Annotated in this window: 40 protein-coding genes, 1 tRNA gene, 1 pseudogene and 1 riboswitch (2 of these 43 only partly in view); of the genes and pseudogenes, 14 read left to right on the top strand and 28 right to left on the bottom strand. The window is 51.5% G+C overall.

Features of this window, described 5'->3' with window-relative positions:
* The 3 genes from BKD14_RS04050 to BKD14_RS04040 all read right to left on the bottom strand — a co-directional run.
* On the bottom strand, positions 1 to 229 hold the start of the coding sequence (locus BKD14_RS04050; protein WP_051139033.1) for an Hsp33 family molecular chaperone. 770 nt of this gene lie to the left of the window's left edge; only the first 229 of its 999 coding nucleotides appear in the window; it begins with the start codon at positions 227 to 229; its stop codon lies off the left edge, out of view.
* A 196-nt stretch (positions 230 to 425) separates the two neighbouring features.
* Positions 426 to 1,352: an ornithine carbamoyltransferase gene (gene argF / locus BKD14_RS04045; protein ID WP_075654363.1), complete on the bottom strand. Its 927-nt coding sequence runs from the start codon at positions 1,350 to 1,352 to the stop codon at positions 426 to 428.
* Between the two features lie 12 nt (positions 1,353 to 1,364).
* Entirely contained in the window at positions 1,365 to 2,558 is a 1,194-nt protein-coding gene (locus tag BKD14_RS04040) for an aspartate aminotransferase family protein (protein WP_022711116.1), read from the bottom strand.
* A gap of 607 nt (positions 2,559 to 3,165) precedes the next feature.
* Between BKD14_RS04040 and BKD14_RS04035 the strand changes: the two genes are divergently transcribed.
* Positions 3,166 to 3,726: a GcrA family cell cycle regulator gene (locus BKD14_RS04035; RefSeq protein ID WP_022711114.1), complete on the top strand. Its 561-nt coding sequence runs from the start codon at positions 3,166 to 3,168 to the stop codon at positions 3,724 to 3,726.
* A 155-nt stretch (positions 3,727 to 3,881) separates the two neighbouring features.
* On the opposite strand, the gene BKD14_RS04030 is transcribed toward BKD14_RS04035, so the two are convergent.
* From BKD14_RS04030 to BKD14_RS04010, 5 genes are all read right to left on the bottom strand, one after another.
* Positions 3,882 to 5,009 carry a glycosyltransferase family 4 protein gene (locus tag BKD14_RS04030; RefSeq protein ID WP_075654362.1) on the bottom strand — a complete coding sequence of 376 codons (1,128 nt, stop codon included), beginning with the start codon at positions 5,007 to 5,009 and terminating at the stop codon, positions 3,882 to 3,884.
* The gene (locus tag BKD14_RS04025) at positions 5,006 to 6,250 is read right to left on the bottom strand and encodes a glycosyltransferase family 4 protein (protein WP_075654361.1); all 1,245 of its coding nucleotides are present in this window, start codon (positions 6,248 to 6,250) and stop codon (positions 5,006 to 5,008) included. The genes BKD14_RS04030 and BKD14_RS04025 overlap by 4 nt, the downstream gene beginning before the upstream one ends.
* Positions 6,251 to 6,386: 136 nt before the next feature.
* A complete protein-coding gene (locus BKD14_RS04020) occupies positions 6,387 to 7,166 on the bottom strand; it encodes a polysaccharide deacetylase family protein (protein ID WP_245293550.1) in 780 nt (259 codons plus the stop codon).
* Entirely contained in the window at positions 7,163 to 8,482 is a 1,320-nt protein-coding gene (locus tag BKD14_RS04015; protein WP_075654359.1) for an O-antigen ligase, read from the bottom strand. Before BKD14_RS04015 ends, BKD14_RS04020 begins: the two co-directional genes overlap by 4 nt.
* A gap of 15 nt (positions 8,483 to 8,497) precedes the next feature.
* Positions 8,498 to 10,054 carry a GumC family protein gene (locus BKD14_RS04010; protein WP_075654358.1) on the bottom strand — a complete coding sequence of 519 codons (1,557 nt, stop codon included), beginning with the start codon at positions 10,052 to 10,054 and terminating at the stop codon, positions 8,498 to 8,500.
* 275 nt (positions 10,055 to 10,329) lie between these two features.
* Between BKD14_RS04010 and BKD14_RS04005 the strand changes: the two genes are divergently transcribed.
* Positions 10,330 to 11,625: a lipopolysaccharide biosynthesis protein gene (locus BKD14_RS04005; protein WP_022711108.1), complete on the top strand. Its 1,296-nt coding sequence runs from the start codon at positions 10,330 to 10,332 to the stop codon at positions 11,623 to 11,625.
* Between the two features lie 174 nt (positions 11,626 to 11,799).
* On the opposite strand, the gene BKD14_RS04000 is transcribed toward BKD14_RS04005, so the two are convergent.
* Positions 11,800 to 12,798: a glycosyltransferase family 2 protein gene (locus BKD14_RS04000; RefSeq protein WP_075654357.1), complete on the bottom strand. Its 999-nt coding sequence runs from the start codon at positions 12,796 to 12,798 to the stop codon at positions 11,800 to 11,802.
* Between the two features lie 330 nt (positions 12,799 to 13,128).
* Between BKD14_RS04000 and BKD14_RS03995 the strand changes: the two genes are divergently transcribed.
* Complete coding sequence (locus tag BKD14_RS03995; protein ID WP_075654356.1) at positions 13,129 to 14,397, top strand: GNAT family N-acetyltransferase; 1,269 nt, start codon at positions 13,129 to 13,131, stop codon at positions 14,395 to 14,397.
* 28 nt (positions 14,398 to 14,425) lie between these two features.
* Here BKD14_RS03995 and BKD14_RS03990 read toward each other — a convergent pair whose 3' ends face one another.
* Positions 14,426 to 15,682, bottom strand: coding sequence for an ATP-binding protein (locus tag BKD14_RS03990; RefSeq protein ID WP_245293582.1), 1,257 nt, complete (start codon positions 15,680 to 15,682; stop codon positions 14,426 to 14,428).
* Positions 15,683 to 15,958: 276 nt separating this feature from the next.
* The gene (locus BKD14_RS03980) at positions 15,959 to 17,902 is read right to left on the bottom strand and encodes a glycosyltransferase family 2 protein (protein WP_083646785.1); all 1,944 of its coding nucleotides are present in this window, start codon (positions 17,900 to 17,902) and stop codon (positions 15,959 to 15,961) included.
* Between the two features lie 280 nt (positions 17,903 to 18,182).
* On the opposite strand from BKD14_RS03980, the gene BKD14_RS03975 reads away from it, so the two are divergent.
* Positions 18,183 to 19,076 (top strand): transporter substrate-binding domain-containing protein, encoded by an 894-nt coding sequence (locus BKD14_RS03975; RefSeq protein ID WP_075654353.1) that lies wholly within the window; start codon positions 18,183 to 18,185, stop codon positions 19,074 to 19,076.
* A 43-nt stretch (positions 19,077 to 19,119) separates the two neighbouring features.
* Here BKD14_RS03975 and BKD14_RS03970 read toward each other — a convergent pair whose 3' ends face one another.
* Entirely contained in the window at positions 19,120 to 19,527 is a 408-nt protein-coding gene (locus tag BKD14_RS03970; RefSeq protein WP_028233671.1) for a tellurite resistance TerB family protein, read from the bottom strand.
* Between the two features lie 281 nt (positions 19,528 to 19,808).
* Between BKD14_RS03970 and BKD14_RS03965 the strand changes: the two genes are divergently transcribed.
* A complete protein-coding gene (locus tag BKD14_RS03965; protein WP_075654352.1) occupies positions 19,809 to 21,458 on the top strand; it encodes a lysine--tRNA ligase in 1,650 nt (549 codons plus the stop codon).
* A 57-nt stretch (positions 21,459 to 21,515) separates the two neighbouring features.
* Here the strand turns inward: BKD14_RS03965 and BKD14_RS03960 are convergent, their stop codons facing one another.
* From BKD14_RS03960 to BKD14_RS03940, 5 genes and pseudogenes are all read right to left on the bottom strand, one after another.
* A complete protein-coding gene (locus BKD14_RS03960) occupies positions 21,516 to 22,457 on the bottom strand; it encodes a thermonuclease family protein (protein ID WP_075654351.1) in 942 nt (313 codons plus the stop codon).
* 98 nt (positions 22,458 to 22,555) lie between these two features.
* Positions 22,556 to 22,738 (bottom strand): annotated as a pseudogene (locus BKD14_RS03955) (helix-turn-helix transcriptional regulator); the annotation flags it as partial.
* Between the two features lie 173 nt (positions 22,739 to 22,911).
* Positions 22,912 to 25,128 carry an FAD-dependent oxidoreductase gene (locus BKD14_RS03950; protein ID WP_075654350.1) on the bottom strand — a complete coding sequence of 739 codons (2,217 nt, stop codon included), beginning with the start codon at positions 25,126 to 25,128 and terminating at the stop codon, positions 22,912 to 22,914.
* Between the two features lie 14 nt (positions 25,129 to 25,142).
* Complete coding sequence (locus BKD14_RS03945) at positions 25,143 to 26,351, bottom strand: acetyl-CoA C-acetyltransferase (RefSeq protein WP_075654349.1); 1,209 nt, start codon at positions 26,349 to 26,351, stop codon at positions 25,143 to 25,145.
* Positions 26,352 to 26,539: 188 nt separating this feature from the next.
* A complete protein-coding gene (locus BKD14_RS03940; protein ID WP_022711096.1) occupies positions 26,540 to 28,333 on the bottom strand; it encodes an acyl-CoA dehydrogenase C-terminal domain-containing protein in 1,794 nt (597 codons plus the stop codon).
* 813 nt (positions 28,334 to 29,146) lie between these two features.
* Here BKD14_RS03940 and BKD14_RS03935 point away from each other — a divergent pair.
* The 4 genes from BKD14_RS03935 to BKD14_RS03920 all read left to right on the top strand — a co-directional run bounded on the left by BKD14_RS03935 (position 29,147) and on the right by BKD14_RS03920 (position 36,049).
* On the top strand, positions 29,147 to 29,899 hold the full coding sequence (locus tag BKD14_RS03935; protein ID WP_075654348.1) for an outer membrane protein: 753 nt from the start codon (positions 29,147 to 29,149) through the stop codon (positions 29,897 to 29,899).
* 414 nt (positions 29,900 to 30,313) lie between these two features.
* Positions 30,314 to 33,787 carry a peptidoglycan-binding protein gene (locus BKD14_RS03930; RefSeq protein ID WP_083646783.1) on the top strand — a complete coding sequence of 1,158 codons (3,474 nt, stop codon included), beginning with the start codon at positions 30,314 to 30,316 and terminating at the stop codon, positions 33,785 to 33,787.
* A 485-nt stretch (positions 33,788 to 34,272) separates the two neighbouring features.
* Positions 34,273 to 35,193, top strand: coding sequence for a sulfite exporter TauE/SafE family protein (locus BKD14_RS03925; RefSeq protein WP_075654347.1), 921 nt, complete (start codon positions 34,273 to 34,275; stop codon positions 35,191 to 35,193).
* A 1-nt stretch (position 35,194) separates the two neighbouring features.
* Entirely contained in the window at positions 35,195 to 36,049 is an 855-nt protein-coding gene (locus BKD14_RS03920; RefSeq protein WP_075654346.1) for a TIGR02186 family protein, read from the top strand.
* Positions 36,050 to 36,154: 105 nt separating this feature from the next.
* Here BKD14_RS03920 and pdeM read toward each other — a convergent pair whose 3' ends face one another.
* From pdeM to BKD14_RS03905, 3 genes are all read right to left on the bottom strand, one after another.
* A complete protein-coding gene (gene pdeM, locus BKD14_RS03915; protein ID WP_245293581.1) occupies positions 36,155 to 36,856 on the bottom strand; it encodes a ligase-associated DNA damage response endonuclease PdeM in 702 nt (233 codons plus the stop codon).
* 5 nt (positions 36,857 to 36,861) lie between these two features.
* Positions 36,862 to 39,390 (bottom strand): ligase-associated DNA damage response DEXH box helicase, encoded by a 2,529-nt coding sequence (locus BKD14_RS03910; RefSeq protein WP_139316321.1) that lies wholly within the window; start codon positions 39,388 to 39,390, stop codon positions 36,862 to 36,864.
* A 105-nt stretch (positions 39,391 to 39,495) separates the two neighbouring features.
* The gene (locus BKD14_RS03905) at positions 39,496 to 40,464 is read right to left on the bottom strand and encodes a methyltransferase (RefSeq protein WP_075654343.1); all 969 of its coding nucleotides are present in this window, start codon (positions 40,462 to 40,464) and stop codon (positions 39,496 to 39,498) included.
* Positions 40,465 to 40,657: 193 nt separating this feature from the next.
* Between BKD14_RS03905 and BKD14_RS03900 the strand changes: the two genes are divergently transcribed.
* Positions 40,658 to 41,674, top strand: coding sequence for a ligase-associated DNA damage response exonuclease (locus BKD14_RS03900; RefSeq protein WP_075654342.1), 1,017 nt, complete (start codon positions 40,658 to 40,660; stop codon positions 41,672 to 41,674).
* Complete coding sequence (locus BKD14_RS03895; protein ID WP_075654341.1) at positions 41,671 to 43,305, top strand: cisplatin damage response ATP-dependent DNA ligase; 1,635 nt, start codon at positions 41,671 to 41,673, stop codon at positions 43,303 to 43,305. The genes BKD14_RS03900 and BKD14_RS03895 overlap by 4 nt, the downstream gene beginning before the upstream one ends.
* Here the strand turns inward: BKD14_RS03895 and BKD14_RS03890 are convergent, their stop codons facing one another.
* Positions 43,306 to 44,322 carry a hypothetical protein gene (locus BKD14_RS03890; protein WP_075654340.1) on the bottom strand — a complete coding sequence of 339 codons (1,017 nt, stop codon included), beginning with the start codon at positions 44,320 to 44,322 and terminating at the stop codon, positions 43,306 to 43,308.
* 397 nt (positions 44,323 to 44,719) lie between these two features.
* Here BKD14_RS03890 and BKD14_RS03885 point away from each other — a divergent pair, with 397 nt between their 5' ends.
* Together BKD14_RS03885 and BKD14_RS03880 are read left to right on the top strand one after the other, a co-directional pair.
* Complete coding sequence (locus BKD14_RS03885; protein ID WP_075654339.1) at positions 44,720 to 45,685, top strand: nitronate monooxygenase family protein; 966 nt, start codon at positions 44,720 to 44,722, stop codon at positions 45,683 to 45,685.
* Between the two features lie 221 nt (positions 45,686 to 45,906).
* A tRNA-Thr gene (locus tag BKD14_RS03880) sits at positions 45,907 to 45,982 on the top strand.
* Positions 45,983 to 46,259: 277 nt separating this feature from the next.
* Here the strand turns inward: BKD14_RS03880 and BKD14_RS03875 are convergent.
* The 7 genes from BKD14_RS03875 to BKD14_RS03845 form a co-directional block, all read right to left on the bottom strand.
* Positions 46,260 to 49,757 (bottom strand): TonB-dependent receptor, encoded by a 3,498-nt coding sequence (locus tag BKD14_RS03875; RefSeq protein WP_075654338.1) that lies wholly within the window; start codon positions 49,755 to 49,757, stop codon positions 46,260 to 46,262.
* 107 nt (positions 49,758 to 49,864) lie between these two features.
* On the bottom strand, positions 49,865 to 50,779 hold the full coding sequence (locus tag BKD14_RS03870; RefSeq protein WP_083646781.1) for a FecR domain-containing protein: 915 nt from the start codon (positions 50,777 to 50,779) through the stop codon (positions 49,865 to 49,867).
* A 114-nt stretch (positions 50,780 to 50,893) separates the two neighbouring features.
* A complete protein-coding gene (locus tag BKD14_RS03865; RefSeq protein ID WP_075654336.1) occupies positions 50,894 to 51,427 on the bottom strand; it encodes a sigma-70 family RNA polymerase sigma factor in 534 nt (177 codons plus the stop codon).
* Between the two features lie 222 nt (positions 51,428 to 51,649).
* Positions 51,650 to 52,150, bottom strand: a complete 501-nt coding sequence (locus tag BKD14_RS03860; RefSeq protein ID WP_022711055.1) for a flavin reductase — start codon at positions 52,148 to 52,150, stop codon at positions 51,650 to 51,652.
* 321 nt (positions 52,151 to 52,471) lie between these two features.
* Positions 52,472 to 53,500 (bottom strand): methionine synthase, encoded by a 1,029-nt coding sequence (locus BKD14_RS03855; RefSeq protein WP_075654776.1) that lies wholly within the window; start codon positions 53,498 to 53,500, stop codon positions 52,472 to 52,474.
* A gap of 26 nt (positions 53,501 to 53,526) precedes the next feature.
* On the bottom strand, positions 53,527 to 54,498 hold the full coding sequence (locus tag BKD14_RS03850; protein WP_075654335.1) for a DUF1852 domain-containing protein: 972 nt from the start codon (positions 54,496 to 54,498) through the stop codon (positions 53,527 to 53,529).
* Between the two features lie 99 nt (positions 54,499 to 54,597).
* Positions 54,598 to 54,813: riboswitch (cobalamin riboswitch) on the bottom strand.
* A 299-nt stretch (positions 54,814 to 55,112) separates the two neighbouring features.
* A complete protein-coding gene (locus BKD14_RS03845) occupies positions 55,113 to 55,880 on the bottom strand; it encodes a helix-turn-helix transcriptional regulator (RefSeq protein WP_075654334.1) in 768 nt (255 codons plus the stop codon).
* A gap of 167 nt (positions 55,881 to 56,047) precedes the next feature.
* On the opposite strand from BKD14_RS03845, the gene BKD14_RS03840 reads away from it, so the two are divergent.
* Positions 56,048 to 57,671 carry the 5' portion of a marine proteobacterial sortase target protein gene (locus BKD14_RS03840; RefSeq protein ID WP_075654333.1) on the top strand. 623 nt of this gene lie beyond the right edge of the window, so 1,624 of the gene's 2,247 nt are visible here — the first part of the coding sequence; the start codon lies at positions 56,048 to 56,050; its stop codon lies off the right edge, out of view.

The raw sequence follows: 57,671 nt of genomic DNA, 5'->3' as shown, positions 1-57,671 counted from the left end.
ATTTGCCTTCAAATTTCAGAGATGTGCCGAGCAACACGGTCAGAACCGCGGCTTCGCCCAACAGGCGGGACACAACTTCCGGATAATTATGGCGTTTCAGAATAGCATCCAGCGCCGCGCCGAGCTGCACTGTGCGGCCGCGCACATCCAGACCCTCAACCTGAAAAGGCACAACAACATCATCACCGGACAGGGTAATATGGTCTGGCATCGGGCTATCAATCATCATCTGGTCTGTACTGGTCTGGTTATTCATCACTTATCTCTTTTTTATTGGCTGCCACGGGTGTCGCCACTGGGGCTGCATCACTGCACCATAAATAACACACGGCTCGCAGGCGTTATACGACCTGCAAGCCGTGGTTCAATCTTCAAATCAGGATCAGGGCAGCCGATCCATACGTTATCCTATAGATAAGAAGCGATCAGCGTCCTTCAAGACACCAGGTCAAAATCGCTTTCTGCGCATGCATACGGTTTTCCGCCTCATCAAAGACCACGGATTGCGGGCCGTCGATCACTTCATCCGTCACTTCCTCGCCACGATGGGCTGGCAGACAGTGCATGAACAAAGCATCTTTATTGGCTTTCGCCATCAGATCCGCATTCACCTGATATGGCATGAAAACATTATTGCCGCGCGCATTATCTTCCTGCCCCATCGACACCCATGTATCGGTCACGATGCAGTCAGAACCGGCTACAGCCTTTTCGGCACTGGTGGTTGAGAAGATTTTTGCGCCTTTTGCATTTGCCCAGTCAACGAAACGCGGCAGCGGCTCACTGCCGGAAGGTGTGGCAATATTCAGACGGAAATCAAATTGTGCCGCAGCCTCAATAAAGGAATGCAGCACATTATTGCCGTCACCGCTCCATGTGACCGTGCGGCCCTTGATTGGTCCGCGATGTTCTTCAAAAGTCAGAATATCGGCCATGATCTGACACGGATGAGTATCATCGGTCAGCGCATTGATAACCGGCACGGTCGCATGCTCGGCGAGTTCGAGCATGCGATCATGAGAGGTTGTACGGATCATAATGGCATCGACAAAACGTGACAAAACTTTGGCTGTGTCCGCAATGGTTTCACTGCGGCCAAGCTGCATTTCCGAACCGGTCAGCATGATTGTTTCGCCGCCGAGCTGGCGCATACCCACATCAAAAGAGACGCGGGTTCGCGTGGACGGCTTTTCAAAAATCATAGCCAGAACTTTACCATCAAGCGGCTTATCGCGCTCACCGGCTTTTAATCGTTCTTTGCGGGCGCGCGCTTCATCAAGGATGAAGCGCAGATCCTGCGGGCTGACTGCAGAGAGGTCGGTAAAATGCCTTAAAGTCTTATCATTTGCCATTATTAGTCACCGTTATGCAGGAGCTTTGGAAAGCTTGGCTGCAACCTTTTCAATCCGGTTCAGAGCTTCACGCATATCATCTGCCGTTACTGTCAGCGGAGGCAACAAACGCACAACATTGTCACCGGCGCCAACGCTCAGCATATGCTCCGCGCGCAATCCGGTAATCACATCTGTATTTGGCACGGCGCATTTCAGACCGATCATCAGGCCTTTACCGCGCACTTCGGTGAACACATCCGGATAGCGGTCGATGATCGACGCCATACCCTGACGGAACTGCGATGCCATTTCGTTAACATGGTCGAAGAAACCATCGGCCAGCATTACATCCAGCACAGCTTCACCCACGGCCATCGCCAGCGGGTTACCGCCATAGGTGGTGCCATGCACGCCTGCGACCATGCCCTTGGCTGCTTCAGCGGTTGCCAGACAGGCGCCCATCGGGAAACCGCCGCCGATACCTTTGGCAGTCGCCAGCAGATCAGGCTCAATACCTGCCCATTCATAGGCATAGAATTTGCCGGTACGACCAACGCCGGTCTGCACTTCATCCAAAATCAGCAGCAGGCCGTTTTCGTCGCAGATCTGACGGATCAGACGCAGGAATTCATTGGAGAAGGAGCGAAGACCGCCCTCACCCTGTACCGGCTCCAGAAGGATAGCCGCTGTTTCCGGTGTAATAGCAGCACGCAGGGCAGCCTCATCACCGAACGGCACCTGATCAAAACCATCGACCTTCGGGCCGAAACCTTCCAGATATTTGGCCTGTCCGCCGGCTGCGATGGTTGCCAGTGTACGGCCGTGGAAAGCACCTTCAAAGGTAACGATGCGATAACGTTCAGGCTGACCATTGGCGAAATGATAGCGGCGCGCGGTTTTAATCGCGCATTCCAGAGCTTCGGCACCGGAATTGGTGAAGAAGACTTTATCGGCAAATGTATTATCGACGAGACGCTGACCAAGACGCTCCTGACCCGGCACTTCATAGACATTGGACAGGTGCCACAATTTGGCGGCCTGATCCTGAAGTGTCTTCACCAGATGCGGGTGGCTGTGTCCGAGTGAATTTACAGCAATACCGGCTGCGAAATCGAGATAGCGTTCGCCGCCCTCGGTAATCAGCCAAACGCCCTCCCCTCGCTCAAAGCGCAACGCTGCACGATTATAGGTGTCGTAAAGCGGGTGCACAGTCGCAGTCGTCATGCCAATAAGGCCTCCAAAGCCTTTAAATTGAAGCGGGCATCAACATCATTCTTCACCGGTCTCCGTGAGTTCTCTCAAACTCCCACCGGAGAAGCGGTTGTTGCGCGCGGATGAAATCAAAAAGCCGCCCTCAGGGCGGCTCGACAATGCACTATTGTTCGCCAATATATAAATGTCAATCAAAGACCACGGCCTTGCGGGGTGAAAACCGCCCCCTTAAAATGTGCAAAAATGTCGCTGTTGCGCAATTTTGTTACACAGGCTTCAATAAGGGATCCGGCCTGAACAACAGGCCGGTACAACCATAATTGTCAATTTTCAGCCCCGTGCCCGTGAAATAAACTCCGAAGTGTTGCACGAAAACCTTGTATTTAAAAAAAACCGGTCTATTAAATGCCCGCTGATCTCCAAGGTTGGGGAAAACCATTCCAGCACCGGGCGCCGCGCTTGTCACGGAGTCCTTGCTTAAGGTAGTTTCATATTAAAGTAAGACTAGATTTAGTGCGACAGCGCCAGCTGTCCGGTACATATGGTGCCTGCTTGGACGGGCCCGCAAAAACGATAGCCGGACGCTATAAAGATTATAAAGAACGGAGCCTGAGCCACAATGAACTGGACAGATGAACGCGTCGAGCTTCTCAAGAAATTGTGGAGTGAAGGTCTGAGTGCAAGCCAGATCGCAGCCCAGCTGGGCGGCGTCAGCCGCAATGCGGTGATCGGGAAAGTGCACCGGCTTAAACTATCCGGACGCGGCAAAACAACAACTGCCGCGCCACGCAGCAAGAAACCGGCTCCCGCTCCGGTCGCTGCACCACGCCCGACAACAACATCAAGCAGCAGCATGTCATCCGGCAGTGCAAGTGCACCGCAGCCGACAATGCGTGCCACAGTGATGAAAACCTCCGGTGCCGCAGCACTGCAGGCAGAAGTTCTGGCTGATGCCGTTGCGGAACCGATTATCCGTCACAATGAAAATGTTGTTGTGCCGATTTCCCGTCACCTGACCCTGCTGCAGTTGACAGAACGCACATGCAAATGGCCGGTCGGTGATCCGCTGCACGAAGATTTCCACTTCTGCGGTCATGAATCCGGTGAATCCAGCCCTTATTGCAGCTATCATTCCAAGCTGGCTTTCCAGCCGACTGCAGAGCGCCGCCGCGCTCGCTAATCGGCACCATACGCAAACAAAAAGGCGCTTTTCAGCGCCTTTTTTATTGTCCTGATATCCGGCGCATCATGCGCAAGCGGCATTAATTCATCCGCATATAGTGCAAAGGCAAAGCAGGAAATGCACTGCTTTTTGCACCTCCCAACGCGCAAAACTTAAAGCAGGCGCTGATAAACCGCCAAAGTCTGATCTGCGATTCCAGACCAGCTGTAGTTTTTTGCAATTTCCGCACTCTGTTCAGCCGCCTGCTCTGCACTGAAAGGCTGATCCAGTTTTTCAGCCATTTGCTTTGCTAAGGCCTGCGTATCTCCGAGAGGGAAATAGTCAGCCTCCGGCAAGCCGACCTCAAGATTGGCGGTAATATCACTGGCCAGAACCGGCAATCCGTAGCCCATCGCCTCCATCATCGCGATCGGCATGCCTTCATGACTGGACGGCAAAACAAACAAAGCTGCATTGCTGTAAAGCGCCGTCAGATCATCGCCGCGCTGCATACCTGTCAGTACAACATCCGGCGTTTTGGCAGACAGAGCTTTCACCTGATCGACATAAGGTGACTGATGATCGGCGGCACCGACAATCGCCAGTTTCTTATCCGTGTGATAACCCGCAGCCTGCATGGCAGCAAAAGCAGCAATCAGATCATGCTGGTTCTTTTCCGGCACGATACGGGCAACCATCACCACATATTTCTTCTGCTCCAGTGCAAATGTCTGCAACACAGCGCTTGCCCCACCGGTTTCCCGTAGGGTCACACCATTGGGAATAAATTGTGCGGAAACCTGACAGCGTTCTGCCATAGCCTCAGCGATATGACGGGAAACGGCAATCCGCTGACTGGCAAAACGCATCCCTGCCCATTCACCGGTTTTCAGCATTTTGCGGGCAAGTCCGCCCCATTTATCGCGATTATAATCAAACCCATGATGGGTGACGACGGTTTTAAGCCCAAGCAATCGTGCCAAAGGGGTCAGCAAAGCCGGTCCGATTGCATGAATATGCAGGATGTCAGGTCGACGAACTGCCGCCACCAGAACACCAAGAAATGTATGAGCAATCGCTTCAAATTTCGTGGAAAGCGGCGCCCAAAGCGGCGTGACCTGCACACCCTCCCACTGATAAGGCTTTTTCTGCGTCAGATAGGGTTTGCGCCCCAGCACTTCGACATCCCAGCCTTTTTCAACGAAAACGCGGGCAAGCTCCTCAACATGCTTTTCCACACCGCCCTGCACTTGCGGCACACCGCGCAGACCGAGCATCATCACTTTGGGACGCTTACTCATGCGCGTACTCCCAGATCAGCGTAAAGAGCGAGCATACGGTTGCGATAGGCTTCAGCCGAGAATTCATTCAAAATCCATTCGCGCCCGGCCAGTCCCATCCGGTTACGCTCCGCAGGCGGCATAGCAGCCATGCGGCTTAGTTGTGCAGCCAGATCGTCAGCATTACCGGCCTTAGCAGTCAGTCCGGTTTCGCCTTCGCGGATCATCTCCGGAATACCGCCGATGTGCGCGCCGATCACCGGTGTGCCAAGCGCATAGGCTTCCAGAATACTGACCGGCGCATTTTCATACCATTCAGACGGCAGAACCAGCGCCCTTGCCTCTCCGATCAGACGATGCAGCTTTTCACCTGTCACATAACCGGCGAAAACTACCGGCGCATTGAGTTCCGCTGCCAGTGCTTTCAATTCGGCCTCATCAGGGCCCGTACCGGCAATGATCAACTTCACACCGGATTTTGCCGCTGCGGCGATAAGCGTTTTAAGGCCTTTTTCCGGTGCCAAACGACCGGCAAACAGCAGATAGTCCTGCGCCTCATAAACCGGCTTCAGATGATCTGTCTCAACAAAATTCGGAATATAGACCAGCTGCTCCGGCGGCCAGCCCCATTCAATCAGCTTCTCACGGTAGAAACGGCTCGGCACCACAAAGCGGTCAACTTTATTGCGGTAAAGGCCGAGCATCCGGTGAACAGCAGTTTCGACAAAAACCAGTCCGCTGAGCGAAACCGACCCTTTGATGCAGCGATTGGCGACCACATTATAAATCCGGCCACCTTTGCACTGCTCACAAACATGACCGTCAACCAGCATTTTATAAGCAGGACAGGCCAGTTTCAGATCATGCACGGTCATTACAACCGGAATATTATGCTGCTTCAGCGTCGCAAAAATTGACGGTGACAAATGGTGATAGACATTATGCGCATGAGCGATATCCGGCTTCGCGGCTTCCAGCAATTGGCTCAGATTTTGCTGCGCCTCGCGGGAATAAATGATCTTAGCAGCCTGCTTAACCTTGGTCAGCGCAGAGCTTTCACGGCCATATTCAATTTCAGATACAAAATAGCGCGACCAGTCTGAAGGCAGATTTTCCGGATGCTGCATGGCAAAAGGCACGGCATCCCAGCCGATATCCTCGAACAGGCTCATATGATCGAGAAAGATCGCTTCCGCTCCGCCACGCCGGTAAAAATAATTATTAATTGCCAGCAGACGCATCTGCTTCTCATCTAAGGTCATGCGTTCCCTCAAGCAGGCCTGAGAGCATAATTTCTTAAACTTGGAACAGAAATTATGCTCTCACTTTAAAGTGTCAGAGCGAGTTTTGTGCACCCAATGGGTGTCTGGCGCTCTAAAGCTTTATAAATTTTACACATCACACAGCATGTGCAGATGCATAATCATCCAGTGCTTCATCAACTGTTAAAATTTCACATCCGCTTTGCACCGCATATTGAACCAGTTTTTCAAAGGTCGCCGGTGTGCAGCCATAGGATGTCGGTGTTTCAGAAATGTCATGCGTAAAAAAGATCAGCCAGCCCGGCTGCGCTTTCACCGCATCAATTTCCCGCGTCAATTGTAATGAATGTGCCTCTGGCTGGCGGATCTCCATACCATACAACATTTGCGGGCTTATTGCCCCGCGATTGATCCGGTTTTCTCCGGCGCGGCAAGTACGGTAATTGCGCGCCAACCGCCGATGGGCAAAATAGGAAACCGCATTATAGGGATAGGCAAAATTAAACTTCGGACCATGTCCGCCTTTGTTATCTCCCAGAATCCGGCTCAGAAATGACCGGTTTCGGTCAATCTCACTTTGCAACTGCGCATCCTTAAGTGCCGCAACATTCGCATGTGAAAATGTATGGCACCCGATTTCATGCCCGCGCTCCGCCAGTTCACGAATTCCGCTTTCTGTAATCAGTTTACGGCTGGTTTCTGATGTACCGGCGAGCCCTCCGGCCACATAAAATGTTCCGCGCAATCCGTATTTTTCCAATATGGCCGCGCCATAATACAAAGTGCTGTCGGGTACATCGTCGAAAGTGAACGTGATCACCGCATGATCCGTTGGCACATGAAGTGTTTTAGGAGCGAGGCGAGACATCAGCCGTGCCTGTAAACGAGCGACCCAGTATTTAATTTTGTGCTTCACCGTGTCACTCCGATACTGCCTGATGCGAACGCAAGCGAGGGCGCATCGTCATAAGGAACCGGCACTGCCAATGCCTGCAAACGCAAGCCGAACAGAGCCATCATAACGCTGAACCATAATAAACTGCCGGTTTCAAAGAATACACTTTCAAGCGCGCCCCCAAACAAACCGTAAAGCCAGATACGTACATAAAGCCGCACAACAGGCGTATAGAGGTTTTGCTGTGAAATCCGCCTGATGTAAAGTAATGGCAGCACTAAAATCCAGATAAAGACAAGCAAAAAACCAATAACACCTAGATTAATTAACGCATCGACCCATGCATTGTGACCGTTAAAAGCACGCGGAGACCAGTTTTCCACTGTATCATTATTAACCAGAGCGTCCGTCAGCCAATAACCATGAAGCCCGTGCCCGATCAATGGCCTATCAGCAATTGCCCCTACAGCCAGTCGCCAGATATCCGAACGGTTGGTGAAACTGGCATCAATGCCGAGCGATGAAATAAACTCATAGACAGACGGTATCAATGCAGCGCCGACCGTTAAAAAATTGATCGTTAACACACCCCCGACAGCAATCGGCACGCGCAGCCACTTAATTTTCTCGAAAACATAGGCAATCAGCAGGATCATCGGGAACATAGCCGTCGATGTCTTACCGCCGGTATGCATCAAAAAGAACACCGACAAAACAAGGATCAGCCAACCCGCAAGGTGATAGCCTTTATCTTTCAGGTAAAGCCCGAAGAACCCGCTGACCAGCATGGCTGCAGAGGCGACATTTTTATGGGCAAAATGACCGCGCCAGTTCCCTAACTGCTCGTCGCCCAATTCGGAACTGAACTGATGTATAGCCACTAACGGCTTGAACATCACACCGAAATAGGCAAGCCCCAGCATGACAAACAGCCCTGCCATAATCATTTTGGCGAATTGCTCTTCAGAACGCGGCAATAGCAGGAATACCGAGGCATTGAGCATAATGATGCAGGAAAGAATAAGCTGTTTTAAGGATTCAACCCGCTCTGCAGAGAAAAGCGCCGCGAGCAAAATCCATATGACCAGCAACACGATTAAAGGCCTGGGTTGCAATACCAGCTTCTTTAACGGGCTAAGGGCAACATAACAAATGGCACTTGCGAAGAGCAGCAAGGAAACGACCTGATTAAACAGGCTTGAGCCGCCTTCAGCCGCCGCCGAAGCCGTTTCCGCAGGAAAAGGCTCGATCGTCACCCAGAGGTAAAAGAACTGCGCCATGAATAAGGTCGCAGCAAGAAAACCTCTTATATCGCTCATGCCGGAGGTGCGGATCATCTGCAACCTGCTTCACTATTTTTTATAAGAAGCGCGGGACTGTGCACGTAAGAGACCGATAAATCCGAAAAGCAACGCCAAACCCGTACCAAGACCACCGCCGACAACGGCACCGGCAACAGTAAGAAGAGCTGTACCCGGAGGCCATGAACGGCTTTTAGGTGGCAAGGCCGGTGAAGCAATACGGATATTAGTCGCATCGATCTGCTGGCGCTGGGCAATTTCCTGCGCACGGGTCAGATAGGTCTGGTACAGAGTTGTCTTTGTCAGGCGGTCTCGTTCAAGATCATTCAGCGTAACCTGTGCATCCGTATCGAGGGAAACCGCTGACCGGGCAGTCTCAATCTGACGGCGCAAAGTTTCGACCACAGAATTTGCCTGATCCAGATCCAGCTTTGCGGCACGTAAAATCCGTGACGTTTCCTGCGAAATTTGTGCCTGCAGGCCTGCAATCTGCGACTGCGTGCTGGCCAGTTCAGGATAACGCGGACCATAAGTCATGGTCATAGCATCAAGACGCTGTTTCAGGGTCGCATATTGTGTGCGCAATGCAGTCAGCGTCGGGGATTGCAATGTACCGGACGGATCCAGAGCCTGATTGCCGGCACTGGTCAGTTCTGCATAACGGGATTTTGCCTCGGCCTGACGGCTCAGTGCGCCGACAAGCTGCGAATTGATTTCTGTCAAAGCCTGTGCACTGACCAGCTCGCCGGTATTACCGGTCTGAAGCCCCTGCGCATTACGGAACTGCGCTACTTTCATTTCAGCTTCAGTTGCAGCTTTTTTCAGCTCACTCAGCGGCTCTGTCAAAGCACGGGCAGCGCGTGCGGCACCATCCCGCTCATTCTGTGCAACTTCATCCTGAAAGGCCTTGGCGACAGTATCTGCCAATATAACGGCCTTTTCAGGCTCCCGTGCCCAGACAGTGAGATTAATCAGATAAGAACGTTCCGGACGGCGGGCTTCAACACGTGATGACAATTCACGCAAGGCTGCAATATTCTTTGCCTGTTGCGGATCAACTGCTTCATCCTTCTTCGGCTCCCCCAGAAGACCGGAGAATAATGTTTTCTCTGTTCCGTTAAATTCCGGATCATCCTGCAATTTCAGTTCGTCGACCACCCGTTGCATCACATTACCGGATGTCAGCAAGCGCAGCTTACTTTCAATATCCATCAGCTGGCTTTCTGCCTGCATACTGGTGGCATAAACATCATTCGGCACAACCTGCAAATTTGATGGTGCAACAATGATATCCGAACCCGCAGTGAAACGCGGCTTGGCAGTTTTACCAAAACCTATGCCGACAGCTGCCCCCACCAGAGCCAGCAGCAGGATCAGCCACCAAAAGCGCAGCAACCAATTGATAATATCTGAAAAACCAACAACCGGAAAAACCCAGCTGCGCTGTGCAGAACGCGCCTCGTCACTGTCTGCATAATCCTGTGGCGAAGGAGAAGAAACGGCTTCAGAGGCTCGTATATCTGTATCCGGCTGCAAAACAGCTTCTGCACCACGGCTGCCGGCAGACGCGGGTTTGGCTTTTTTAGCTAATTCTTGCAGCGTATACATCAGACATCTCTAATCGCTTGAGGCAAAACCCGTATAGAGGGCTCAATTGCTGTATCTACTTATGCAGTAACAGAGATATTAAAAAAAAAGGTTAACAAAGCCTCATCGGCATAGTTTAAGTATTAGATTCCATGAAAAGCATTATTTTAAATTTTACTTATAATAATTAATAACAGGCTTCCCCTGCCGTTTTGTTTTCCGGCCTAAATCGGTCTAAAATTGTTCCCTTTCACAGGAAAATGCTATAGAGAGGCTGCGACAAGGGAAATAAAACTATGAGTGAAACGGAGTTGCCGGACAACCGCATGTCTGCACGTATCCGACGATATTTACCGTCGCTCCTCTCCTATATGGCTTCCAGCGGCAGCCTCATCATGGCAAGTGTAGCACAGCTTGCGACATTTGCTATTCTCGCGCGTTTTCTCGGCGCGGCTGAATTTGGTATGTTCATCACTATCATGGCAATCACCAGCATTGTCGTGCATATTTGCGGCATTGGCAGCGCGGAAAGCCTGCTGCGGCGCGTGGCGCAGAATAAAAAAATATATCCGGTCATGCTCGGTCACAATCTGATACTGATCGGTATCAGCGGTGCTCTGCTCGTAGCTGCCGGAATGCTTATCCTGCCCTACTGGATCGAATTTTCACCTGATCCTGTTACCAACGCGATCAGTCTCTTTCTCTATCTTGTCACCAATATTGTCTTGCTGCGCATGATTTTGCTGGCTGAGGCCGTCTATATCGGACACAGCAATTTCAAAGCAGCCAATCTCTCTGTGGTCGGCTTCGCCCTTGCCCGTACGCTTGCGGCTGTTCTGGCTTGTGTTGTGTTTGGCGTCAGCACCATTAACGGCTGGGCCTGGTGGCAATTTGCCTGTCACGTATTAGTTGCCGGAATATACTGGCTGTTTTTAATGCGGCTGGGCAAGCCCATCTTCCATATTATGCGTGAGGAAATCAAACTCGGTATCTTCTTTGCCACCCCGTTCATCTTCCGCGCCATTCGCCAGAATATCGACTTGCTGCTGCTTGGTCTTCTTCTCTCCCCCGCAGTCATAGGCAGCTACGGCGTTGCACGACGGATTGTCGACAGCAGCTATCTGAATATTGATGCCATGAGCCGTTTGCTCTATCCCCGCTTTGCCAAAATGAGTGCGAACGGCATCGACAAAGCCTGGCCTCTGGCACAAAAAGCCACGCTGATGGCATTGGGTATTTCCGTTTTCACGGCGACATTTGTTTATTTTCTGGCACCATATCTGCCACTGATTTTCGGGCAGGAATATCAGTCCATGGTATATTTTACGCAGGTACTGTGCTGGGTCATTATTTTCTATGCATTATGGTCTGTCAGCGTCGAGGTAATGGGGTCTGCCGGTGAGCACGGCTATCGCGCGGCTATTCTTAACACCGGCAATATAATCGGTGCGCCGATACTGGCATTTGCCACATGGCTGATGCCGCCGACAGGTACATTTATTTCAATCTATCTGATTGAAATCTCCATCGCCATCTGCGCATGGCTGGTGCTGTTGCGCTTGATGCGCAGGGCAAAACAAAGCTCAGTTTAGAGTGACCTTATTGCACCCGAAGAGGCGCCCGTCGCTCTAGAGCGGTTTACGTCCAGATTGGATCATAGCGCTCGCGTCTCAATTCTTTATTTGGTCGCATTATCACGGGCGTCAAGTTGATCCAACTTGACATAATCAAGAAGTCAAGTTGATCCAACTTGACTGTGAAATGCTCTAATGCTTGTTTTCTTGAATGATTTTGCTCTCGATCATAGCAGCAGGATTTTTGCGTGGCGTGAAAAAGCCAAGTGGCAGTGCCGCTGCATGGAAAAACCATGCTGTAACTGAATAGAGCCCGATTGAAAAACTGCGGTGCTTCACGCTCATCAAAGCTACCGCAGCAGCAATCATCGCCAGATCAATCAATAGCGCAATACCGGTTGGCAAGACAGCCAGCACCAGCAGCATAGCGATAATCCATCCATAGACTGCCATCCACAGTCGCAATTCCGGCAATTCGGCAAACAACATTTTGAAATGTGGCTTGCCCGTTGCCGAGCGCAGCAATTCTCCGATGCCGAGAATATATTTTGACTGCCAGCGCTTGATTAGAAGCTTGTATGCATTGGCACTATGCCCCGTGTGATACACGAAGCGCCGGTCGAGACGAAACAATGTCCAGCCTTTAGCACGCAACCGCACACCCAGATCATATTCTTCATAGCTATGCAGATTGCGGTCAGACAAATAGCCGATTTCTTCTATCGCCTCGCGCCGGTAAAGTCCTCCGCAATTAATGCGGTCGATCGTTCCGACTGCTTTATACGCGGTTTTCCGCAAGCCGCGCCGGACATATTCAAGGCTCTCATTATTGCGCTCCATCACATGGCCGGTAACACCGGCAACGCGCGGATTTGCTTCCAGATATTTCAGCGCCTCGATAATAAAGTCCGGTGCCAGTTCTGTATCACCGTCCATCAGGCAGATAAAAGAGCCGCTGCTATACTGATAGCCCAATTGAGGCCCCAATCCGCAACTGGCTTTGGCAGGCGCTTCAATCTGAACAATTTTTACAGGATATTGCTTTGCAATCTCAATCGTACGGTCGCGGGAACCGCTGTCAGCCAGAATAACTTCACCCTGCCCGTCAGGCAAAGCTGCAAGAGCACTTTCAAGCGCGGCGGCAATCCGTCGTTCTTCATTCAATGCTTTGATAATGATTGAGACCGCCATCTTACATCCTGCTTGTCTGAGCATCGGGCTATCACGCGCATATAGGCATAAGACATATAAAATGCAATTAACGTCACATGAATATGGCGGCAGACTATATTATCAAAATTTCTTAATATTATCATTTCACTTAAATAAAACTCACTCAAATACTACAAAGCAACGACCTGTTTTTGCTTGTCCGCAAAGCGATATAATAATTCTGTGTTTCAAATTTTTCCCTAGGACATTGTTTACACAATTCTGCCAGAGTCGCCTCAGCTTCAATCAAACGTAAAACGGCTTTCAGCATCACGCCTGACTATCATTGAACAAAACAGGGCAAGCGGCATGGCATTAATCAGTTCGATACAGCTTTCCCGGGGAGAGCCGGATTTAAGCCTGATCGAACCTGCTCAGGTGCCTAAAAGCGAATATCTTGCCCTCAGTTCTGATCCGCACATCTCCCTATGCCCGACTTATCAGATCCGCTGTTTTAAGTCCGTTGACGATGTTTCCGGCGACTGGCCTGCTGCTGAAAAAAACGGACCCGGCAAACTGCATAGCCATGCAAGTCCGAATTATCATATTTTTCAGACCACAACATTTCTGAAAATCTGGGAAGAAACCTATGCTCCGGCATTGAAGGCTGAGCTGTGCCTTATCGAAGTTCGCACAGAAGACGGCAGACCGGTTATGTTTCTGCCTCTGGCTATCTTTGTGCGCAACGGAACGCGCATCCTGTCTTTTACAGATCAGGGTGTGGCCGATTATAATGCGCCCGTGCTCTTTGCCTGCGGAATGATCTGGACCCGTGCGCAGGCAGAAAATGTGTGGCAGCAGATACAGAAAGCTCTGCCGGCTTTTGATTTTGCCGATTTTAATAATATGCCTGAAAAACTGGGCAATCTGACCAATCCGATATTTTTGCTGGCCAATCAGAGCAACTCAGCGGACAGCCATGCCAATATATTGTCTCATGACTGGGACAGAATACAGCAGAGCCTCGTGCGCCCGAAAATTATCCGGCGCAAACTCCGCCGCCTCCATGAATTAGGCGATTGCGAATTTTTTATCGCGAAAAATGACGCTGAAAATCAGGCATTGCTGGACTTCATGTTACGGGAAAAACAACAGCGTTTTATTGAAACGCATGTGCCGGGATTTGAGCAATATCCTGAGAAAATTCACTATTTCAATGAAGCAACACGGGTATTTCAATCAGCCGGTGTGCTGCATTTTTCTGCACTGAAACTGAATGGTGAAATTCTCGCTTGTATGTGGGGACTGGTCAGCGGGCCACATTATTACGGCATCATGATTGCCTCAAATCTGAAAAACTGGGCGAAATATTCCCCCGGCCATGTCTTGCATTATCTGCTTATCAAAGACCTGAAAGAGCAAGGCTATAATTGTCTTGATCTTGGCGTTGGTGACGAAGACTGGAAATTGCAGAATTGTGATCTGACCATTCCGCTCAAACGCCTCACTGTCTGCGCCACCTTGCGCGGCCGCCTCTATGAAGCACATAAAGAAATAATGTCGCGTTTGCGTGGCACGTCATTCTGGCAGGCTCTGCGGCCATTGAAATGGCAACTGATCCGCGGCGTTAAACGCTGATTAGCCAGCCCGCGGATCGCACCTATGATTATGACCCAGCAAATACGACGGTGAATACAGCGCCTTTTCCAAGCTGTGAGCGCACGATCAACCTTCCGCGATGGCGGGTCAGAATATGTTTAACAATGGCGAGCCCCAAACCCGTGCCTTTATGGGCGCGGCTGCTATCCACATCAACACGGTAAAAACGCTCGGTCAGACGGGGTAAATGCTCCGCCGGTATACCAGGGCCGAAATCCTCTACGCTGACGGAAAAGCCACGCAATGCATCTGCAGTGGTTGGTGCTGCTTCGCCTCCCTGCTCATCAAGGCTGACAATAACACGCTTTCCCGCTTGCCCGTATTTACAGGCATTTTCAATCAGGTTCTGAAACACCTGAATAAGCTCGTCTTTGTCGCCGGGCAGCCAGACCGGATGATCCGGCTTTGTCCATTCAATGGTTACGCCAACACCGGAGGCCATAGGCGCCAGTGTCTCCACCACATGGCTCAGCACCTGCCCGATATCAATGCGTTCTTTTACCGGAATAGCGGCCTTCATTTCCAGACGGGAAAGAGACAATAAATCATCGATCAGACGCGACATGCGGTCTGCCTGTGTCTGCATAATGCCAAGAAAACGCTCGCGCGCAGCAGCATCGTCGCGCGCAGGGCCTTGCAGCGTTTCAATAAAACCGCGCAATGAAGCCAGAGGCGTGCGCAGTTCATGACTGGCATTGGCAATAAAATCTGACCGCATACGGTCAATACGGCGTAACTCCGTCTGGTCGCGGAAGATCAGGATAAAACAATCTGCCTCACCTTTTGCCGTTTCAAAAGTCATGACCGAAGCACGATACCAGCGCTCAAACGGCAGCCGCTCCAGATAATCCGATGACCGCGCCTGCCCGTCAGCAATAATCCCCTGTATCAGTGAATGCATTTCCGGCGAGCGAAAACATAAATACAGGGACGCATCCCGAGCCAGTGGCGGGAAGGCTTCGCGAGCTGCATGATTGACATAAAGGATCGTACCGTCTGTATCAAAAAGCACCAGCGGATCAGGCAGAAAATCGGCAAGACGCTCACCGGACAGGCGCGACAGCGGCCCTTCCCGCTTGCCGGTTTTGGTCGCAACCGCAACTGGTTTCGGTGTACTGAAAAACGCCAGCGCAATCACCAGAATAAAAAGCAGCACACAGCCTGCCGCAGCAAGGGGTACGGAAACGCCCCAATAACGCAGCAGTAAAAACAACGGCAAAATTATCAGTAAAGAGGACGCCGATTTACGCAAAGATTTTAGCAATCTCTGCTGACTATTCTCCTGTCTCCGCTCTCCGTCTGTATCTGATGCCATTATGTTTGAAACGCCGCCTTGCTGTTTCTGACCGGTAACCATAGATCTGAATGCCGCCTTTATGCCTGCCCTGTTGCAGCCTGCTATGTTCTATTCCAACAGATGCGCATATTATCTTTCCGATAGCAGCACAGTTTCACAGAATACATTTATTTTGCTGATTACAAATGTTTTTCCGGAAAAGCGCATAGTCCGCCCCGAAAGAACATCCGGACTATTTATGATTTATATTGCGGTTTTGTGACAATCCGGCCGGATGATTATGCCTTCCTGTGCATAATGCACCGGTAAAGTCTGCACAGTTCTTCTGTCTTCTTCAACGTGTTTTAACCCGCTCTCAATACGGCTAGGAAAATGCGGTGTTTTTTCCCAGTGATGGGGTGCAGTGAACATCTGATAAAATGCCCGCCATGATGCAACGGACAGTAGAAGCCAATATAAAGGCACGCCCCAAAGATAAAAATACCGGCGTTTTTCTTCATAACGCAGTGTCTTCTGACACAGCAAATGAAAACTCAGATAAGCTGTCAGCAAATTCAGACCATTAAACAAAACCGCAGCCACAACCGACTGGTCGTGATAACCGGAGATTGTTAGAGCAATACCCCAAATCAGACTGACCAGCATAAAGGGATGCAGCAAAGCGGATAACAGCAGACCTGTTGTATATAACAAGTAAAGGCTGAAACGTGCTGCACCTAACTGACGGCAGGTTTGCACTGGCGAGCGCATATGCACCAACCATGTCTGCATCCAGCCCTTGAACCAGCGGGTGCGTTGCGTTTTCCAGTCCTTATAATTTTCCGGCGCATCTTCGGTCGTCGGACGGTTAATCACGTCCACCCTGTAACCGAAGCGTGCCAGACGCATCCCCAGATCGGCATCTTCCGTCACATTATAGCTGTCCCAGCCACCAACTTTCTGCAGTATTTTGCGCCGGAGATGATTGGATGTTCCGCCCAAAGGCATCACGGCACCACGACGGCTGAGCCATGGCAAAAGCCCGCGAAATAATCCTGCATATTCAAAAGAAAAATAGCGCGTCAGATAGTTACAGCTGAAATTTCCGATCACCAGCGGCGCCTGAAGGCAAGCCAGATCACTGCCACCACGCCGGAACGCCTGCCATGCCTCCAGCAACTGATCGCGATGCGGCCTGTCCTCCGCATCATAGACGACAAGATATTCGCCACGGGCAAATTGCAGTGCATAATTCAGAGCTTTGGGTTTGGTGCGCGGGCCAATAGAGGGTACTTTCAGAACTTCAAATTGCGCAGGTAATTTATGCCGTGACAGCGCCGCCAGAGTTTCACTGTCATCAGCCTCGCAAATCAGTTTGATATCCAGCTTTGCAACCGGCCAGTTCAAGGCACTGAGCGCCTGTATAAGCTGCCGCACAATCCCTGCCTCCTTATAAAGCGGCACCAGCACAGTATAAACCGGCAGATCATGAAGCCGGTATGGTGCCAGCGGTCTGATATGCAGCGGCCGTGCATTCCACGCCGCCAGAAGGCGAATGGTTACGCAGGCAAAGAAAAACAATGTCATGCCCCAATAGAGAAAGGCCAGACGGGAACCGCCCTCCGTCAGAAACATCCATAACAGCCCTATAAGCAAGCCTGCGAAACAGAAACCCTGCCAGCCGTTCAGCACCAGACTGGCGGAAAGATGTGCGGGTGTCATTTTTTGTGCCCGTCCGGCAGCGGCTTTGCCATAACGGTTATGCAATAATGCCACCAATACAGAGGGCGGACAGAGTCTTAAACGCTCACGCATTTCAGGATATTGCCGTAAGTAGAATTTCAGCATCGCCAATTCCCGAAGATCCGGTGCCATATAAAGCAGGCTTTGACCTTTAGGCCCCGCGATCAATATATGGCGGATACTGCTGAGACGAGCCGGCCCGTCAAAAGGGCGTAACAAAACCTCTCCCGCATCCGGCGCATCATCATAAGTCAGCCCCGTTTCTTCAGCCCAAAGCCTGTAAAGTGCCGCTTCAGAAATTGCGCCTTTGTGCACGAGTTCATCATTAAAAGACGTATTATGCCGTGCAGCGCTGGCAAAGGCCGCAATAATATCCGCTTTACCCAATCCCGCCGCGACAAGCCGGACCGAGAATGCTGCGCAGAGTTTTATAAAGCTTTGTGTAAACAACAAATGTAGTGTCATTTCGCCCCCGCGAATATTTAACCAAAATCAACTCAATTAAATTAGAAGCAACAAAACAAAACTATTTTGAAATTTACGATAATTTAACAAAAATAATCATTTTAAAAAAATATCAACTGTAAAAAATGCAATATACAAATCATTCAATTTCAATAATACCAACATTAATTATTGTTCAAAAAATAAATTTATTATTCACGCGGGTTCTGCTTTCTATAAAGAGGAGAAAATTTTATACTGAACAAAATCTGGACAAACCAACAGGAGCTGCAGTCAGCCAATGCGCAATGATGTTCTTTCCGCCCCGCTCAAACGGGCGTTAAAATATTGCGCAGCCGTCAGCTCTGCGATCCTGCTGATACTCGCCTCCGGCATCTCGGCATCCTACGCCGCCCCGCCTTATCTTGCGGGAGATGACCAGAAACCGGCAAAACCGGATATTTCACAAAGAGCGCAGATACGTTTCCTGACCGGCACAGATTTTGCACCTTTCAACAGCCTCTCCCCGCAAGGACGGCTGAGCGGCTATCATATTGATCTGATCCGTGCGCTTTGTCAGGAACTGGCGATCACCAGTCGTTGCCTGATCGAAGCCCGCCCGTGGAATGAATTGCTTCCCGCCTTGCAGAAAAACGAAACTGATGCGCTGATTGCCGGACTGACACCGGATCGGGAAAAACGCACCACACTCAGCTTCACCCGCGCTTATTTCAGCTTGCCAGCCCGTTTTGTGACAGTGAGAACATCGGAACTGGCCGATAAGAATTTTTCACCTGACGGGAAAACAGTCGGTGTTCTCGCCGGTTCCGCCCATGAAGCCTTGTTGAAAACCTATTTCCCGAAAGCAAAAACCAGTCCTTATAGTAGCAGTGAGCTACTCTATAAGGATCTCAGAGATGGCAAAATTCAGCTGCTTTTCGGTGATGCGATGAGCCTGTCGCTCTGGATGAACCCAAGCACGATATCAGGCAATACCGCGCCGGACGGCTCCTGCTGCCGCTTTATTGGCGGCGCCTATCCGGCACCGGAGTTTCTCGGACAGGGAATGACGATTGCTTTGCGCAAGCAAGATGCGGATCTGCGTCTCGCCTTCAATAATGCACTCAATGCATTGGAGCGCAAAGGTGTGCTGGACGACCTGTATCTGCGCTATTTTCCGATCGATTTCTATTAAATAAAAATGAGCGCATCTCAAAAAAGATGCGCTCATCATCAGATTACAATTTGCGGAAACGCACGCGCGCACTGCGCTCAATGGCAGCGACGCTGAGCTCGTCAAGATTCCACAGATCACGCATCAGCTGCAAAAATGCGAGCTCTTCCTGTTCAACATGCAGGTCGGCTGCGGCCACTTCAACAGCCAGCGCATAGGCTGTTTCATAGAGTTTTTCCGGCAGAGCCTGATGGGCAATATCCAGAATACGATCCAGACCATCATCCTTGGTCAGTAATTCATAGCAACGCTCGGCAATTTCCGGCACTCTTTCATCATCAAAGCCGGTAAAAACCGGCAGGCGATGCACAAGATTTCCGATGGAGGACAATTCCGCATCTGTCATCCGCGTATCCGCAGCTGAAACTGTTACCATAATATAGATCAGCGCATCTTGCGGCGTGATTTTCATTTCCAAGAACTCCTGCATCGGCTTTTTTATGACTTTGAAACTATTCCACAGGGCTTAACAAGTGTTCAACTGCATTTCAGCCTGAGGATAATGCACACAACCCCCATCATTTTTGCATTACACGCCCGCGCTTGCAAAGAAAGCGCATCATATCCCCCAGCGCTTGTAAAGAAAGCGCAGCACCGCATTGACGAAACCCGCATCTCACCATAGACCTGTCTGTCCGTACCCGTAAAAAGTGCGGATATTTCAAACCAACACCTCCTATCAGGAAAGATATTATGACAACCGACCGCTCAAACCACATCGACCTTGCGCCCGACCTGATTGCGGCAGCAGCACAGGCGAAAGCGTGGCCCTTTGAAGAGGCTCGGAAAATCATAAAACGGTACGAGAAAACCGGCTTTCCCGAAGTTGTTATTTTCGAAACCGGCTATGGCCCGTCCGGTCTGCCGCATATCGGTACTTTCGGCGAAGTTGCACGCACATCCATGGTGCGCCATGCATTCCGCGTTCTGACCGAAGATAAAGTCAAAACCAAGCTCATCTGCTTCTCGGATGATCTGGACGGCATGCGCAAAATTCCGGAAAATGTTCCGGATCGTGCAGCGCTTGAACCAGCTTTGCAACTGCCGCTGTCGGCTGTGCCAAATCCGTTTGGCGGCAACTATAAGAGCTTTGCGGATCACAACAACACCATGCTGTGCCGCTTCCTCGACACTTTCGGCTTCGATTATGAATTCGCCAGTGCCACGGAATATTACAAGTCCGGTCGTTTTGATGAAGTGCTGCTGCGTGCCGCCGAGCGCTACGACGACATTATGGCCGTGATGCTGCCGACACTGGGTGAAGAACGCCGCGCCACTTACAGCCCGTTTCTGCCGATCTCTCCAACTACAGGTCGCGTGCTTTACGTGCCGATGAAAAAGGTTGACGCCAAAGCAGGCACCATCACCTTTGACGATGAAAACGGCGTGGAAACAACACTGCCTGTCACCGGCGGCAATGTAAAACTGCAGTGGAAGCCGGATTTCGGCATGCGCTGGGCCGCGATCGGCGTTGACTTTGAAATGTTCGGCAAAGATCACCAAACCAATCAGGCGATCTATGACAAGATTTGTGAAATTCTTGGCGGTCGTGCGCCGGAGCATTTCGTCTATGAATTGTTCCTCGATGATCTCGGCCAGAAGATTTCCAAATCCAAAGGCAACGGTATCAGCATTGATGAATGGCTGACCTATGCACCGACTGAAAGCCTCGGCCTCTATATGTTCCAGAAGCCGAGAACAGCGAAGAAACTGTATTTCGACGTGATTCCGAAAGCCGTGGATGAATATTTCACCTATCTGGCCGCCTATGAAAAACAGGATTGGGCAGCCCGCCTGAACAATCCGGTCTGGCATCAGCATTACGGCAATCCACCAAAGGTTGATTTGCCGGTGCCGTTTGCCATGTTGCTGAACCTTGTCAGTGCATCCAATGCGGAAAATGCCAGCACATTGTGGGGCTTTATATCCCGCTATGCACCGGGTGCATCTCCGGCAACGCATCCGGAGCTGAATGCTCTGGTGGAATATGCCATCCGCTACTTCAATGATTTCGTGAAGCCGAGCAAGAAATTCCGTGCACCGGATGAAGTTGAAAGCCAAGCTCTGCGTGATCTGGATGTGGCATTGGCCGCGCTGGACAGCGGTGCAGACGGCACGACAATCCAGAACGCCATTCTGGATGTGGCGCGCGTCATTGAACGCTATCAGGATCATAATAAGAAGAGCCCAGACGGCGGCCCTGGCGTGTCCGTCTCGTTCTTCCAGATGCTCTATGAAGTGCTGATCGGACAAGAACGCGGCCCACGCTTTGGTTCATTCGTAGCGCTTTACGGCATTGATGAAACACGCGGTCTGATTGCCGAGGCACTCAAGCGCGCCTGAGACTTTAAATAAAAAGAAAAAAGCCGCGCTTCTCAGAAACGCGGCTTTTTTTATGCTCTACTGCTGGGGCGCAGGTGGAAACGGTAAATCCGGCGCGACCGGTTGTGCCGGTGTGGTGACTTCAGGCGCAGTCATATCAGGCACCGGATTCTCCGCAGGTAATGATGGTGCAGGCGCAATACCAGTCGGATTATCCCCTGAGTTTTGCGGCATATCCGTTATCGGCTTGCGGCCAAAAACACCAAGCAGCATTTTCTCGGCTTGTGTCTGGCTGTCTGCATATTGGCCGCCGAAAGTAGCGCGCGCCCAGCCATTTTCCACCAGCCAGCGTGCAACATCCGTACCCGCCAATGTACAGCTTGTGCGGATCAGCTCCTGATTTTGCTCAACACCATCCATATTACAACTGACAGCACGACCACGCAGCCATGAGCGAAATGCTGTGCGTGCCTGCATACCACATTGCCAGACGTCACCATTCACATCGGAACAGGATGCATCCGGCTCGACAATATCAATGCCGTTCAGCTCGATCGTGCGATTACCCACTGCCAGTCTGCCTGCAGCCAATGCCACAGGACGATAGAACAAACCGCTGGCGGCTGCCTGTTCTTCAGTCATTGTCTCAGATTGTGTTGCCTCAGGTGTTTTTTCCTGCACCGGCGTAGCCAGCCCCAGATCGCTCAAAGGCGGGCGCGGCTCTACGCGTTCCAGAGGCTTAGTCTGCATTTCGCCGGAAACATCAGGCAAAGGATTATCCGGCTGTGTATTGTTTTCTTCGCCTTCTGAAGAACCGGCAAGAGTACCGGACGGCAAACGCTCCGGCGGCATATCTTCCGGCAAATCGAAATTTTCGACAACAATACCGGTTTCACCGCTGCCTGATTCACGATCAAGCGCGCCGTAAAACGGGGCAACATAGGCGGCAAATAAAGCAGCACCAACACTGAAAGCAAGGATCGGCGGCAGGATTGTCCGAAGGGTCGCCGGTTTACGCATACTTACTCCTGTTCATTGTCATGCTTCTTCTGCTGCGGATTAATAGATTTTTCGCCTGCCAGCAATTGTGCAAATGTCATCACATCCATTGCAGTGACTTCCAAAATCTTAGCCAGAGATTCCGTTGACGGCCAGCGCGGCCTGCCATCCGCCGCAAAGCGTTTGGACTTATTAAACGTCGTCGGGTCAAGCCCGGCACGCCGTGCCAGACCGGATGGCGTCAATTGCGCCCGCTTTGCCACATTATCAATGGCTGACCAGAGTTCTGCATGGGTAAACATAAGTCATCCGAAGGAATAAAATCCTCATAAGTATAACTCAGCTCATACATCAGAACATCAACAAAAACGAAAATGGCGCAGAGATATCCGCGCCATTTTATCATTCCCGATCAAAACTGCGTGTTAGAGCATTTCCGGACGCAAAACCGGTTCCCACTTTTGCTGGAAATGCTTTAAGCAGCTTTATCCGCGGCCTTATAGGGATTGAAACGCTGATAGAAAGTCTCACCGCTCTCGGCCATATCGGTCAGGAGTTTTGGTGCCTTGAACTGCGCTCCGTAATCCTTCTGCAACTTCTTCGCCAGTTTGACGAAAGCTTTTGCGCCCATACCATCGATGTAAGACAGCGTGCCACCGGTATAAGGCGCGAAACCGAAGGCGAGAATGGAGCCGACATCGGCTTCACGCGGATCGGTCACAATACCTTCTTCCATCACACGGGCTGCTTCCAGAGCGATAGTGACGAGGAAACGCTCTTTCAGCACTTCCACATCCACCTTGTCCGCATCCTGCTGCGGATAGAGTGTGCTCAGCTCAGGCCACAAATGTTTCTTGGCAGGCCGTGCCGGATAATCATAGAAGCCCTTGCCGTTCTTGCGGCCAAGGCGGTCATATTTATCCACCAGTGTATTGACCAGTTCAACATGGCGCGGATCAACGGCCTTGTCACCCAGATCAGCCAGCGTTGCCTTGAGAATTTTCTGCGACAAATCGATCGCGGTTTCGTCATTGAGTGCCAGCGGCCCGACCGGCATACCGGCCATTTTGGCGGCATTCTCGATCATCGCAGGCGGCACGCCTTCCACCAGCATATTATAGGCTTCAGACATATAACGCAGCACGCAACGATTGACGTAGAAACCGCGTGTATCATTGACGACAATCGGCGTCTTCTTGATGGCGCGCACATAATCCAGTGCCGTTGCCAGCGCCTTTTCGCCGGTTTTCTTGCCCATAATCACTTCAACCAGCATCATCTTATCAACCGGCGAGAAGAAGTGCAGACCGATGAAATTCTTCGGGCGCTGTGAGACTTTGGCAAGACCGGTAATCGGCAGGGTCGAGGTATTGGAAGCAAAAATTGCATTCTGCCCCAGTACCGCTTCTGCCTGTTCTGTTGCCGCCTGTTTGACGCCGCGATCTTCAAAGACAGCTTCAATCACCAGATCGGCACCATCCAGCGCCGCATAATCGGCAGAAGGCGTAATCAATGCCAGCAGCTTGTCTTTATCCTCTGCTGTCATCCGGCCTTTCTGCATCTCTTTGGCAATCAGATCAGCAGAATGTGCTTTACCTTTTTCCGCTGCTTCCAGATTACGGTCGATCAGTACAACCGGAATACCGGCTTTGGCGGTGACATAGGCAATACCAGCACCCATGAAACCAGCACCGATAACACCGATTTTCTTGAATTTGGTTGGCTTGATACCTTCCGGACGGCGTGCGCCCTTGTTCAACTCCTGCAGGGATACGAACAGCGAGCGGATCATCGACTGCGCTTCAGTGGTCTGCAGAATATGCGTGAAATAGCGCTGCTCGATCTTCAAGCCCGTATCGAACGGTACCAGCAGACCTTCATAAACGCATTTGAGAATGGTCAGTGCCGCCGGATAATTGCCGGAAGTTTCACGACGCAAAATGGCTGTCGCCGCTGGCCAGAGATTGGCACCGGCTGCGGAATAAATCGCCCCCCCCGGCAGCTTAAAGCCCTTCTCATCCCAAGGCTGAACAGGTTTCAAACCGTTACGGATCATTTTCTTGGCGGTTTCCACCAGCTTCTTCGCCGGAGCCACTTCATGCACCAGCCCCATGCCTTTAGCGCGGGCTGCGGTGAGGCTCGAACCGGTGGTCATCATCTGCAGAGCGTCTTGCTGATTGACCAGACGCGGCACGCGCTGCGTACCACCGGCACCCGGGAACAGGCCAACTTTAACTTCCGGCAGTGCAAGTTTCACGCCTTCCGCATCGGAAACCACACGGCCATGACAAGCCAGCGACAGTTCCAGCGCACCGCCCATGCATGTGCCATTAATCGCAGAGACCCAAGGCTTACCGCAGGTTTCCAGCTTACGATACAGGCCGGTCATACGACCGACATTGTCAAACAGGTTCTGGACAGCTTTGTCAGCATCCTGCTTCTGCTCTTTTTTGAAACGCGCCAGCATTTCCTGCATCATGGTGAGGTCGGCACCACCGGAGAATGTATCCTTGCCGGACGTAATCACCGCGCCTTTAATCGCCGCATCTGCCACAACCTGATCGATAATCTTGTCGAGTTCGGTCAGTACTTTTTCGGTCAGCACATTCATGCTTTTGTCAGGCATGTTCCATGTGACAACAGCAATACCGTCAGCGCCGGTTTCAACTTTGAAATTCTTGTAATTTGTCATTGGACTACCCTCCCTCACACACGCTCAATGATGGTTGCCGTGCCCATACCTGCACCGATACATAGGGTAACCAGTGCTGTATTGAGATCACGCCGTTCCAGCTCATCGAGTACAGTGCCGAGAATGATTGCACCGGTTGCGCCCAGAGGGTGCCCCATGGCAATCGCGCCACCATTCACATTGATTTTGTTGTGAGGAATATTGAAAGCCTGCATATAGCGCAGCACCACAGCCGCAAAAGCTTCATTCAGCTCGAAGAGATCAATATCCGAGAGCTTCATCTTGGCGCGATCCAGCAGTTTCTCTGTCACATCCACAGGGCCTGTCAGCATCAATGCCGGATCGGAACCGATATTGGTGAAAGCGCGGATACGGGCGCGCGGTTTGATATCCAGCATCTTACCCGCACGTTTGGAACCGACCAGCACACCCGCCGCACCATCAACAATACCTGATGAATTGCCGGCATGGTGAACGTGATTGATGGTTTCGACTTCCGGATGCGCCTGAATACCGACAGCATTAAAGCCGCCCATTTCCCCCGGCATCACAAAAGACGGATTGAGGCCGGACAGCGCCGCCAGATCAGTGGTCGGGCGCATATGTTCGTCATGATCAAGAATAATCAGACCGTTGACGTCTTTCACCGGAATGACGGAGTTTTTGAAATAACCCTTTTTCCAGCTCTCGCCTGCCCGGCGCTGGCTTTCCACCGCATAAGCATCCACATCTTCGCGGGAGAAGCCATATTTCGTGGCGATCAGATCAGCCGATACACCCTGCGGCATGAACCAGCCCGGAAAACCAACCGACGGGTCCATATACCAAGCGCCGCCGGACATCCCCATACCGACGCGTGACATGCTTTCCACGCCACCGGCAATCACCAGTTCATCTGTCCCGCCTGCAATTTTAGCGGCAGCGAGATTAACCGCATCAAGACCGGAGGCGCAGAAGCGCGAAATCTGCATACCCGGTGCTTTAAAATCATATCCTGCTTCAAAGGCTGCCGAGCGCGGGATTACCGCACCGGCTTCCCCCACCGGATCGACACAGCCGAAAATAATATCGTCTACTTTTGCAGTATCAATGCCGTTGCGATCACGCAGAGCTTCCAGCACTTTGGCACCAAGACGCACCGCAGGCACTTCATGAAGACTCCCGTCTTTCTTGCCGCGGCCGCGTGGAGTGCGCACATGATCATAAATAAAAGCATCAGCCATAGTTCAATTAACTCCCAACTTTTTAGTAACTGATCCAAAAGTCACCATGCCTTGGCTCACAAATGGCGATTTCTGCGCTTCCGGTGCTCATGTACCTAAAAGTACACTGCGCTCCGGTTCTCGAAACCACCATTTTCGCTCCGGCCTGCCGCTTTTTGATACAGCTACTCAAACCTTTTAACGGTGGCTTAAAAAGCATCTTCCGGCAGTGTCATCATCGTATCGGCACCGGTCTGGATGCGAGCCAGACGCAACTGCGTTTCCGGCATGATACGCTCCATATAGAAACGGGCTGTGACAAGTTTAGCCTCATAATAGGCTTTGTCACCAGCACCGGCATTCAGCTTTGCCTGTGCGGCTTTCACCATTTTCGCCCACATATAACCGAAAGCGACCAGACCAAAGAGATGCATATAATCTGTTGAGGCGGCACCGGCATTATCCGGATTGGCCATTGCATTCTGCATCAGCCACATGGATGCGCCCTGCAGATCATTCAGGCCTTTTTTCAGATGTTTTGTGTAGAAGGACAGGGCTTCATCTGCGCGGTTTTCTTCGCAAAAATCACCGATTTCCTTGAAATAGGCCATCAAGGCACGGCCGCCATTGGCAGGCAGTTTGCGCCCCACCAGATCCAGCGCCTGAATACCATTGGCACCTTCATAAATCATGGTGATACGGGCATCGCGCACATATTGGCTCATGCCATTTTCTTCAATATAGCCGTGGCCGCCAAAGACCTGCTGCGCCATAACCGCATGGTCGAAACCTTTGTCGGTCAGCACACCTTTCAGCACCGGTGTCAGCAGCCCGACATGATCATCGGCCAGCTGGCGTGCAGCTTCATCAGCAGAGTGATGGGCGATATCGGATTGCAGCGAGGTTGAAAGCAGCAAGGCACGACCAGCTTCGTTAAAAGCGCGGATGGTCATCAATGTGCGGCGGATATCCGGATGCACGATGATCGGATCGGCTTTTTTATCCGGATATTTCGCACCGGTCAGCGCCCGCCCCTGCAAGCGATCACGAGCATAATCAGCAGCATTCTGATAGGCGGTTTCGGCAATCGACAGCCCCTGCAGCGCCACACCGAGACGCGCTTCATTCATCATGGTGAACATGGCACGCAGGCCTTTGTTTTCACCGCCGATCAGGAAACCCGTCGCGTCATCATAATTCATCACGCAGGTTGAGTTGCCGTGAATGCCCATCTTTTCTTCAATAGAGCCGCAAGCCACGCCGTTGCGCGTGCCCGCTTCGCCATTGGCATCAAGATTGAATTTCGGCACGATGAAAAGCGAAATGCCTTTGTTACCCTCTGGTGCGCCTTCAATTCGCGCCAGCACCAGGTGGATAATATTGTCAGTCATGCCGTGTTCACCGGCAGAGATAAAAATCTTCGAACCGGTAATCTTGTAGGAGCCATCCGCCTGCGGCACAGCTTTGGTGCGCAGCAAGCCCAAATCCGTACCGCAATGCGGCTCGGTGAGATTCATGGTGCCGGACCAGCGGCCTTCAATCATCTTGGGCAGATAGGCTTGTTTCTGGTCATCTGTACCGTGGGTAATAATGGCGGCAATCGCGCCCTGTGTCAGGCCCGGATACATCATCAGCGCCATATTGGCCGATGACATATATTCCCCTACCGCCGCATGGAGCAGATATGGCAGCCCCTGACCGCCGAATTCCTCCGGCGCAGCAAGACCAACCCAGCCACCGGCACAATATTGATCATAGGCTTCTTTGAAACCCTGCGGCACTTTCACAGAAGCATCGGGCAGACGTTCGCAGCCCTCACGATCCCCGCTATAATTGACAGGGAACAATGTCTGCTCGGCGAGCTTCGCGCCTTCCTGCAAAATAGCTTCAATCGTGTCTGCGCTCATTTCCGCATAAGACGACAGATCATTACGGGACTGGACGCCCAAAACATCATTCAGAATAAACTGTGTATCCCGAACCGGCGCGCGATAGACTGGCATGCACTTCCTCCAAGTTTGACGTCGGCAGATGATTGCTCTGCCGGAATGCAGGCGGAGGTGCTCATGAAGACGCCACCTCTCCCGCGCGTTGTCATTCAAACATTCAGAACACAGAATAATCCGCGTCCTGTGGTGCCGTTCTCTTTCTGCCCTGATACGACCGGACTCCTCTCCGGCAGCATCTGCTCGCTTTCCCATGGCGTCTTTAGCAGCCTATCACGGGATCAGTCTGACAGTATGCACTCTTGCGTGAAAACCGTCATTTTTATGAGACAGCAAAAAACTTTACGGCACCTTCGGATATCAGCCTAATAAATTTTGACGTTTGCGTAAACGTCAAAAATTCATTTTTGAAAATTTAAATTCAGGATTTTGCCACCGGCTGCACCAAACAGAGACCTCTGAAGAGGAAATACTATTTAAACACCCAAAAACTGCTGTTCGATTCTTCAAAACCGGGCTTTTTGAATGAAAATCGCAATTTTGCAGAAAATAAATTTAGAATTCACACAGAAAAACAGATACATTTTTGCAACATAAGTAAGTGTAAAAACCAAGAAACAATATATCAAGAAAATCTAAAATATACTAAATCAACACAAAATTACTTCATTCTAAAATAATTTAACATTTTGATTTTCAATCAGTTAATGCATTTTAAGTGTATTCACGCGTCCAGTATTATGGAAAAACAAGATATTTCAGCAACTTGGCAAATATTGGTTAGCAATTCTTAAACTATAATTTTAGGGTGTTCATTAATTTTTTTACCAGTATGGTCAGTTCAAATTCTTTAACGAACGGACTTTTGATATGAAAAAAATCGTAGCCCTTCTCGCCATGACTGTACTGTCCGGTCAGGCTTTCGCCGCAGACGCTATCGTTTCTGCTCCAGAACCAGCGCCGGTTGAATATTCCGCATTCAGCTGGACCGGTGGTTATATCGGTGCGCATGCCGGTTACGGCTGGGGTCGCTCACAGGATGTAAATAATCCACAAGCGAGTGAGCAGAAAACTAAAGGTGGCTTCGGCGGTCTGCAGGCTGGTTACAACTGGCAGTTTGATAATAATATCGTACTTGGTGCAGAAGCTGACGTCTCCTTCGGTAGCGTAAAGAAAAACTGGTATGGACGTGACGAAAATCAGCACAGCCCGTATTATGGCACAGATAAGCTAAGCACTAATGGTACAGTACGTGCCCGTCTGGGTTACGCAGCAGACCGCTTCCTGCCATTTGTAACCGGTGGTATTGCTTGGGGTCATACAAAATACAATCTCGGTTGTGACAGCACTCTGGTCTCAGTGACTGTAGGTAAATGCTGGAGAGGCAACAGCGGTCAAGCCTTTGATACAAACAACTCCAAAACAGTTGTTGGCTGGACTGTCGGCGCAGGTCTTGAATATGCAGTAACAGATAACTGGACTGTTAAAGGTGAATATCTTTATAAAGATTTCGGAAAAAACAGAGTACACCTGTTTGATCCAAATGCAGCAGCAAACATTAATGATCGTAACTTTAAAACTAAAGTTAGCGAAGTACGTATCGGCGTAAACTACAAGTTCTAATCTGCAGATCGTTAACGATCACAAGCGAAACTTAAAGCCCTGCCTCTATGAGGCGGGGCTTTTCTGTTTAATGAAAATTGCATTGCATAAATCAGCATATCCTTAAAAACATAATCGTTTCAAAGCCTGCCTGCCGCCCTTGCGGATCTCCTGAACACCAGCGTTCCTATAGATTAATCAGGACGCACTCATTCTCAGACAAAGATAAAGTTAAGAATTATCACCAAAGTTAACCGCTTATTTACCACGTTTCGACAAAACTGTGTCTGAGGCAAAGTCTGTGTTTCGTGTGGTGCCTTGCAACCACCTCAACAAAGACCTTGCTTTGATCCGCCAGCAAGACCTGCAGGCGAAAACAAACGGACAATCTGACCAGCTCCTTTAAGGCGCACAGTTTGAAAAGTGTAAACGGCGATGACAAATCAGCGGTCTCCTCTCGATAATCTGAATATGCGCCGTGAGCGCCGTCCGCTTGCATCGCTTGAGGAATTGAACCGCACTTTGTCCGCCCTTGAAAATCATCTTGTCGAGCGGCGGGAGGCAGAAGACTTTTCCCGTCACACACAGACTGCCGATGAAACGGCATCGCCTGATGCCCTTGAATTTCTGCGCAATGATCCGGCAGTTGTACCGCGCGCACCATCTGCACCGGCTTCTGCGGACAATCCGCACAAGGAAGCTCTGGCTGCCATTGCCGACGAATTACAGCGTTTGCGCGCCCGTACAGAACTGAGACAGGCAGCAGCAATCAGCGAAAAACTGCATCTGTCTGATACAGGTGTGCAGCACAATCCGGCACGCCTTTCCGCTGCCGACCGCTTTATCGCAGGCACCAGCAATCTGTCCGCCAATAACAGCCCGAATACCGATGCAATTATGCGCCGTGATTTTGAGGAGCTGAAGCGGACTGTTGAGACTCTGGCACGGGAAGAATCCCTGCGCCGTATGAGCCATCGCTGGGATGCGCTGGATGAGCGCTTTGACAATTTTGAACAGCAGCAGACTGAAAAATTCCATGCAAGTCAGTCGGCACATATTGATCCGGCTCTGGATGCGATCACGTCACGTCTTGATGATTTGCGCCATGCCATTGAACAGCTGCCGGACAATCAGAGCCACTCCCTGCGTCAGCTGGACGAACGTCTGGATGAAATCAGCCGCGCAATTCTTGCGACCAGCTATCATCGCCAGCAGCCGGAGCAGGAAAACGCAGTTTTTGAAGAACTCGACCGCCGTTTTGCCGATCTGACCAGTCATCTGGACGAGCAATATCGCAACAGCGCCCATAAAACCGCGCTGAATGATGACCGCTTTATTCAGGCGCTGGAAAACCGCCTCGATCTCATTACCCGTCAGGTCTCGGAACAAACCGCTGTTTTGCAGGCTGTGCCTGCAGCACCGGCTGCCGATCAGCAGCTGATGCGCAATCTCGAAAAGCAGCTTGGTTTTATCACAGAACAGCTCAGCAAGCCGGAAAGCCTGCTGCCTGAACTGGCAGAGATCAAGCCGCGTCTCGATGTGATTGAACGCGCCATCGACATTAACCGCGACACAGTTCTGAGCGCTGCCCGTGAAGCCGCAGAGGAAGCCATTCGTCAGGTTGTAGACAAAGGCCCTTCCCGCGACACAGATTTTGCCCGCCAGCTTGCCGATGATCTCAAGGCGCTGGAACAGCTGACCCGTGATACGGATGAGCGTAACAGCTGTACCTTTAACAAGGTACATGATACATTATTGAAAATCGCCGAGCGTCTTGGACAGATTGAAAAAGACAATCTGCAGAAGCCGCCTTTTGCGCAGCCTTCGCGTCCTGCAGCTCAGTCGCGCGACCAGTATAATGCAACACGCTTCACCAGCCAGTTCTCTATTCCCGAATGGGGCAATGATCCGGAACCAACAACAGGCAATTCTTCTCGCAATGCAGCATTTTCCGCCGTGCCGTCACCGGCTGCGGCGGCTATTGAAGCTGCACGTGCCGCTGTCAAATCCGCTGCCAATCCTGCACCGGAGAAAATAGCTGCAGATACAGAGGCCGAAACAACCGGTACAGCACGCAAATCATTGCTGAGCGGTCTGGCTCAGGCTGTGCGCCGCTCCAAGCCAAACAACCCGACTTCGGCAACAACCGATGCTTTTGAGATTGAAGACGCGGATCTGCTGACACTGGATACGCCGCCTGCGGCAAACCGTATTCCGGTCAAATCTGAAGAAGAAAGCACCGACCAGACCCTTGCAGCAATGCCGGATCTCAACGCCATTATCCGCCGCGTGCGCGATGAACAGCGTGGCCGCGGGCCGGATCATAATCCCTCCTCCGGTAAATCCGATCTTATCAGCGCGGCACGCCGCGCAGCACAGGCTGCAGCGGATGAAACCGGACGCCTGCGCGATCAGAACCTGAGCGACGGTACTCTGGGCGGCGACATCACATCCGATGAAGACCGCACGACTGCTCCAGACAAGCCAAAGCGCTCCCTGCGCAAGCCGCTTCTGCTGGCTATCGGCGCCATCATCATTGCTGTAACCGGCTTGCAGCTTGGCAACAGCTATCTGACTGAAAAGCAGGACAGCGTTGTTCCGCAGTCACCGGATTTGGCCAGTGTGCAGCCTGCACCGGTTAATACCGCTCCGGCTGTGATTGAAGACAAGAAACCTGCTTTGCCGACAATCACCACGCTTGATAATCCGGCGCAGTCGGAAGAGCAGACTGCATCCACGCTTCAGATTACCAGCCTGAACCATGGTCCGGTTTATGACGGTACAGAAGCGCAGCCGCTTGGGTCACGCGAATTTCCGACAGAGCCTCTCTCTGCCAGACCAATGACCGGCAGCACGCAGGCCGTTATCAAACCTGTTGTCATTAATCCGCCGGTAGCAGCCGCGCCGGACATGCAGCCAATGCCGGAACTGCCTGCAAACAACACGCCGGTTCACACGGCTCAGGCTGAGACAACAACACCCGATCAGACGACAACGCAAAGCCTGCCGCAAAAGAGCGAAGCTGCTGCAACGGCGAATCTGACAGCAGTGCCTGTAGTGCCGAAAGAAGCCGGACCAATTGCCCTGCGTAATGCTGCTGAAAGCGGCGATGCCCGTGCTCTTTATGAAATCGGTATGCGTTATACAGACGGCCGCGGTGTTGCCAGCGATTTTGCGGAAGCTGCCAAATGGTATGCTCTGTCTGCGGAACGCGGTTTTGCACCTGCCCAGTACCGCCTTGCCAATTTCAACGAAAAAGGCCTTGGTATGCCGCGTGATGCTGCCAAGGCAACACAACTCTATGAACAATCCGCTGCACAGGGCAATGCCAGCGCTATGCATAATCTTGCCGTGCTCTATGCTATGGGGCCGGACGGTAAGGCAGATCATGACAATGCCGCCAAATGGTTCTTCCGCGCTGCAGAACTCGGCGTAAAAGACAGCCAGTATAATCTGGGTATTCTGACCGCCAAGGGTTTGGGACGCACGCAAAATCTGGAAGAAAGCTATAAATGGTTCGCACTGGCTGCCAATGCCGGTGATACGGATGCGGCTGACAAGCGCGATCAGATTGCAAAATCCCTCAAGCCTGAACAACTGGAGCGGGCAATCAACCTGACCAAGCTCTGGAAGCCGAAGGACATGATTGAGGATGCCAACTCGGTCAGCATTCCGGATGCCTGGGCTGATGACAAAGCTGTCACCACAGCTTCCGTCGACATGAAGAAAGCCGTCCGTAATATTCAGCTGATCCTGCAGAAAAACGGTTATGATGCAGGCACGGCAGACGGTGTTATGGGCAATAAAACCAGAGAAGCGATTTCCGCTTTTCAGAAAGCCAATGGCATGAAGCCGACCGGCGAAGTGGATCAGAAACTGGTTGAAGCACTGCTCGCCAAAAACAGCTGATTTGCACCGGCAACAATCAGCAACAACAAGAAATCATACCCCTTTGCCGTGCTGGCAGAGGGGTATTTTTATGGCGGTTACGCATAAAATTGCGGCCTAACTGCAACACCTGCCGCACACAATCTCCGGTGACTATTCAGGCTGACGGTTTCGCATCATCTTATGCACAGTGATGGTTTGACTTGGCGCTGCCAAAGGCGCAGAAAATTAACAGTTTTTTGCGACGATGGGTGTGTTGCATTCAAAAAGCACGCAAAAAACGACATCAGCATATGTATTTTCAGGTTTAACGCCGCAAATGGCGGTTAAACTCAGAATTCTGTCAGGTCACGAAGAATAACCGCCCGCCGCCATCGAAAAGCTGCAAAGTCTGACGATAGGCCGGGTATTATTTTCGGGAGAACTCTGCGGGGAGCTTAGCTGTACACCGGATAAAGGGATACAGATTTCAATCTCCGGCAGTGTCATAGTAATGGTAGTGGGTCGTGGGTATTTATCTGCCAATAGCAGAAATTTCAGTCAACATGCTGGTTCTTCTCGGCATGGGGGCGGCTGTCGGCTTTTTGTCAGGTCTGTTCGGCGTTGGCGGCGGATTTCTGATTACTCCTCTGCTGATCTTCTACAATATACCGCCCGCTATTGCTGTTGCCACTGGCGCTAATCAGGTTATCGCCTCCTCCGTTTCCGGCGCGCTTACGCATTTCAAACGCCGGACGCTGGATTTCAAGCTTGGCATATTGCTGGTGATCGGCGGTCTTGTCGGTTCTCTGATCGGTATTTACATATTTTCGCTGTTGCGTGATCTCGGTCAGCTCGATCTGATTATCTCCCTGCTTTATGTGGTCTTTCTCGGCTCTGTCGGCGGTCTGATGGCCGTTGAAAGCTGGCGCACCCTGCGCCGCAACAAAGACGGCAAAGCACCGGATGTCCGCCGCTCGGGGCAACATAACTGGATTCACCGTATGCCGTTCAAGGCGCGTTTCCGCGCCTCGATGATCTATGTCAGTATTATTCCGGTACTGGCCATCGGTTTTTGTATCGGCCTGCTCTCATCCGTTATGGGTGTCGGCGGCGGTTTTATCATGGTTCCGGCGCTGATTTATCTGCTGCGCGTTCCGACCAATGTGGTTGTTGGTACATCGCTGTTTCAGATCACTTTTGTGACCGCATTCACAACGGTGATGCAGGCAACCAATAACCATACTGTTGATATTGTACTGGCCTTTTTGCTGATGGTCGGCGGCGTGATCGGCGCGCAATATGGCGCAAGAGCAGGACGCAAATTGCGCGGTGAACAATTGCGTATGCTGCTGGCATTGCTGGTTCTGGCCGTTGCTCTGCGATTGGCTTTCGGCCTGTTCATTCAGCCGGATAATCTTTTCTCCATCGGCTTTGCGGATGAGTAAGATGAAACAGATCATCCGCAAAAGCTTACTCGCAACCGTTTTGCTCACCGCACTGATACCGCTCCAGAGCGGTAATGCCGCGACACGGATAAAAGAGCGCGGACAGGAAATGGCTGCGGTCACCAATCTGCAGGACCCGCAGCAATTGCCGGAAACAATTGAGATCGGCCTTTCGACAGAAACGATTGCCATTGCATCCAATTTCAGCGGCACCAATCTGACAATATTCGGTGCGCTGGATAATGCCGATCCGCTGATCCGCAGGCAAGGACGCTACGATATTATCGTGGTGCTGGAAGGCCCACAGCGTAATCTCGTCGTGCGTGAAAAGTCACGTTATCTCGGCGTCTGGGTCAATGCGGATTCAGAAACATTCACATCTGTGCCGCTTTCCTATTCTCTGGCATCCACGCGACCGCTGCAGGATATTACCGATGAGAAAACCTATCGCCAGCTTTCGCTCGGTGTCAATTATTTCGCACTGAACCCTGAATATGGCACGCTGACAGATCCGAATGCCATGCGCTTCGGGCAGGAGTTGCGCGACCTGAAATCCCGTCAGGGACTTTACAGCCAGAAAGTCGGTTCGGTCGAATTTGTTTCGCAGACCTTGTTCCGCGCAACACTGGCGCTTTCAACCAATGTGCCGGTCGGGCGGCACAAAGCCCGTGCGCTGCTGTTCCGCCATGGCGTGTTCATCGGGGAAGCCAATACCCATCTCAATATTGTCAAAGCCGGTCTCGAACAGCAGATTTTTGAGGCGGCGCATCAATATAGCCTTGCCTATGGTTTGTTTGCCGTTTTTCTCGCCGGTCTCACAGGCTGGCTCGGACAATTGCTGTTCCGTAAAGACTAGAGCATTTCACAGTCCAGTTGAATCAACTTGACGGCAGTGATAATGCGACCAAATAAAGAATTTAGAGCGAGCGCTATGATCCAATCTGGACGTAAACCGCTCTAATTAGTCAGGTCGTAAAAAACGCGGATGTACAGTGAATATCCGCGTTTCACTGCGCAAATGCACATCAAAACCATTCACATCGAACAGCCCGCGGAATGCCTTATCCAGCACATTAAGGCTACCCGTATAGGTACCGAATGCCGGCATGATCAGGCGGCGCCCATTATTGACAAAACAAGAGCGCCGCACGCTGCGCCCCTGCCGGATAATCTTTGCTGCGGGGTGCAAATGACCGGCCACCTCACCGGGACTATTACCCGCAAGCGGCTCGTGCCTGAAGATCAGACCGCCAAGCCTGAATTGCGCCATGCTCTCCCCTTCAAGCCCCGCCGGATGCACCGGATCGTGATTACCTTCAATCCATAACCATTGGCGGCTTCTCATCATCTGACGAAGCAGACCGGATGCCTCATCCGCCAGTCGCGATGCTCCCTGACAATCGTGAAAACTGTCTCCGAGACTGATGACACATGTCGGCTGATAATCATCAATGATGGTCTTGAGCAGCGCTAATGTAGCCAGCGTATCATAGGGCGGCAGCATCATGCCGCGCTTAGCAAAGAATGACCCTTTTTCCAGATGCAGATCAGACACCACCAGCGTCCGGTATGACGGCAAATATAATGCCCCGCGCGGATCGAGATGGCACAGCGTATCATTGATGAGAATATCCGCGCCGCCCTGATGCGCCTGCTTAATCACACTTGTCAATTTTCCAGTGCCTCACGGGTCATGTCTTCCAGCAAATCGTCATCAGTTCCGGCAACCCGTTCTTTGCCGATTTCCAGCATCACAGGCAATGCCAAAGGCGAAATATGCGGCAGGTTACGATGAACAATGTGATCGCGTACACGCTGCAACATTGTTCCGAGACGGGCAATGTCCAGCAGCCCCGCTGCGGCCTCTGCCCGTGTAGCCTGCAGTAAAATATGATCCGGTTCGTGGCTGCGCAACACATCATAGATCAGATCCGTGGAAATCGTCAGCTGTCTGCCGGTCTTTTCCTTACCCGGATGGCGCCGTTCAATCATACCGGAAATCAACGCACAATTGCGGAAAGTGCGCTTCAGCAAATAGCTTTCATCCAGCCATGCCTCCAGATCATCACCGAGCATATCCTGATCGAACAACGCATCCAGCGATAATTCACCGTCCTCCATCATCGCGTTCAGATCACGCGCCGCCCACAGCCCCAGCGAATAATCCGTTGCCACAAATCCCAGCGGCCGCGCACCCGCCCGATCCAGCCGTCGCGTCAGCAACATCCCCAATGTCTGATGCGCCAGCCTGCCTTCAAACGGATAGCACACCATATAAAACCGGTTCTGGCGCGGAAAAGTCTCGACCAGCAATTCGTTCTGTGCCGGCAGCAGGGAGCGGTCACGCTGCAATTGCAGCCAGTCACGCACCTGATCCGGCAATTGCTGCCAGCTTTTGTCATCCGCCAGCATCGCACGGACTTCCGAGGCCAGATAGGTTGAGAGCGGAAATTTGCCGCCCGCATAGACCGGCACTTTCGCATCCTCACCGGAGGCCTGCGACACCAGACACTCATTGTCGCGGATACCTTCAAAACGCACGGTCTGGCCTGCAAAAAAGAACGTATCGCCTTGTGTCAGCGTTTCGAGAAAATACTCTTCGATACGCCCTAATATACGCCCGCCGCGCATGAGGCTGGCAGCACTTCCTGCAAGTTTGCGCCCCTTACGGATCATGCGGATATTCAGTTCCGGTGCTTCAACAATCGTACCGATATTGAGGCGATATTGCTGGGCAACTTTGCCATTGCTGACACGCCAGCGCCCGTCCGGCATCGGGCGGATTTTTGCAAACCGCTCATAGACACGCAGCGCATAGCCACCGGTTGCCACAAAATCCAGCACACGATCAAACTGATGACGGGATAAATGCTGATAGGGTGCTGCCGAACATATTTCCGCGTAGAGCACATCCGCATGAAACGGTCCGGCACAGGCCATGCCGAGTATATGCTGCGCCAGCACATCCAGAGCCCCGTCGGCCAGAGGCGGTGTATCCTGCACCCCTTCCACATTGGCAACCAGCGCCGCATTGCATTCCAGCACTTCAAAACGGTTTGCAGGCACCAGAACCGCACGGCTTGGCTCATCCATACGATGATTGGAGCGCCCGATACGCTGTGCCAGTCTGCTGGCACCTTTCGGCGCGCCAATATGGATAACCAGATCGACATCACCCCAGTCAATCCCCAGATCAAGGGTCGAGGTCGCCACAACTGCACGCAAAGCATTGCGGGACATTGCCTCCTCCACACGGCGACGCTGTGTGGCATCCAGCGAACCGTGATGCAGGCCGATCGGTAAGGTCAGCTCATTGATACGCCAGAGCTCCTGAAAAATCCGCTCTGCCTGCGATCTGGTATTCACGAAAATCAATGTCGTGCGGAATTGCCGGATCAGTTCATAGACATCGCCGAGTGCATAGCCGGCACTGTGACCGGCCCATGGTATCCGCTCGCCGGATTGTAATATGCTGATCTCCGGCTTTGCGCCGCCCTGCACAGTAACCAGTCCGGCCAGTGCAGGAGTATCGCCCTGCGCAACCAGCCAGCGGCGCAGATCATCCGGCTCTGCCACTGTTGCCGACAGGCCGATTGTCTGCATCTGCGGTGCAAGATTGCGCAGCCGTGCCAGCCCCAGTGCCAGCAACTGCCCGCGTTTTGAAGTAACCAGCGCATGCAACTCATCAAAAATTACAAAACGCAAATCCGCAAAGAAATCTGCCGCATCTTTGCCCGCCAGTAACAGAGCCAGTTGCTCCGGTGTGGTGAGCAATATATCCGGCGGCGCCAGTTTCTGCCGCTGCCTTTTATGGACAGGCGTGTCCCCTGTACGGGTTTCAATAGTTACCGGCAGCGCCATTTCCGCAACCGGCTTCGCCAGATTGCGTTCAATATCAACAGCCAGCGCTTTGAGCGGCGAGATATAAAGTGTGTGAATACCGGAACGGCGCGGCTGATTACGCGCACCGCTCTGCGCGCGCAATGTCAGATCAGTCAGTGCAGGCAAAAAACCGGCCAGCGTTTTACCGGCTCCTGTGGGGGCAATAAGCAATGTGGACTGCCCAGCCAGACTGCGCTCCAGCAATTCACGCTGGTGCTGGCGCAGCTGCCAGCCTTTATCCGCAAACCACTGTGCAAAGACAGCGGGCAGAACATCTTGACCGGAAGATTTATCGGCAGCGGATATTGGTTTCACAGGGTGAATGTAGGGTGCATCCCGACAGGTGTGAAGTCCCGTTTGTGCTTAAAGCGTCACGGATTGATCTCTGTTCAGACAACAGAAAGCCGAAACCGTACCGGCTCAGCATTTTTGGGCAAGAAAGACATAACCATCGAGATATTCTCCGCGATCAAGACGCAGAGCAATGCGCTGATAATCCAGCAATTCAAAACGACTGACTTGTAATAAATTTTCGATATAGCGGGCAGAATGGGTAAAACGTAAAGACGGTTGCAAAATCATATCATCACATGAACCGTCTGAACTCTGCGCTTCAGACCGGTCATGTGTTTCCACCGAGAAGGCAAACACCCCTCCTCTCCGTAAACATTCCGCTGCCAGAGCGAAAGCGCGCTCCAGCTGACCGATATAGATAAACACATCGGCAGCAAGGATCATATCCGGTTGTGGCAGAGCCTCATCGACCAGATCCGTCTTGCGGCACTGGTTTACATCTGCCTTAATCAGCCTTGTATAAATTTGCTTCTCATCCGCCTTTTTCAGCATGGCTTCTGAGAGATCCGCACCGCTCAGCAAACCGCTGCGCTGATGGATTTCCTCTCCCATCAGACCGGTGCCGCAGCCCAGATCCAGCACATGCTGGTAGCTGCACTCCGGAAAATGTCTGGTAATCAGTTCCGCCAGTTTTTGCGGCCCGCAATATTGCAGCTTATCGACCAGAGATTCCTCGAAATCCGGCGCATAGGCATCAAACAGTGCCTCAATATAGGCAGGCGGTGCCGCATCCGGTGTTTCACCAAGGCCGCATTGTGCCAGTTTCAGCGCCGCGCCAAAACGGTCTTCAGGATCAAGCTTCAGCAGCTGTCGCCAGAGAGCCACAGCTTCATCTGTTTCGCCCGCATTTTCATGCATTTCGCTGAGCATAAACAGGCCCGCAGGCCATTGCCGGAACTGAGATGTCAGATAATCAAGCGATTGGCGCATCAGGTCGGCTGCTGCGGAATGGTCTCCCGCCTCAGACATCATGACCGCATAATGAGCACGGCGATCCGCTATCAGATCACCGGAAGAGAAAAATGCCCGCGCCATTCTTACCGCATTTGTTGCAGAGCACGCGATATGCAGTGATGCGGGGCATTTGACAAGATATTTTTTTGCAACCCGAACGGATTTCACATAGCCAATGCGGGTTCAATTTTAGTGCTCACTGCAAACAGACGGCCGCATCGATCCGCACCGGCTATGGTCTTGTTTAAAGCTGCGTCCGGACTATGTTATTTCCATGCGTCCCGAAGAGCTGCTGCACCCTGCCCCCGAGGGGCTCTATTGTCCGGCCGGTGATTTCTATATCGATCCGGTACGTCCGGTTGACCGTGCGCTGATTACCCATGGCCATGCCGATCATGCCCGTGCAGGCAGTAATCATGTACTGGCTACAAACCAGACGCTGGATATTATGCGCATCCGGTTTGGCGAGCATTATGCGCGCACCGGTCAGATCGCTGATTACGGAAAACCGCTCAATATCAACGGCGTTACAGTCACCTTTTATCCGGCGGGTCATGTATTGGGTTCCGCGCAGATCGCGGTGGAATATCAAGGAACCAGAATTGTCGCCTCCGGCGATTATAAACGTGTTGCGGACAAAACCTGCGCACCGTTTGAACCCGTGGCCTGCGATGTCTTCATTACTGAAGCCACTTTCGGTCTGCCGGTTTTCCGGCACCCGCGGCCAAGCGATGAAATTGCCAAACTGCTGCAATCCTTACAGCTTTTGCCCGAGCGCAGCCATATTGTCGGTGCCTATGCGCTTGGCAAGGCACAGCGGGTCATCAGCCTGCTGCGTCAGGCCGATTATGATGCCCCCATCTATCTGCATGGCGCCTTGGAGAAGCTTTGCCAATATTATCAATCTCAGGGTATTGCCCTCGGAGAGCTGCGTCCTGCCACTTCAGAAACAGCACATCAAAAAGCAGATTTCGCGGGCAGCCTGATTATTGCCCCGCCCGCTGCAATGGCTGATCGCTGGTCAAGACGGTTTCCTGATCCTGTCAGCTGTTATGCCTCCGGCTGGATGCGTATCCGCCAAAGAGCCAAACAATCCGGCATTGAATTGCCGCTGATCCTTTCCGACCATTGCGATTGGGATGAGCTGACCGATACGATCACGGAACTCTCCCCTTCGCAGGTCTGGGTGACACACGGGCGCGAGGAAGCTCTTGTACGCTGGTGCACTCTCAACAGCATCGCCGCGAAACCATTGCATCTCGTCGGCTATGAAGATGAGGCTGACATATGAAAGCCTTTGCCGCATTGCTCGACAGGCTGGTACTCACGCCGCGCCGTAATGAAAAGCTGCTATTGCTGACCGAGTATTTCCGCGCGCAACCTGATCCTGACCGCGGCTATGCACTGGCCGCGCTGGCAGGTACACTTGAGTTAAACAGCGTAAAACCCGCACTTTTGCGTGCACTGACCATGACACGCGTCGACAGTGAATTATTCGCCTATTCCTATGATTATGTCGGTGATCTCGCGGAGACGATTTCTCTGATCTGGCCTGCAGCCGATAATGTGCAGCCGGTCAATGACTTGTCCCTCGGCACTGTTATCACAACACTCCAGCAAACATCGCGCAATGCCGCGCCGCAACTGGTTGAGACTTTGCTGGATGCGCTTGATGTCTCTGAGCGATACGCTCTTTTGAAACTCGTCACCGGCGGCTTAAGGATCGGTGTTTCCGCAAGGCTGGCAAAGCAGGCACTTGCGAATTTCGGTCAGGTTGAACTCAGCGAGATTGAGGAATTGTGGCACGGGCTGACCCCGCCCTATCTCAGTCTGTTCAGCTGGCTCGACGGCAGCAGCAGCAAACCAGACAATGATAATCCGGCACCGTTTCGTCCCGTCATGCTGGCAACACCGCTGGATGAGGTTGAAACGGAGAAACTCACACCGGAGGATTTTGCGGCAGAATGGAAATGGGATGGTATCCGCGTACAGGCCGTCAGTGAAAACGGGGTCAAAAAGCTTTATTCCCGCAGCGGTGATGATATTACCCATGCCTTTCCCGATATTGTCTCAGCCATCCGTTTTGAAGGCGCTCTCGACGGAGAGTTGCTGATCCGCCATGCAGACGGCAAAACAGAACCAGCCTCTTTCAATGCTTTGCAGCAAAGGCTGAACCGTAAAACTGTCTCTGCCCGTCAATTGCAGGATTATCCTGCCTTCATCCGCGTTTATGATTTGCTGCATCGCGGCAACCGCCTCACCGGATCAGATTTGCGCAATCTGCCTTTTGCACAAAGAAGGCAGCATCTGGAAGACTTTATCAAAGAGCTTGATCCGTCTTATTTTGATCTTTCTCCTCTGCTCACCTTTCAGACATTTGCCGAGCTGCGGCACCTGCGCAACCACCCGCCACACGCCGTGATTGAAGGGCTGATGCTCAAACGTACGGACAGCGTTTACAGTGCAGGACGACCAAAAGGACCGTGGTTCAAATGGAAACGCGATCCCTATATTATCGACGCGGTTCTCATTTACGCCCAGCGCGGTCATGGTAAGCGTTCAAGCTATTATTCGGATTTTACATTTGCAGTCTGGTCTGATGCCAGTGAACAGGCACAACTGCTCCCCGTCGGCAAAGCCTATTCCGGCTTTTCCGATGAGGAAATGAAACAACTCGACCGATTTGTACGGGAGAACACAATTCAGCGCTTCGGGCCTGTACGGGCTGTCAGGGCAGACCGGCAGCACGGGCTTGTTGTGGAAGTCGCTTTTGAAGGGCTTAACCGCTCCACACGCCATAAATCAGGACTGGCTATGCGCTTTCCGCGCATTTCCAGACTGCGCTGGGACAAACCACCTGCAGAGGCCGATATCATACAAAATCTGATGCAACTGCTGCCGGATGATCCTCCGGCAAATTGATTATTCTACGGTTTTAACCCGGATTGTATAAATATCGACGCTTTTGCCGGTGCCGTTAATATCACTGGTCAGGACAAGACGACCGGAACTGTTTGCCGACGATACTTCAGGAACCGGAAGATCAAACAGCAAACTGCTTTGCTGGTCTGTCACATCATAGCGCTTGCGCCCGCAATCGCCCAGAGAGCCCAGATCGCAACTGACAGACATTTGCACGGTTCCTCCGTCGTCACTGCGCACCATGACTTCAAATGTCGCCTGCTTGCCTTCAAGCTGATCCAGCACACCCTGACCAATGTCAAAACTGGCCGTATCTGTTGCAGTCGGCGATTTAATACGGACATAACGGGCATTACCGGAACCGCCGATTTCAGCGGTAGCTTTTCCCTGAACAGAAATACGATCCGGCTGTGCAGGAGTGAAAATTGTCACCCAGTCTTTGCTGTCAGCCTCATTACCCTGCATCGCAGGTCCGGCATTGCCCGATTGCGAAAGCGGTGCATTTCCTACCGGCCCGATGGTAACAAAACTATTATAGAGCGACCATCCGATCAAACCGGCAGTCACCAAAAATGCCAATGGCAGCGCCAGAGAGAAAATACGGGATTTTTTGCGTTTTTTAGGTTTTGCAGGTTGGCTGAGCCCCTGTTCATAACCCAGATCAGGCTCGGTTTCCGCTTTGCTTTTACGCTTACGGGAGCCCTTACCCTCAGAGCGTACATCACTATGATCAAGATCAGGAACACCCAATCCGCCATCATATTGCGGCGCAGGAGCAAGCATTTCCTCATCAGAAACACGGTTCGCATTCGCGCGCATTTCCTGTTCGATATGGGAAATTGCGGCCTTCAGCTTCTCGCGCCGCTCAGCACGTTGCGGGTCTGAAAGCTGGGCATTCGCGGCCATAGCGCGTTCATGCGCGCTCCAGACGGATTCATAAATCCGCTGGCGCATAGCCGGATCAGACGAATCCGCTTTGGTCAAAGCGTTGCGTATTGCACTTTCGATGCCCTGCAAAATTGTCCCTTCCTACTACCGGCTTGATGCGCTGTTACTCTTATTGATGCACGAATAAGCAGACCAACGCATTAACTTATTTTTAAGTCTTATGAAATCCTAACTATCACGGGGATATAAAAAGATTATATACGATCTTAACATATTGTTCCACAAAGACTATTTGTGCAAAAAACCTCTATTTCCGAAATATGCTGCACCGGCGCATCTTTAGTAAAATTGCCGACATGGCATAAACATGTTCATTCTGCATATTTCACAGTAAATATTACATATAAGTCAACCGCCAAGCTTCGCTGAACCAAAATGATGCGGTTTTTTATATTTTGCCTTTGACATCCTGCAATCCTTACCAGCAATATACCGTTTACGTTTACGTCAAATGCGGGACTGCGACATGGCTCTACCGGATATTCTCAAAAACAATCTGCGCTTACCGGCAATCGGTGCGCCGCTTTTCATCATCGCCAATCCTGCACTGGTTATGGCGCAGTGCAAAAGCGGCATTGTCGGTGCATTTCCGGCGCTGAATGCACGCACTGCGACACAGCTGGATGAATGGCTGGCAGAGATTACCGAAGGACTTCAGCAATATAATCAGGAAAATCCTGACCAGCCCGCAGCCCCTTTTGCCGTCAACCAGATTGTGCACCGCTCCAATCTGCGTCTGCAACAGGATCTGGAATTATGTGTCAAATATAAGGTTCCGGTTGTTATTTCCTCTCTCGGCGCAGTGCCTGAGGTTAATGCTGCAATTCACTCCTATGGCGGGATTGTTCTGCATGATGTTATCAATAACCGCCATGCCAATTCAGCCATCCGCAAAGGCGCGGACGGACTGATTGCTGTCGCCGCCGGTGCCGGTGGCCATGCGGGAACATTGTCGCCTTTTGCGCTGATTGCTGAAATCCGCGAATGGTTTGATGGTCCTGTTGCCCTGTCCGGCGCCATTTCCAGTGGCCGTGCCATTCTCGCAGCACAGGCAATGGGCGCAGATCTTTCTTACATCGGCTCGCCTTTTATTGCGACCAAAGAAGCCAATGCTGTTGATGCCTATAAGGACATGATCGTGCAATCCAGCGCGAAAGATATTGTCTATTCCAATTATTTTACCGGCATTCATGGAAACTATTTGCGCCCGTCCATTGAAGCCGCAGGAATGGATCCCGATCACTTACCGGAGGCTGATCCGAGCAAAATGGACTTCCACAAAGCCACCACCGGTGCAAAAGCCTGGAAAGATATCTGGGGCTGCGGTCAGGGGATCAGCGCAGTCAAAGAAGTGCTGCCCGCCGGAGAGTTGGTGGAACGCTGGATTGAGCAATATAAAAAGGCAAAATCCGCGCTTTGCCAAGCTCAATAAGATCGTCAATTCGTCTCAGAAAACAGTACTATAGCTGAGATTTACTCCCTGATAAAATAAACAATCTTGTTCATTTTATCAGGGAGTTTTAAACTTCGAGAATGGCATAACGGAAACCGCTTCTTTTTGCTTTTGCGCCTTGCAATCAGAATGAGATTTCGCTATCACGCGCCCGAACAGACTGCATAAAATCAACGCATTCTGTGCGGGAGCATCTCCCTGCCGCTTTAGCTCAGTTGGTAGAGCACATCATTCGTAATGATGGGGTCACGTGTTCGAGTCACGTAAGCGGCACCATAAAATGAATAGCCTGCCTTATATTTCAATATTCTAAAATTAAACCAGCAATCAGGGATTATCCGTGATGATTAGAGGCACTAATAAACTGCCTTACAGAAACGCCCGAAATTGTTCAGGCAAACCAAGCCACTTCCCATAGCCACCAAAACCCGAATTCTGTTCAGATGAAAGTTAAAGGAACGCTGCACCCTCGAACGTAAAGCACTTCACCGTCAAGTGGTTCAACTTGACGGTGAAATGCCCCAATATATCAATCTCTCTGAAAGTAGAGTGATTAGAAACGATAGTTCAAACCCACTTTGATGCTGTGGTTTTGTAATTTATTTTCGGCTTTACGACCGTCGATTTTTGCACCCGTACCACTTGAGCTGACATTATGAACTCCGTTGAAACCTGGCGGGCATGCTGCAGGTCTGTTAACCCGACCGCATCGAATACGTTCATCATAAGGGGCAACAACACCTGAAGCTGCACCATCGAAATCGAATGTTTTGGAACTAAATCTTGTGTAGTTATAATCAGCCTTTATCGACCATTTATCACTCAAAGCATATTCCATACCAGCGCCGAGTGTGAACCCGAGACGGGTTACCTCTTCCTGTTCAGAATAATTGAATTTCGTTCCTGTTCCACCCAACATAGAAGATGTTGCGCCGGTTGAAATATATTGATCCCGCGTCTGCACTTCATTCATCAGTGCTATTCCGCCCGTACCGTAAATAAACATCCTGTTGAAGGCGTAGCCAAATTTCGCCTTGGCGGAAGCCGCGACATCATACTGATAGTCCTGCACTGACTGGATGGTGCCGTCCTTATAATCTGCGGATTCAGTTGAATAGGTTGTTTGATTGCCCGAAAATGTCGGCTTTGAAATATCCGCTTCAAAACCTGCAACAAAGCCGTTTGAAAACTGGTGATTATAACCTGCCTGCAATCCAAAGGACGCACCGGAGAGATCGAGTGCGGCCGATTCATTAGCGGCATAGGCATTGGATGTGCCATTCAGGGCTGTTGTTGTGCCGCTGAGTTTCGACCAGTCCATACCAATATTTGCCCCGACAAAGAAGCCTGTCCAGTCCGTGGTCACAGCTTCTGTTTCGCTTGTTGAGGTCAAGCCTGAGAACAACGATCCGTCGCTACTATATGCCCCCTCAAGGGATGGCTTGATCGTGAGATCAAATCGGAAAGTCCGCCCAGGCGCTGGCATCAGCGAGGCACTCAGCGCATCCATATAGTAGCGGTCTGTCACATTATCGACCGAGAAACGCATATGTACGTTTTCGTTCGGCTCATAGGTTGCATAGAGATCAAGCAGCACATAGGGGTTCCAGCTGCCGGGGCGGATATTCGTTAAACCGGTTTCAACTGTACCATCACCGAGACCTTTCACCATGCGCTTTCCGACATAGGTCATACGTCCGCCAAGGGTCAGTTTGTCGTCCAGAAAACGCCCCCCTAAATGAATGGCCACAGTATCCTTTGGTGGCACTTGCTGAACAGCAAAACTATTATAGATGCCTCCCGGCGCACAGGTTGAATGGCGTGCAGACATTACCCCTTCTGGTGCACAGAACATGACATGGGTATAATGGTTCCAGGCAAGTCCCCCGAAATACTGGCCAGTGTCATATTCTCCGGACACTTCGAAACCGCGCATATCAGCGTAGTCGAGATTGATGCGTCTCAGCCCACCGGTGCCTTCTGCACGGGTGATGTAATCCTTGACATGGTTATCGAAATAAGCGGCATGTAGCCTGAGCTTATCGCCAGCGAGGAGCGCATCATCCGCCATGTAATTAACACCCAGTTCCACAGTGCGATTGCGCTCCGGACGGATAGGATTTTCATCAGGCTGAACTGTAAAGGACAGGCTGGTGAGAGATTCAAAAATACTCGGTGATCGCAGCACGCTGCCAGCCTTGGCATAGAGTTGCAGATTATCGACTGGCTCAATTTTGATTGTGCCAAGCGGCGACCAACCCGATGCTTCAGTCTCCAAGGGTGAACCAAATATCAGATCACCGGTATTGGAAAGCTTTGGCGCGCGATCAAAGGAATGAAAACGGGAGTAACGCAAACTTGGCGAGAGTGTCAGCCAATCAAGAGGCTGCCAGTCCATTGTGGCAAAACCGCTCCACTCCTCGCGGTTACCCATTCGTGGTGCGGGCGTCGTGCCAGCTGTACCGGCTGATGCAAATTCGTAGCCGCTCGGCAGGCCTACATTCTCTCTGGTGAAAGATGTGCCGTAGTTCAATGAAAAATCACCAAGGCTTGTTGCGAACAAAGACGTATTGGAAAGCGTCGCACCCCAGCGTGTCTGGCCTGTATAATAATCGACGAGCCCGATCGGGTAGCCTGAAGAATACAGAGATGAATTGATACGCAAATCCATTTTTGTGAGAAATGTATCAAGCCGCACATCAAAGAGGTCACTATCATCAGGCTTCCAGCCATAGCGGCCTGTATAGGTGTCCAGATCAATTTTATTAAGAAAGCCCTGATATGGCACACCGCCAAACAGAGATAATTGGGTTGGCATGATCTCGCCGTATTCGCTGAGATATTTAGTATAGCCAAGCTCCAGCGAATGTCCGCCATCCCAGCGAAAATTCCCTTTTAACATCCAGGATGTATTGTCTGTCGATGTATTGAGCACTTCTTCGCCAGGGCGGAATTTGCTGAGGTCGGCATCATATCCATGTGTGCCCGCGTGGTAATTTCCGGTTTTACGTCGGGCATAGGCTGCGACTATATCGAAATTTTCGGATGTTTTTGCAATGGCAACGCTGCCATTGCCTGATGTCGGGACAAATGCGCCGGGGCGATCCAAACCAGTATCATTATTGCTGCCTAGTCCCGCAGGCGAGCCGAGAGCAGGAACGCCCGAACTATTGGAAACAAAGCCTCCTTTGAGACGTGCACCAAAAGTCTCACCGGGCAGAAGAATATCCTCCGCCTTGATTGTGCTGATGCGTACCACACCACCCGTTGCGCCGGTAGCATCTGCACCGTTGCTTGGCCCTTTTTCAATAGCCATGCCACCAATGAAATCAGGATCAATATAAGAGCGTGATTGCGATCCGTTATAACCGCGATACACAGACACTTCCTGCGAAGCGCCATCCACGATGACCGGCACACGCCCTTGCCCCTGCATACCGCGGATATTGACATCAACTCCACCGGAGTTGCGCGATTCTCCGTTCAAAACGCCCGGAATGCCTGAGAAAATATCCCCCGGTGATGTGCCACGCCGCGCTTCGATCTCATCAGCGGATATATAGGCGCTTGATCCTGGCGTTTGATATGGTGCGTCCGCAGCGCTTATACCGGTTCCGCCCGAAATTGTAATTGTATCAAGGAGAACAGTACCTTCATCGACAGCGCCGAGACGATTACCGGACGTTTGAGCCGGATTGATTATCAGTGCGGTTGAAGCGCCGCTGAACCGATAGGTCAGATTTGTTCCTTCAAGAAGTTGCCCCAGTCCGCTGGCCGCTGAATATGTGCCCTGCAAGGTGTTTGAACGGATGTTTGATGGTAACGCTCCATCAAAGGCAATATCTACGCCGGTGACCGCAGAAAAACGGACTAACGCCTGTGCCAATGGCTGAGGCGGCATGGAGAAACTGTAAGGCGTTGTCGCCTGAGCAAAAGCATCTGTCGCCCCATATGGTACCAATGCAAGATATAATGCCGATGCGAGCAGTGTGGTTTTGAAGACCTGCTGGATTTTCGAACCGGATCCGGTTCGTGTTACTAATGCCAGCATAAACGTCTCCTTCAAAAGATTTCGGCCATATTAAAAGGCGCCTCTATCTATAAGGACGAAGAGCTGGCCGAAAAATCCCGGTCAAAAAATGGAAAAAATAAAATAATTTAAAGCGGACGAATAAGGGTGAGTAATGGCGTCCAGTTTTCGACGCGGACCGGCAGTGCCTCGGCGAGTTTTTGCGTGAGTTGATCCGTTCTTTCAATATTGATGATCAGAGTTACCGGTCTTTGTGCTAATGCAGCATCGGTGACGATGATTTTTCCGCGCTGCCATTGTTCCAGCTCTTTGACAACCTCGCCAAGCGGACGGGAAATAAAGACAAGACGACCATCAAGCCACGACAGCCTCGTATCAAGCTCAGCTGGTTCCGGAATGCTGAGATTATTCCCGCGACTTCGCACCGCATAACGCTCTTCGACCTCTACGGACTGCGATGAGGTCTCCACTCTGACCGAGTGTTCCGTGACGACAACACTTACGCCTTCATCTTCGTGGCGAACGGAAAAAGCAGTGCCAAGCGCTGTGGTGTTCACATGCATCGCGCTGACCGTAAAGGGACGTGTATTATCCGGAGCAACGTCGAAAAACGCCTCGCCGGCGATAAGTTTCACCAGACGCTTCTGCTCTGTGAAATGAACTGAAACCGAACTCGCTGACGACAATCGCAACTTCGATCCGTCAGGCAAAACCGCGGCTTCCACCTTACCGGTTGCACTATAATAATCGGGCCGGTTTACACTGAATTGATAATACCCACCGCCTGCTAAAAGCAATGCGAGGCCTGTAGCGCCACCCTTCAACAGTTTTCTCCGGGAAAGCTGCGTTTGTGACAGATCCGGCACCATGCCTGCACCGCTCCATAACTGTTCAAGCCGGGAGTATGCTTGCGCATGGCGGCTATCAGTCTCCAGCCAGACTCTGAAACCTGCCAGTTCAGCCTCTTCAACATGTTCTTCCAGAAGCAATGCAAACCAATGTGCCGCTTGATTGGAAATATTCTCTTCTTCTGATTTAGACACAATTCACTTCCGGCAGATAAATATCAGAGCGATGAGCAGACCCCGCTTAACGTGGACGCATCCTGAAAATATGAAGCGGTTTTCCGGCAAGAGACACGAAGCAAAAAACGCCGGTCAGTAACGATCAAAAGATGATTTTTCAGTCTGCAAATTTTTAAGCGCTGTCACCATGTGATTGAATGCTGTTTTAGGTGAGATACCAAGCTGCACACCGATCTGAGCATATGTCATGCCCTCGATACGATACAAAATAAAGACCTGCTGTGCACGCGGCGGCATGTTCGCGATAATCTTCTGCAATCGCAGGAGCTCTTCACGAGAAATGAGATGCTGTTCGGCAGATGGCGCATTATCCTGAACCCACTCAAGCTCTTGCACATCGACAATGACGGGAGCGAGTTGAAGTCGTCTGCGATAATCAAATGCAATATTCCGGCCGGTGCGTATAAAGTAGCCTTTGAGATCTTTGACATCACCAAGAATGCCTTTTCGCTCCCACAATCTGACGAAAGTGTCCTGCACAAGATCCTGTGTTTCCACACGGTCTTTAAGGCAGCCGTCAATGACCTTTGTCAGCCTTGTTCGTACGGAGAAAAATACCTCAACGAAATACGACCCATCCTTCTTATTATGATCGACGGTTTGCAAGCGAGACTCTCTGAGGCAGATGGGCTTCAATTAATTGTTGAGTTATATAATCATGTTTCTTCGGAAATTAAAGCCGTTTTCTGCTATTCGAAAAGTTTAATCACGAGCAGGAGTTATAAAGCACGGATATTTCGGCTTAACCGCTGCCTTAGGGATACCCGACATTCATACATCTTCGAAGCGGCGGGCGCCAAGTGACGGATACAGTGCCGAGACGGTTCTTTAGCCCCCGAAATAGCGTCGTCTGCAGTAGAATAAAGTTGCCTTTTCGTCGTTCTCACGAATATTGATGACCCGCCCGAAGAAGACGCGGTGCGTCGCCTGTTCAATGGCATTGGTGAGCTCGCACTCGAAACTTACCGATGCGTCGGCCAGTACCGGCACACCCGTGAGACCTTTTTCCCATTCGCCAAACACAAACCGATCCGCAACTGGTGTCTTGCCGCCAAAGACATCCGAGATCTCCTCCTGACCCGGCGTCAACGTGTTCACGCAGAAATGGCGCGCGTTGTCAAAAGCCGGAAAACACGAGCTTGTCCGATTGATGCAGACAAGAAGCGTGGCCGGTGTATCGCTGACGCTGCAGACCGCCGAGGCGGTAAAACCGTAGCGCTTGCCGCCAAAAACAGTGGTGACGACGCTTACGGCTGAGCCGAGCCGCGACATGCCATTGCGGAATGCCGCCCTGTCCACGATTTCCAGAGGTTGATCAAATATATCCATTCGGTCCCCATATCGGGTTGAAGTGTGGGAGATGGCCGCTAGAGCGGTTTACGTCCGGATTGGATCATAGCGCTCGCTCTAGATTCTTTATTTGGTCGCATTATAACGGGCGTCAAGTTGATCCAACTTGACTGTGAAATGCTCTAACGGCCAATTCCGGAGTGCGGATTTCGTGAAACCGCGTATTTGTTACTGAACGCGAGACATTGCTTGCAGCACTAGAGCGCTGTGTGCCAGACTTGGCACACAAAACTCGCTCTAACACTTTAAAATGAGAGCATAATTTTACCTTAAACTGCTCCAGGTTTAAGGAATTATGCTCTAGGCAGTGAGTTCTCTGCGGACGATTTCTGCCCCCGCGCTCAAGGCCTGAAGCTTACCCATAGCGATGGGCCGGGAGAGTGGAGCCATCCCGCAATTGGTGCACGGATAAAGCTTGTCAGCATCAACAAATTGAAGCGCTTTTCGAAGCGTTTGAGCAACTTCCTCAGGCGTCTCAATGGTATTGGATGCCACGTCGATGGCGCCGACCATCACCTTCTTGCCGCGGATAAGCTCAATCAGATCCATCGGGACGTGGGAGTTTTTACATTCCAGCGAGATCATGCCGATGCTGGATTGCTGCAGCTTGGGGAATGATTCCTCGTATTGCCGCCACTCTGACCCAAGCGTGCTCTTCCAATCCGTATTGGCTTTAATGCCGTAGCCGTAGCAAATATGCACGGCAGTCTCACATTTGAGACCTTCGATTGCGCGCTCCAGCGTAGCGACGCCCCAGTCATTCACCTCATCAAAGAAGACGTTAAAGGCAGGCTCGTCGAACTGAATGATGTCGACACCAGCAGCCTCCAGCTCTCTGGCTTCCTCATTAAGGATTTTGGCGAATTCCCAAGCCAGCTTTTCGCGGCTCTTGTAGTGGGCATCATAGAGAGTATCGATCATGGTCATGGGACCCGGCAGGGCCCATTTGATCGGCTGTGTGGTATGCTGACGCAAAAATCTGGCGTCCTCGACGAAAACCGGTTTCTGGCGCGACACAGCCCCGACGACAGTCGGTACGCTCGCATCGTAGCGATTGCGGATTCGCACGGTCTCGCGCTTCTCGAAATCCACGCCTTCGAGATGTTCGATGAAAGTCGTCACGAAATGCTGACGTGTCTGTTCACCATCGCTGACGATATCAATACCTGCATGTTGCTGGTCGGCCAGTGACAGCCGCAAGGCATCCCGCTTGCCTTCCAGTAATTCCTCGTTCTGCAGTTTCCATGGCGACCAGAGTTTTTCAGGCTGGGCTAGCCAGGAGGGTTTAGGCAGGCTGCCTGCGGTCGATGTAGGGAGAAGTGTTTTCAAGATAGGTGACCTCTGTTTCGTTGCAGTCAGGCGACGTCGTAAGCGGACCATTGGTCGAGAACGGTCCGGTATGGCTTGATGAAATTTTCCTCGGTGAATTTGCCCTGCTCCACAGCCAACCGGCTGCGCTCTTCACGATCGTAGACAATGCGTGTCAGCGAATAATCCCCGTGCTTCAAATTCGGCCGGTAAACCGCGCCTGCAGCAGCGTTGGCATTGTAGATTTCAGGCCGATAAATTCTCTGAAACGTCTCCATCGTACTGATGGTGCTGATCAGCTCGAGATTGGAATAATCGCCAAGCAGGTCACCGATAAAATAGAAAGCCAAAGGCGCAACGCTGCCTGCCGGCATGAAATAGCGAACCTGCATCCCCATTTTTGCGAAATACTGATCTGTCGATGAGGATTCATTCTGCCGGTATTCGGTGCCCATTATGGGATGATGATTGTCAGTGCGGTGGTAGGTCTTGCTGGTCGAGGCACTGATGCAAATGACGGGCGCTTTGCCGAAGTGGGATGCATATGTCTCTGAGCGCAGGAAAGATTTGAAAAGTTTTCCATGCAGATCGCCGAAATTGGCCGGAATGCTGAATATGGGCTGGTTCTGATTGTGCTCGGGAAGAACAATACTGAAGTCGTAATCACGCACATAGGACGAGAAGTTGTTTCCAACGATACCGTCGATGCGCTCATTGGTTTTCTGGTCGACAATGGTTGTCTTGAGGATTTCAATCAGCGGGAATTCATCGCCAGCAATCCCCAACGTGACGGAAATAATGTCCAGCTCGACCGAATAGCGATCGCCTTTGGGGTTATCCCAATGCGCCAAAGCATTGAACCGGTTGTCGATCATCCGCAAGGTGTTGCAGAGGTTCTCACGACGACGATCGCCTCTGGCCAGATTGGCAAAATTGGTGGTGATGCGCGTGTTTTCCGAGGGAAGATAATCCTCGTTAAACGGAACGCTCTTGATAGCGAAATTGAAGTTCTGCGACATATTCTGCCCCAATGGAGTTGGGGGGCATGGGTCTGCGGACACATAGCAGTACAGGCCGCGATGCGGCCTCCGCTACGGCACACTGGGACACCCCGCCCGTGGACGTTCTTTCGCCAAGGCAGGTCTCCTGGCTCACGGGTCATCGCTTCCGTCCGTCTTCCCGGGTTAAATCCCAGTGACATGCTGGACGTCAGCTCGCCGCTTACAGTTGCGGGGGCAGCGCCGGCTTTTCCGCATAATACGGAGCACCGGCTTCCCTCTTAGCTCCGGCACGCTGCAGGCAACGACCGGAGAACCTAGGCAACTCTACCTAGCTGCAATCGCAACGAAGTGTCAAGCGCATATAAAGATATTTTTATATCTCCAAGTCTCAAAGTGTGGACACACCTGCGCGAGCGAAGAAAATTCAGGACTGAACCATTGCAAGCTAAAACGACGTCAGGAGAAAAGCAGACAGCCCGCACATAAGCAGCACCAGATTGGCAATGCCTTATGATAGCCGCAGCCGCTATCCACCCGATGCAATGACTCAGGCTGTTTTGCTGTAATACCGATTTCCGCTGCGATTGATTTGGTCGTACAAAATGAGAGGGATAGATTATCCTTAGCCCCGATTATGACGGCATCACAAAACTTGCATAGCCATCGCCAAGCGTCTTGTTAAGGAAACGCGCATATTGATCATAGACATGATCTGCGGTTGTAATTCGTCCAAAAACCGGCGCTTCAAAAACTCTTATCGGGATGAGTGCCAGAGGCACGGATACCGGCGTCAATTGTGCGCCCTGTCCTGCGCGCAATGTTGTGAGAATACCATACATTTCACCCGCGATACTCGGGCGCGAAAGCACCGCCATGCGGTATTGTCCGGACGTATTGGTCACAAGATAAACATGGCCTGAGAGATGCGGAACGGAGACACATCCATGCTGCGAAAATGACGCGTCGGTACGCTCGCGTTCTTCAAATTTCAGATGTGTGTTTCCGGCATCCCAGACGATGTCCGTGCAATAAGCAAAAATATCGCTGCTATTGCCAAAAGAAGGACGAAGCGTGAGAAATGTTCCCTCTAACCACGAAACGGCAGCGCGTGAATAGGCACCAAGTTCTTCCGCCGCATGTCCGTTGGCAGCAGCAGGCTTTGGCTTTTCTGTTTCCGCCTGATCGCGCAGTTCAAATCCCATCGCCTGCTCAAGCCGGATGATCGTCGCAAGCGTGAAAGGCCTGTGCCCTGAGAGCGCTTTTTCAAGTGTAGAGAGGCTGATACGTGCTTCATCAGCCAGATGCTGGCGCGAAATCCTGCGACGCGCGATCTCCTCACGCACACGTTCAGCAACGCGGAGATTCAATTGATCGGACAAAACCGCATCGTGCTGAGACATGAGAACTTCCTGAATCCGTACTTTCCTTCACAATTCCACACATAGGCGGAGCCTGCAAGGTGGCTTGCGGCAAAGTACGGACAAAACTTGGCAAAGCTTACGCTGGTGAGGAAACAGCACTCCGGCGCAAATTGTCTCCAGTTATCCGACAGATACAGGAGCTTATAATGTCGCCTGCCATCAGACACTCTCACAACAACGCAAGGGCAATCAGCCTGTCTCAGTTCTGCAAATTCATCTGGTTTGTGAATATGCTGTTACTGCCAATCCTGGCCGTTGTTCTTTCGCTTCTCAACGTAGCTTCCGCCCGTGCTGAACAGCCAGCCTATGTAACACCGAATGCGGTGCAAAGCGGCAGCCTGCTGCTGCAAAGCGGTGAAGCCGGCCAATATATCGAAGCACCACGACTTGCCAGTGATTTCAACATTGATGTCAGTGGCCCCACCGCCCGCGCCCGTCTCAGTCAGGTTTTTGAAAATCCGACCAATGGCTGGGTTGAAGGGCTTTATGTCTTTCCTCTGCCTGAAGACAGTGCTGTCTACTCCCTGAAGATGATTGTCGGCGACAGGGTTATTGTTGCCGACATCAAGGAAAAACAAGCCGCGCGCGAAATCTATGAGAAGGCGAAAAGCGAAGGCAAGAAGGCTGCTCTTATCGAGCAACAGCGCCCCAACATCTTCACCAATGCGGTTGCCAATCTTGGTCCGAATGAAAAACTTGTCATTCAGATCGAATATCAGCAGGCCGTTCGCCTGAGCGATAATCGCTTTTCTCTGCGTGTGCCGCTTGTTGTTGCACCGCGCTATAATCCTGAAAACAGAGATCCGATTGTTGAAACCGCAGATATTCAGGGCGGTTGGGGGCAGCAGAAAACAAAACCAGCGCAAGGTTCAGACAACGGAGCCATTGAAACACCCCTGATTATGCCGGATGAAGACCGCATTAATCCGGTGACAATCACTATCAATCTCAAAGCCGGTTTCCCCGCCGCCAATATTAAGAGTCTTAATCATCCTGTTAAGATCGATCAGCAAGGCGAACTGGCATCAAAAATTACTCTGGATGGCAAGGCCACAGCCGATCGTGATTTCGTTCTCGAATGGCAGGCTGCTGAATCCGAAATGCCTACTGTCGGCTTGTTTCGTGAACATGTTGGCAATGACAATTATCTGCTGGCCTACATAACCCCGCCGCGCATCAAAAGCCCTGTGAATGAAACACGGGAAATCATCTTTGTTATCGACAATTCCGGCTCGATGGGTGGCACTTCGATCAAGCAAGCCAAAGCCAGTCTCGATTATGCCCTCTCCCGCCTGAAACCTACTGATCGTTTCAACGTCATCCGTTTTGATGACACGCTGACCAAGTTTTTCGATGACTCTGTCCCTGCCACAGCACTCAATATTACCAATGCACGCGACTATGTCTCTGCACTTGAAGCGGTTGGCGGCACAGAAATGCTGCCTGCTTTGCACGCCGCACTTGATGACAGCCACCAAAAGGATGGCTTGCGCCAGATCGTGTTTCTGACCGATGGCGAGATCAGCAATGAACGACAAATGCTTGATGTCATCGCATCCCGCCGCGACCGCTCCCGTCTCTTTATGGTTGGCATCGGCTCGGCACCCAACACCTATCTGATGAACAAAGCATCTGAACTTGGCCGTGGCACCTTCACACATATCGGCGCGGTAGAAGAAGTCGACCAGCGCATGCGCGAACTGTTTGATAAACTCGAAAGTCCGGTTGTCACCAATGTAAAAACCAGTTTCTCACAGGAGGGCATCAGCC

Origin of the sequence: Pseudochrobactrum sp. B5 (genome assembly GCF_001939785.1) — a bacterium.
GTDB classification, from domain to species: domain Bacteria; phylum Pseudomonadota; class Alphaproteobacteria; order Rhizobiales; family Rhizobiaceae; genus Pseudochrobactrum; species Pseudochrobactrum saccharolyticum.
This window is presented reverse-complemented; position numbering and strand designations above follow the sequence as displayed.

Bases quoted from the DNA above. Each gene is read 5' to 3' on its own strand.
- argF (WP_075654363.1), bottom strand. From the start codon at position 1,352: ATGGCAAATGATAAGACTTTAAGGCATTTTACCGACCTCTCTGCAGTC.
- BKD14_RS04040 (WP_022711116.1), bottom strand. From the start codon at position 2,558: ATGACGACTGCGACTGTGCACCCGCTTTACGACACCTATAATCGTGCA.
- BKD14_RS04035 (WP_022711114.1), top strand. From the start codon at position 3,166: ATGAACTGGACAGATGAACGCGTCGAGCTTCTCAAGAAATTGTGGAGT.
- BKD14_RS04030 (WP_075654362.1), bottom strand. From the start codon at position 5,009: ATGAGTAAGCGTCCCAAAGTGATGATGCTCGGTCTGCGCGGTGTGCCG.
- BKD14_RS04025 (WP_075654361.1), bottom strand. From the start codon at position 6,250: ATGACCTTAGATGAGAAGCAGATGCGTCTGCTGGCAATTAATAATTAT.
- BKD14_RS04015 (WP_075654359.1), bottom strand. From the start codon at position 8,482: ATGATCCGCACCTCCGGCATGAGCGATATAAGAGGTTTTCTTGCTGCG.
- BKD14_RS04010 (WP_075654358.1), bottom strand. From the start codon at position 10,054: ATGTATACGCTGCAAGAATTAGCTAAAAAAGCCAAACCCGCGTCTGCC.
- BKD14_RS04005 (WP_022711108.1), top strand. From the start codon at position 10,330: ATGAGTGAAACGGAGTTGCCGGACAACCGCATGTCTGCACGTATCCGA.
- BKD14_RS04000 (WP_075654357.1), bottom strand. From the start codon at position 12,798: ATGGCGGTCTCAATCATTATCAAAGCATTGAATGAAGAACGACGGATT.
- BKD14_RS03995 (WP_075654356.1), top strand. From the start codon at position 13,129: ATGGCATTAATCAGTTCGATACAGCTTTCCCGGGGAGAGCCGGATTTA.
- BKD14_RS03980 (WP_083646785.1), bottom strand. From the start codon at position 17,902: ATGACACTACATTTGTTGTTTACACAAAGCTTTATAAAACTCTGCGCA.
- BKD14_RS03975 (WP_075654353.1), top strand. From the start codon at position 18,183: ATGCGCAATGATGTTCTTTCCGCCCCGCTCAAACGGGCGTTAAAATAT.
- BKD14_RS03970 (WP_028233671.1), bottom strand. From the start codon at position 19,527: ATGAAAATCACGCCGCAAGATGCGCTGATCTATATTATGGTAACAGTT.
- BKD14_RS03965 (WP_075654352.1), top strand. From the start codon at position 19,809: ATGACAACCGACCGCTCAAACCACATCGACCTTGCGCCCGACCTGATT.
- BKD14_RS03960 (WP_075654351.1), bottom strand. From the start codon at position 22,457: ATGCGTAAACCGGCGACCCTTCGGACAATCCTGCCGCCGATCCTTGCT.
- BKD14_RS03950 (WP_075654350.1), bottom strand. From the start codon at position 25,128: ATGACAAATTACAAGAATTTCAAAGTTGAAACCGGCGCTGACGGTATT.
- BKD14_RS03945 (WP_075654349.1), bottom strand. From the start codon at position 26,351: ATGGCTGATGCTTTTATTTATGATCATGTGCGCACTCCACGCGGCCGC.
- BKD14_RS03940 (WP_022711096.1), bottom strand. From the start codon at position 28,333: ATGCCAGTCTATCGCGCGCCGGTTCGGGATACACAGTTTATTCTGAAT.
- BKD14_RS03935 (WP_075654348.1), top strand. From the start codon at position 29,147: ATGAAAAAAATCGTAGCCCTTCTCGCCATGACTGTACTGTCCGGTCAG.
- BKD14_RS03930 (WP_083646783.1), top strand. From the start codon at position 30,314: ATGACAAATCAGCGGTCTCCTCTCGATAATCTGAATATGCGCCGTGAG.
- BKD14_RS03920 (WP_075654346.1), top strand. From the start codon at position 35,195: ATGAAACAGATCATCCGCAAAAGCTTACTCGCAACCGTTTTGCTCACC.
- BKD14_RS03905 (WP_075654343.1), bottom strand. From the start codon at position 40,464: ATGGCGCGGGCATTTTTCTCTTCCGGTGATCTGATAGCGGATCGCCGT.
- BKD14_RS03900 (WP_075654342.1), top strand. From the start codon at position 40,658: ATGCGTCCCGAAGAGCTGCTGCACCCTGCCCCCGAGGGGCTCTATTGT.
- BKD14_RS03895 (WP_075654341.1), top strand. From the start codon at position 41,671: ATGAAAGCCTTTGCCGCATTGCTCGACAGGCTGGTACTCACGCCGCGC.
- BKD14_RS03885 (WP_075654339.1), top strand. From the start codon at position 44,720: ATGGCTCTACCGGATATTCTCAAAAACAATCTGCGCTTACCGGCAATC.
- BKD14_RS03875 (WP_075654338.1), bottom strand. From the start codon at position 49,757: ATGCTGGCATTAGTAACACGAACCGGATCCGGTTCGAAAATCCAGCAG.
- BKD14_RS03860 (WP_022711055.1), bottom strand. From the start codon at position 52,150: ATGGATATATTTGATCAACCTCTGGAAATCGTGGACAGGGCGGCATTC.
- BKD14_RS03850 (WP_075654335.1), bottom strand. From the start codon at position 54,498: ATGTCGCAGAACTTCAATTTCGCTATCAAGAGCGTTCCGTTTAACGAG.
- BKD14_RS03845 (WP_075654334.1), bottom strand. From the start codon at position 55,880: ATGTCTCAGCACGATGCGGTTTTGTCCGATCAATTGAATCTCCGCGTT.